Raw genomic sequence first — 57671 nt, 5'->3', positions numbered from 1 at the left:
TTCGAGCAGGTGCGCAGCGGCAAGATCAAGGCCTTGTGGATCGCCTGCACCAACCCGGCCCAATCGATGCCGGACCAGACAGCGGTGCGTGATGCCCTGCAAGCCTGCCCATTCGTGGTGTTGCAGGAAGCCTTCCGGACCACCGAGACCGCCGCCTTTGCCGACCTGCTGCTGCCAGCGGCCAGTTGGGGCGAGAAAGAAGGCTCGGTGACCAACTCCGAACGGCGCATTTCCCACGTCCGTCGAGCCATTGGCGCACCGGGTGAAGCACGTCCGGACTGGGCAATCACAGTGGATTTCGCACAACGCCTGGAGAAACGTCTGCGCCCGGGCCAACCCAGCCTGTTCGCTTTTGACACCCCGGCCCAGCTGTTCGATGAATACAAGCAACTGACCCGTGGCCGCGACCTGGACTTGTCCGGCATCAGCCACGCCCTGATCGACCGCCTCGGCCCTCAGCAATGGCCCTTCCCGGACGGCGCCACGGTCGGGACACCGCGCCTTTACGTGGACGGGATCTTTCCGACCGACAGCGGCCGGGCACGCTTCGTGGCCGACCCGTATCGCGCCGCCAAGGAACTGCGCGACGCCCGCTATCCATTGACCCTCAACACCGGTCGCTTGCGTGATCAGTGGCACGGCATGAGCCGTACCGGCACCGCCGCGCAGTTGTTTGGTCACGTGAACGAAGCCGTGCTCAGCCTGCATCCCGACGAACTGCTCCGGCATCGCCTGCAAGCGGGCGACCTGGTCACCCTCAAGAGCCGTCGCGGCAGCGTGATCGTGGCCGTGGACAGCGACGACAGTGTGCGCCCCGGCCAGGCGTTCCTGCCCATGCACTGGGGCGACCGGTTCCTCAAGGGTGGGGTCAATACCCTGACTCAACCGGCTTTCGACCCCTTGTCGAAACAACCGGAACTCAAGCACAGCGGCATACGCCTGGAACCGGTGAACCTGCCTTGGCAGCTTTTTGCCTTGATCGAAGGCGATGTTCAACAGCATCTGGAGGCGCTACGCCCCCTCTGCGAGGCGTTCTCCTACGTCAGCCTGAGCCTGACCGGCCGTGAACGTCCCGCGTTGCTGATCCGCGCTGCCAGCGCCGTCGCGCCCGAACCGCAACTGCTCCAGGCCATCGACGAGCAATTGGGTCTGATCGAGGGGCCGGTGCTGGCCTATGACGACCCGCGTCGCGCCATCGGCAAACGGGTGCGCATCGAAAACGGCCGCATCACCGCTATTCGTCTGGCCGGGGAAACCCTGGCCCGGCACTGGCTGCAGAACCTTTGGCTGGAAGGCCGCGCCGATGAACAACTGCGGCGCTGGCTGCTGGCGCCTTTGAGCGCGCCGCCGGGCAATGTCGGTGCCGCGATGGGCGGCAGCAAAACGCTGTGCAACTGCATGAACGTCAGCCAGCGAGCGATCTGCGCAGGCATCGAACGTGGCCTGGACTTGCAGGGGCTCAAACAAGAGCTGGGCTGTGGCACGCAATGCGGTTCTTGCGTACCGGAAATCAAGCGCCTGCTGGTCGCCACTGCGCAACCGCTGGCGGCTATCTCATGAGGAAACCACTATGAACGCAAAAGTCTGGCTGGTGGGCGCAGGTCCCGGTGACCCTGAGCTGCTGACCCTCAAAGCCGTGCGCGCCTTGGGCGAGGCCGACGTGGTGCTGATCGACGACCTGGTCAACACCGCGGTGTTGGAGCATTGTCCCACTGCACGCATCATCGCCGTGGGCAAGCGCGGCGGCTGCCGATCCACCCCCCAGGCCTTCATTCATCGGCTGATGCTGCGTTACGCCCGCCAGGGCAAATGCGTGGTGCGCCTCAAGGGCGGCGACCCATGCATCTTCGGCCGCGGCGGTGAAGAGGCACAGTGGTTGCGCGAGCATGGCATTGAGGTGGAGCTGGTCAACGGCATCACTGCCGGCCTCGCGGGGGCGACCCAGTGCGATATTCCATTGACCTTGCGCGGGATTGCCCGGGGCGTGACCCTGGTCACGGCCCACACCCAGGACGGCAGCAGCCTGAACTGGCAAGCCTTGGCGCAAAGTGGGACGACCTTGGTGGTGTACATGGGCGTGGCGAAACTGAGTGAAATTCGCGAGCAATTGCTGGCCGGTGGCCTGGCGGCGAACACGCCTGTCGCCATGATCGAAAACGCCTCCCTGCCCCACCAGCGTGACTGCCGCAGCGACCTGGCCTCGATGGAAGCCGATGCCGGCGCATTCGGGCTCAAGAGCCCGGCGATCCTGGTCATCGGCGCAGTGGCTGGTGCTGGCGAACGCACCGCATCACAGCCTGCGTGGGTTCAGGCTTCGGCGCTGTAACAAACAACACCCAACCTAATGTGGGAGCGAGCGTGCTCGCGATAGCGTCGGGTCAGCAGCATCAATACTGGCTGACACACCGCTATCGCGAGCAAGCTCGCTCCCACAGGTTTTGGGTTTAACCAGTTGTTTCGCGGCAACACCCCTCATCTCCACAAATCCCAGGCAAAGAAAAGCCCGGCCTAGGCCGGGCTTTTCCAAAGCTGTGGGCTAATTACTTAGCTTGGGCTTCAACCTGCGCTTCTACGCGACGGTTAACTGCACGACCAGCGTCAGTGGCGTTGTCAGCAACTGGGCGGGATTCGCCGTAGCCAACAGACTGAACGCGGGACGATTCAACACCGTACTGGTTGGTCAGAACTTGCTTAACGGCGTTTGCACGACGCTCAGACAGTTTCTGGTTGTAAGCGTCAGGACCGACGGAGTCAGTGTGACCTTCAACAGTGGTGGTGGTAGCTGGGTACTGCTTCATGAAATCAGCCAGGTTCTTGATGTCGCCGTAGCTGTTTTCTTTAACGACCGACTTGTCGAAGTCGAACTTGACGTCCAGCTCAACACGAACGACTTCAGCAACAGCTGGGCAGCCATCAGCGTCAACAGTTACGTTGGCTGGGGTGTCTGGGCACTTGTCGACGTTGTCGCACACGCCATCGTTGTCGCTGTCGGAGCAGACTTCAGCCGGAGCTGGAACTGGAGCAGCAGCAGGCTTGGAGCCGCCACCGAAGTTCACACCGATACCAACGCTTGGCGCCCACTCGGTGTCGCCTTGGTCGATGTTGTACTGAGCTTCAACGCCGGCACGGGCGTAGAAGTTCTCGGTGAAATACAGCTTGGCGCCGCCACCAACGTTGGCGAAGGTAGAACGGTTACGACCGTTGCTGCCATTCTGGTCGATGCTCTGGTCGGAGAAACCGGCCGAAACGTAAGGACGCAGCATGTCGCCTGGGTTGTTGAAGTGGTACAGGGCGTCCAGAGCGGTGTTGGCGCCCTTGACGTTGGTGCCGTCGTCGGTACGTGCGTTGTGCACTTCGTCGTAGGCCAGACGCAGTTCAACGTCATCGGTCAGAAAGTAACCGATCGAACCGCCGAACAGGTTGCCGTTGTTCTTGAAGTTACGAGCGCTGTCGAATTGTTCTTTCTTGGCGAAGCCTTCGATTTCAACTGCGCCTTGGCCTTGTGCCAGAGCGCCGAACGAAGTGGCAGCAATCAAAGAACCAATGGCAAAGCCCAAGGTGTTTTTCAGTTTCATCCGTTAAATCCCCATCTGGTGATTGTGAAGCAGTCCCGCAAACCGGGGGACAACTCGGCGGCAAGTCTATCAGAACTTGCCTACACGTAAGAGATATTTGCGCCTAACTAAGTTTCAGCAATACCTGCAAATTTCTCACGCAATTTGTCAAGAGCGCGCTTGTAACGCATTTTTGTCGCGCTCAAACCCATATGCATTATGTCTGCGATCTCTTGGAATTCCAGCTCTGCGACAAATCGTAGCACCAGAATTTCCCGGTCGATCGGGTTTACATAGACCAGCCAGCGATCGAGTCCACCCTTTTCCTCGGGCTTGGGCGCCTTGTCTTCCGACGCTTCCTCGAGAGGGTCCAGGCTCAACGCGTCCATCAAGCGACGCTTTCGCCGTTCCTTGCGATACTGCGTGATGCATTCGTTGTACGTGATGCTATAGAGCCATGTCTTGAACTTCGATTTCCCCTCGAAGTTCTTCAGGCCATACAGCACCTTCAACATCACCTCCTGACAGACATCGTCAGCATCACGATCGTTCCCGAGATAACGTGCACAAACGTTAAATAAAGTTCTCTGGTAACGACGCATCAACTCTTCATAGGCGCGTGTTACGTGAAACAGCTCCGTATGCGCGCGCGCGACCAACTCCTCATCGGAGAGATCACGGGGGTCGTAGCGCGTGGATAGCGATTGGGGTTTGTTCAAAACAAGTCGGGCCGACAGTCTAGGTCAATGTGCGCCGCAGCCTGGGGTAGCAGGCATTTCGCGGCGGCATACATTAGCAGGGTTTGCCGGGTTAGCGGCTACTCACATGCTGTTCCAGCAGGATCCGATTGGAAAGCGACACCAGCTCGCCCTCCTCGGTCAGCAATGTGGTTTTTACCGTGCCGATCTCTTCGATCTGGCCTTCGACCTCGCCAACACGCACTTGTTGCCCAACCTCATACAATTCACGCACATAGATTCCCGCAAGAATCTGACCGGCGATTTCCCGGCTACCCAGTCCCATTGCCAGCGCAACCGCCAGACCGACGGTAATCAGAACGATCACGATCACGTGGTTGAGCAGGTCGGTCTTGACCTCCAACTGGCTGATGGCCACCGAAATACTGATGATGATCACCAGGCCCTGGGCAATTCGCCCTACGCCGGCGGCGTAGTCCAGCCCAACGCCCTCGGCCGCGCCGCGCACCAGCCCATTGGCCAGTTGCGCCAGCAGGACGCCGACCAGCAACACCAGTGCAGCACCAAAAACCTTCGGCAAATACAGCGCAAGCATATCGAGCGTAGCCGAAACTCGCTCAAGGCCAAGGGATTCTGCTGCAGAAACCAGGAAAATCAGCAATACAAACCAATACACGATCTTGCCGACCAGGGTCGAGATCGGCACCTGGATGCCGCCACGGGACAGCAATTTGGTCAAGCCGGTGCCGCCCATCAGGCGATCGAGCCCCAGCTTGGCGAGCAGCTTGGACAGCAGCGTGTCCAGCAGCTTGGCCACGACGAAACCCAACAACAGCACCACCAGCGCGCCGAAGAGGTTCGGAATGAAGTTAGCTACCTTGGTCCACAACGCAGTCATTGCCGTGACGAGGCTCTGGGTCCAGAGATCAAGTTCCATATTCAATCAGCCTTATCAGCGGTGCGAGTAACAGGTTTACGGCGGGAAACCGGCGAGACATGGGCCGATCCATTATTCAGGGCGATCATCAGCGCGGGCAACCAGCGGCCCAGCAGGCTGAACAGATCGCCCGCGCCGACCTGGCGGTTGGCGGTTTTCAGTACACGTCCCAGGCATGCGTCGTCGTCCCGGCTGGACGGCGAAGCCTTGAGCATGTCGCGCAAAGACTGTTCAAACGGATCGTGCATACGCACCTCTCGTGATGTCTGTGGAAGACGCGATCAAATTTCGTCGGGTCACATGAAACCCCATCACACCCAGCGCAAGCGGCGGAACAGCCACCACTGCCCCAGCGCCACGCAGATCATCAGCAGGCACGCGACCATGAACCCGTAGGGGCTTGCGGAAAACGGAATGCCGCCGACATTGATGCCCAAAAGGCCGGTGAGAAAACTCATCGGCAGGAAAATCCCGGTGATGATGCCGAAGCGGTACATGGTGCGGTTCATGCGCACCGAAAGGCGCCGGTCTTCGGCCTCCAGCACAAGCCCTACGCGCTCCCGGGTCAATTCCAGCTCTTCGAGATAACGGGTCAGGCTGTTGTTCAATTCATTCCAATAGTCGCCGTCGTCCTCGACGAACCAGGGCAACTTGATCCGCGACATCTGGCCGAAAATATCCCGCTGTGGCGCCAGGAATCGCTTGAGTCCGGCGGCCCTTCGGCGGATGTGCAAGATGGCGTCGTGCTCAGGGGTATACCGTTCGTCGGTATCGAGTTTTTCTTCCTCGCCATCGACGATTTCGGACAGGCAGGTGACCAGGTCCTGAACCTTGTTGGTGAGGTATTGCGCCATATAAAGGATGAGTTCGGACGCCGTCTTCGGGCCCTTGCCCTCGGCCAACTGCGCCAACAGCTCATCGGTGGCGCGCAACGGACGCAGGCGCAGGGAGATCACCCTCTGGGCGGACGCAAAGATCCGTACCGACACCATGTCTTCAGGTTCGGCGCCCGGGTTTAGATTGATCCCCCGCAGGAACAGCAGCAGCTCGGCATTGGGCAACGGCAACAAGCGCGGCCGGGTGTTTTCTTCGAGCAGCAGGTCGCAGTTGAATTCGCTTAGGCCACTGGACTTGCGCAGCCAGGTGTGGGTTTGTGGATGACTGCGATCCCAGTGCAACCACAGGCTTTCGTGGGCCTGCAGCTGCAAATCGTCGAGATCGGTCCGGGCTATGGAACGCGCGCCGCCTTTACCGTCCAGCACCAGGGCATGCACCAGCCCCCATTGCGCGTTTTCTTCCTCGAACATCCTCATCCCTTATGGCTGTACTGCTTCATTCAGGCATTTTCAGCGGGCTTGGCGAGACGATCACGCCGTTATTGTCCGCATAGACATACTCGCCCGGGCGAAACGTCACGCCGGCAAAGGTCACCGGCACATTGAGTTCGCCAACGCCGCGCCGGTCTGTCTTCATCGGGTGACTGGCCAGGGCCTGGACCCCGAGGTCGGTCTGGGCGATGACGTCGACGTCGCGGATGCATCCGTAGATCACCAGCCCTTCCCAGCCGTTTTTCGCGGCTTTTTCCGCCAGCATGTCCCCCAGCAGTGCCCGACGCAGGGAACCGCCGCCATCGACCACCAGCACCTTGCCGTTACCCTTGAGTTCAACCTGCTCCTTGACCCGCGAGTTGTCCTCGAAGCATTTAATGGTCACGATTTCGCCACCGAAGGAATCGCGGCCACCGAAATTGCTGAACATCGGCTCCAACACCTGCACCAGGTCCGGGTAGGCGTCGCACAGGTCGGGCGTGAGGTAATGGTTCATCGAACAACTCCTGAAGGCTGGAACGTCAGACTGAATGAGCAACCGTTTGTGACTGGAACCGCTTGAAGCGTCATATCTTAGCCGCAAGCCGACCAGAGCGAAATGCCCTTGTCAGAGCCTTCGCCTCAAACCGCCTCGGCCAACCGGGGCTGTTCGCCCAGCAAGGGTGCCTGTTGATCCTCGAGCCACCGCGCCACCAACGGCCAGACCTCGAGGTGGGCAGCCTTGCTGACCAGCATCTCGACGTGACCGAAATCGTCAGTGAAGCCCTGGCCCCGGCCCAGGCAGACAAATTGCTTGTGCACGGAGCCGATCTGATCGAAGAGTTTACGGCAAGCCCAGGTCGGGTCCTGGTGGTCACCCGCGGCACTCACCGCCAGCACCGGCAACTGGACATCGGCCAGCCCGGCCCACCAGTTTTTCTCGGCGTCACCGAAACGCCCGAACAGGCCGTACCAGCGCATGCTCTCCAGGGCCAGGCCGATGGGCTCGTCCTCGGGGCCGCGCTTGAGCCTTGAACCGGACAATTGGGCAAAACGCTTGAGGATGAAGCGACCGCTCCACTCCACTGGCGGGATCTTCAGCGGCCAATAGGTACGGCTGACCTGGGTGCCGAAAAACGCCGCCGACGCCACCGCGGGTTCGCCTAGGTAATGGCCACCCAAGGCTGCCGCCAGGGTAATGCCCCCCAGGGAATGACCGATCCAGTGGGGCACTTGCCCACTCTGCTCACGCACGAAGGCACCAATGGCCGGCAAGTCGTAACGGGCGTAGTCGGCCACACGGTTATGGCGATAGCCCTGATTGCGCTGGGATAAGCCATGGCCGCGCATTTCGGGAATCCACACATCGAATCCCAGGCGTGTCAGGTACGCCCCCAGGCCCAGGCCCTTGGGCGAATACCAGAAGCGCCGGTTGGAAAAACTGCCGTGCAACAGGATCACCGGGACACCACGGGTTTCGCCGACATCGGCCATGCCCAGCCGGGTGACGGCCAGCTCGACGCTGGCGTCCGGGCTGTTGCCGGGTTTCAAGCGATAGACATCTTCGCTCAGATCACCGCGCCGCTCGGCGCTGATCAGGGCGACAGGAAAGAGGTTGCTGCTGCTTTGCATGATCTTCTTGCACAAAAAAAAGACGACTGTGGGAGCGAGCTTGCTCGCGATGGCGGCGGATCAGCAAAATAATCTTGGCTGACACTCCACTATCGCGAGCAAGCTCGCTCCCACAAAGGTTACCCGGCTTACATCACCGGTGAGGCCCCTTCACTCGATCAGACCGCCGCCTGACCCTCGGCCAGGAAGAACCAGGTTTCCAGCACGGAGTCCGGGTTCAACGAAACGCTTTCGATGCCCTGTTCCATCAGCCACTTGGCCAGGTCCGGGTGGTCCGAAGGTCCCTGGCCGCAGATGCCGATGTACTTGCCAGCCTTGTTGCAGGCGGCAATGGCGTTGGCCAGCAGCTTCTTGACCGCCGGATTCCGCTCATCGAACAGGTGGGCGATGATCCCGGAGTCGCGGTCCAGGCCCAGGGTCAGCTGGGTCAGGTCGTTGGAACCGATGGAGAAACCGTCGAAGAACTCGAGGAACTCTTCAGCCAGGATGGCGTTGGACGGCAGCTCGCACATCATGATCACGCGCAGGCCATTGTCGCCACGGGCCAGGCCGTTTTCCGCCAGCAGGTCGACCACCTGGCTCGCTTCGCCCAGGGTCCGCACGAACGGCACCATGATCTCGACGTTGGTCAGGCCCATTTCGTTGCGCACACGCTTGAGGGCGCGGCATTCGAGCTCGAAGCAGTCGCGGAACGACTCGCTGATGTAGCGCGACGCACCACGGAAGCCCAGCATCGGGTTCTCTTCTTCCGGCTCGTAGAGTTTGCCGCCGATCAGGTTGGCGTATTCGTTGGACTTGAAGTCCGACAGGCGCACGATGACTTTTTTCGGCCAGAACGCCGCCGCCAGGGTGCTGATGCCTTCCACCAGCTTCTCGACGTAGAAACCGACCGGGTCGTTGTAACCGGCAATGCGCTTGTCGACGCTGTCCTTGATTTCCTGGGGCAGGCCGTCGTAGTTCAGCAGTGCCTTGGGGTGCACGCCGATCATGCGGTTGATGATGAACTCCAGGCGGGCCAGGCCCACACCGGCGTTCGGCAGTTGCGCGAAGTCAAAGGCGCGATCCGGGTTGCCGACGTTCATCATGATCTTGAACGGCAGCTCCGGCATGGCGTCCACGGAGTTCTTCTTGATGTCGAAGCCCAGTTCGCCTTCGAAGATGTAGCCGGTGTCGCCTTCGGCGCAGGACACGGTCACGCCCTGGCCGTCCTTGAGCAGTTGGGTGGCGTTGCCGCAACCGACCACGGCCGGGATTCCCAGTTCACGGGCGATGATCGCCGCGTGGCAGGTACGCCCGCCACGGTTGGTGACGATGGCGCTGGCGCGCTTCATCACCGGTTCCCAGTCCGGGTCGGTCATGTCGGAGACCAGTACGTCGCCGGCCTGGACCTTGTCCATCTCCGAGACGTCCTTGATGATCCGCACCTTGCCCGCGCCGATGCGCTGGCCGATGGCCCGGCCTTCCACCAGCACGGTGCCGGTTTCCTTGAGCAGGTAGCGCTCCATGACGTTGGCCTGGGTGCGGCTCTTCACGGTTTCCGGACGGGCCTGCACGATGTACAGCTTGCCGTCGTCACCGTCCTTGGCCCACTCGATGTCCATCGGGCACTTGTAGTGCTGCTCGATGATCATCGCCTGCTTGGCCAGTTCGCTGACTTCGGCGTCAGTCAGGCAGAAACGCGCGCGCTCGGCCTTGTCCACGTCGACGGTCTTCACTGAACGACCGGCCTTGGCTTCGTCGCCGTAGATCATCTTGATGGCCTTGCTGCCCAGGTTGCGGCGCAGGATGGCCGGGCGACCGGCTTGCAGCGTGCCTTTGTGAACGTAGAACTCATCCGGGTTGACCGCGCCTTGCACGACGGTTTCACCCAGGCCGTAGGCGCCGGTGATGAACACCACGTCACGGAAACCCGACTCGGTGTCGAGGGTGAACATCACGCCGGCGGTGCCGGTCTCGGAGCGGACCATGCGCTGCACACCGGCGGACAGGGCGACCAGCTTGTGGTCGAAGCCCTGGTGCACGCGGTAGGAAATGGCACGGTCGTTAAAAAGGGACGCGAAGACTTCCTTGGCGGCGCGGATGACGTTTTCCACGCCACGGATGTTCAGGAAGGTTTCCTGCTGGCCGGCGAAGGAGGCATCCGGCAGGTCTTCGGCGGTGGCCGAGGAACGTACGGCGACGGCGATGTCGGGATTACCTTCGGACAGCTTGGCGAAAGCGGTGCGGATCTCGGTATTCAGTTTCTCGGGGAACTCGGCTTCCATGATCCATTGGCGGATCTGGGCACCGGTCTTGGCCAGGGCATTGACGTCGTCGACGTCCAGGGCATCGAGCGCATCGTGGATCTGCTGGTTCAGGCCGCTCAGTTCCAGGAAATCACGATAAGCCTGGGCGGTCGTGGCGAAGCCACCTGGCACCGATACGCCGGCACCGGCGAGGTTACTGATCATCTCGCCCAGGGATGCGTTCTTGCCCCCCACATGCTCCACATCATGGACGCCGAGCTTATCGAGGGAAACTACGTACTCTACCAAGGTGATCTCTCCACTAACTGTGTTGGAAAAGCTCAAGGCACCGGCGGCTCCAGGGGAGCGCTTGCCGGCGATATGGCCTGGACCTGGAAAATAAGTGAGAATGCGGGCCAATGGCGGCCGGCAAATCGCGCCTATCATATCCAAGAATCGTCACTAGCTCACTAGCTCACTAGCTTAAGGCCCAAGGCGCAAATGAAACGATCTGCTTTCTTTATCTCCGACGGCACCGGCATCACGGCCGAAACGCTAGGCCAAAGCCTGTTGGCACAGTTCGAAAACATTACTTTCGCCAAATTCATACGCCCGTACATCGACAGCGTCGACAAGGCGCGGGCCATGGTACAGCAAATCAATAAAGCCGCCGAAACCGACGGTTTCCGCCCGATCATCTTCGATACCATCGTCAATCAGGACATCCGTGAGATTCTCGCAACGTCCAATGGTTTCATGATCGACATTTTTTCCACCTTCCTGGCCCCCCTGGAACAGGAACTGAGCGAGCATTCTTCCTACTCGGTCGGCAAATCCCATTCCATTGGCCACAACTCCAACTACATGGAGCGGATCGAAGCGGTCAACTTCGCGCTGGACAACGATGACGGCGCACGTACGCATTATTACGACAAGGCCGACCTGATCCTAGTGGGCGTGTCGCGTTGTGGTAAGACGCCGACGTGCCTGTACATGGCGATGCAATTCGGCATCCGCGCGGCCAACTATCCGTTGACCGAAGACGACATGGAGCGCCTGCAACTGCCCAGCGCCCTGCGCGCCCACCAGCACAAGCTGTTCGGCCTGACCATCGACCCGGACCGCCTCACCGCGATCCGCAACGAGCGCAAGCCCAACAGTCGTTATTCAAGCTACGCCCAGTGCGAGTTCGAAGTGCGCGAGGTGGAAAACCTGTTCCGGCGGGAGAACATTCCCCATATCAACTCCACGCATTTTTCCGTGGAAGAGATTTCGGCGAAGATCCTGGTGGAGAAAGGGGTGGAGCGGCGGTTCAAATAACCAGACGGTGTGCCGGAAAACCTGTGGGAGCGAGCTTGCTCGCGATTGCGGAGTGTCAGCCAACATTGATCTTGCTGACCCACCGCAATCGCGAGCAAGCTCGCTCCCACAAGGTATAGGAAGTCTTCCGGCCTAGGGTTTCAGCCGCTCAACCAACGCCTGCCCCACCGCCAGCGCCGAGGCCGGATTCTGGCCGGTGATCAATTCCCGATCCTCCACCACATGGGACGTCCACGGCGAGGTGTTGCTGCTGTATTGCCCACCCGCCTGTTCCAGGGCGGTTTGTGGATAGAACTTCATGCTCCCGCCGCCCAGCAGCCCCTTGGCCAACGCTTCTTCCTGATTGCTGATCACTGTCATCTTGTACCCGGCATAGATCCAGTCGGCCTTGGCCGGGGCCTGGCCGTGGGCGGCCAACTGCCCGACGAAGCCCTTGGCGTCGGCCAGGGTCGACAGCAACGCGATCGGCCCGTGGCAGACCAGCGCGGTGGTCTTGCCCTTGTCATGAAAATGCGTCAGCACCCGCCCCAGCGGTGCGCTCGTGAGCAAATCCTGCATTGGCGCATGCCCGCCGGGAATGTAGAGGGCGTCGAACTGTTCCAGACCGATCTGCTCGACACGAGCCAGGCTGATCACCGGCGAGTCCTTGGCCGACGTGATATTCAACTGCGCCAGCAACGCCTGGTAACGCTCGAGCTCCGCCGAGTCGTTATTGAAGTACATCTTGTCCGCCGAGGAGCGGTCCAGCGTCGGCGCCTTGCCCTCGGGGGTCGCGAACGTTACCTGGTGGCCGGCATCCAGCAACAGTTTCACCGGTTGCAGCAATTCGTTGAGGTAGAACCCGGTGGAGAAGACCTGGCCATTCTTCAAATCCAGATGATCGGAGTCCGACAGGACCACCAGCACGTTGTCGGCGTGGGCCGCGACGCTGATCCCCGCCAGGACAACAGACGATACCAAGCCAGTAAGCTTTTTCATGATGACTCCAGGACGCTTCGATAAAAGATGCGCTCACTGTATTGATGCGCTTACCGGCGATAAACTGGCGCTCCGGAACATCACCTGGTCCCTGGAGGCAACAATGGCCCGTCGATTCGATCATCTGGCCGACGTGGAAGCTTTCGTCACGGTCGTGGAAAAAGGCACGCTCAGCGCCGGTGCCGTGGCGCTGGGCACCACGCCTTCGGTCCTGAGCCGCGCCATCTCCCGCCTCGAAGCCCGGCTTGGGGTGCAACTGTTGCGACGCACGACCCGCCGGCTGAACCTGACCGATGCCGGCACGTTGTACTTGGAACAGTCGCGCTCGGCTTTTGCCCTGATTGACGATGCCGAGCGGCGAATCCAGGGCCAGGACGGTGTCTTGACCGGTCGTGTGCGCTTGAGCGTACCGACCACCTACGGTCATTGCCGCCTGCCATCGCTGCTGTCGCGTTTCGCCCAGGCGTGCCCGCAAGTCCGGGTCGAACTGAGCATCACCAACCGCAACGTCGATCTGGTGGCCGAGGGGTATGACCTGGCGATACGCCTTGGACCGCTGCCGGACAGCGGCCTGGTGGGCCGCAAGCTCGAAGACGCCCGCCTTTGCCTGGTGGCCTCGCCGCACTACCTGGAGCGCGCCGGAACGCCCCGGCACGTCGATGAGCTGGCCGCCCACGCCTGCCTGCCCTTCGTGATGCCCAGCAGCGGACGCATCGCACCCTGGCTGTTTCGCGACAATCAGGAGGATCGGGAATGGCTGCCGGCGGGCAATGTGCAAGTGTCCGACGACGTATTGGGCATCGTGTCCCTGGCCCAGGCCGGGATGGGGATCTGCCAGACCTATGAATTCATTGTCCGGGAGCGCATCGAGCGCGGGGAACTGGTGGTGTTGCTGGAGGACTTTGGCGGGCGCAGCCGACCGTTTTCAATCATCTACCCGCCCCATCGGCAATTGCCGGCGGCGGCGCGGGCGTTGATTGATTTTTTGATCGAGCAATAGCGGGTAACGCCGGCAGGCCTCTGTGGGAGCGAGCTTGCTCGCGATTGCGGAGTGTCAGCCGGCATTAATGTTGCCGATCCACCGCTATCGCGAGCAAGCTCGCTCCCACAGTGGTTCTGATGTGACTGCAAGATCTGTATTCTCCCGCAGCCTTGCTGTGGAAAGCTTTCTTGCTGCCACAGGCTCTACATTTAGTGGGCCGCAGCTGCCTGTTCGTCCATTTTCTTGCGCAGGCTCAGCGGACGCATGTCGGTCCAGACTTCTTCGATGTAGGCCAGGCATTCCTTCTTGAACCCGCTTTTGCCGACGGTGCGCCAGCCCTCGGGGATGGCCTTGTAGTCTGGCCAGATCGAATACTGTTCTTCGTGGTTGACCACGACCTGAAAGACGATGTCCTCGCGGTCGAATACTGAAGTCATGGGTGTCTCTCCATCTTTGCTCGAGGTTCGCTGCGCCGCATGCGCAGCCAGGATATGAAAGGAACGTACGGGGCCGGGTAAAAATTAGCTGTCCGTGACCGCCGCATGCAGGGCTCGCCCGAAAATCTCGGCGACCCGGTCGATCTCCGCCCGGGTGATGATCAACGGTGGCAGGAACCGCACCACGCCGCCCTGACGACCACCCAGTTCCAGGATCAGCCCGCGCTTGAGGCACTCGCGTTGCAGCCGTGGCGCCAGCTGTGCATGCACTGGCGGATGGCCCAAGGCATCCGGCTTACCCGCCGGGTCCACCAATTCAACACCCAGCATCAGCCCGCGTCCGCGGATATCGCCCAGTTGCGCAAAGTCCCGCTGGAGGATGCGCAGGTGCTCGCCGAGGCGCTCGCCCATGGCGGCGGCGTGGGCCGGCAGGTCGTGCGCCTGCAAATACCTCATCACCGCAGAACCGGCGGCCATGGCCATCTGATTGCCACGGAAGGTCCCGGCATGAGCGCCCGGCAGCCACGTGTCGAGCCAGTCGCGGTAAACCACCACCGCCAGCGGCAGGCTGCCGCCGATGGCCTTGGACAATACGACCACGTCGGGGATGATCCCGGCATGTTCGAAGGCAAACATCTTGCCGGTACGACCGAAGCCGCTCTGGATTTCGTCGACGATCAACGCCACACCCGCCTGCTCGGTGATCCGCCGCAAGCCACGCAGCCAGTCCAGGTCGGCGGGAATGACCCCGCCCTCGCCCTGCACCACCTCGACGATGACGGCTGCCGGCAATTGCACACCGGCTTCCGGGTCGTTCAGCAGGTTTTCCAGGTAATGCAAACTGGCCTTCACGCCCTCGACACCGCCCAGCCCGAACGGACAGCGGTAATCATAGGGGTACGGCATGAACTGCACGCCACTGCTGAGCAAGGCGCCCAAGGGTTTCTTCGGCCCCAGGCTGCCCATCAGGCTCAGTGCCCCCTGGCTCATGCCGTGATAACCCCCCTGGAACGACAGCACAGTGCTGCGTCCGGTGGCGGTGCGCACCAGCTTGAGAGCAGCTTCCACCGCGTCGGTACCGGTGGGGCCGCAGAACTGGATCTTCGCCTCGGCGGCCAACTGCGCCGGCAACAGGCCGAACAGGTCCTGGACGAAGCGGTCCTTGACCGGCGTGGTCAGGTCCAGGGTATGCAACGGCAGCTCATCGGCCAGCACCTGCTGGATCGCGTCGATCACCACCGGGTGGTTATGCCCCAGTGCCAATGTGCCGGCACCGGCCAGGCAATCGATGAAGGTGCGTCCCTCGACATCCTCGACATACACCCCCTTGGCGCGCTTGAGGGCCAGGGGAATCCGCCGTGGATAGCTGCGGGCATTGGATTCCTGCCGACTCTGGCGAGCCAGCAGCGGCGATTCATTGAACTGGTAGAGCGTCTCGGCCGACACGGGGCTGACCCGGGCCGGCTGTGCTTCGATAAGGTTGTTGGCGACTGACATCTCTCGACCCCGCAATACGTAGTGACCCAAACGGCACACCGGGCAGATGCGCATCCGGTCGGGGCGCACATGCAGGTTTCCTGTTGTGGAAACGCATCAGCCACGGGGGGATTTACCCCCGGGCAGCACTTTCGCCGTCGGTGCGATCAGCGGCTTGTGCATCGCGATGGCCTTGACCCCGCCAAGGGCGAAGGCCTCGGCGCTTTGTTCAAACCCCAGGTGTCGATAGAACGCCTGGCTGGAGCGGGTACTGTTGAGACGCACCCGGGCCACCCCGCGCCCGCGCAACCACGCCTCGATATCCCGCACCAGCGCCTGGCCGACACCTCGGCGGAAGGATTCCGGTTGCACGTAGCAGAAGGCGATCCGGCCACTGGTCGTGGCCATGGCGACACCCGCCGGCCGACCCTGCAAACGGGCCAGGGTCAGGCGCAAGCGTGGGTCGTCCAGCCAGGGACGGATATGCGCGAGGGTGTTATGGCGTACCCAGGCAGCCACGACAGTGGGGTCGTTGCGGTGCTCGGCGGCACACCCGACCCGGATGGAGCGCTCGGCGATCCGGCTGATGATGCCGGCATCGCTGGGCCTGGCCGTACAGATTTCGATGAAGGTGTCCATGGCGCGGGTTTCCTCAGTCCTTGAGTCGAGCTGAAAAAACATAGACCCGGATAAGGCCGGGGCGCCAATGGCAGGTCGTTACAGCAGATGTACGCAAATCCCCGGCATGGGAGCACAGCCCTGTTCTTAGACCTTGCCTGAACCTGTGTGGCGAGAGGATTTATACCCGCTGGCTGCGCAGCAGCCCCTCGAGAAGACAACTCGATCAACCTGACACAGCGGGTTCACAGCTTTTGGGGCTGCTGCGCAGCCCAGCGGGGATAAATCCCCTCGCCACAGGTTCATCCACTTAGCCGACCACGACCTGCACCGGCATGGTCAATTCGACTCGCAACCCATCCGGGCGACTGTCGAAATGCAGGCCGCAGCCGCAACGCTGGACAATCGCCTGGACGATCGCCAGTCCCAGCCCGCAGCCGGTGCTCTGGCCGTTGCGCCAGAAGCGCTGGGTCAGGTGCTGGATATCGTCGGCGGCGATACCGGGGCCGTGATCGCGGACCTGGAAGCGCACGCGCTGGCCGATCATCTCCAGGCCCAGTTCCACCTCGGTATCGTCCGGGGTATGGCGCAGGGCGTTATCCAGCAGGTTGCGCAAGGCGGCGATGGAGAGCACCGCCGGCATCTGCACCGGTGCATCGGACACCCCTGGGGATACGTGCAGCCTGATCCGCCGGGAATCACTGCTGGCGGCATCCTGGATCGCCAGCCGGGCAACCTGCTCGGCGTTGCATTGCACGCCATCGTCGAACGACAGGCTGCCTTCTACCCGCGCCAGCAGCAGCAACTGTTCGAGCGTGCGATGCATGCGGTCGGCGCCCTCCTCGGCCCGGGCCAGGGATTGGTCGCGGGCGGCGCCCTCGGTCATGCGCGCCACTTGCAGGTGTGTCTTGATAGCGGTCAGGGGGCTGCGCAGCTCGTGAGCCGCGTCGCCGGTCAGCCGGCGCTCGCGCTCGATGGTTTTGCCGATGCGCTGGAACAGCTGGTTCTGGGTCTCCAGCAACGGTCGCAGTTCGCTGGGCAACGGATGGATCTGCAAGGGCTCCAGGGAATCGGCGCTACGCCGCATCAGCGCATCGCGAATGCGATTGAGCGGTGCCAGGCCCTGGCCGATGCCCAGCCACAACAGGCACAAGCAACCGAGCAATGCCACGCCCACCGGCACCGACGCGGCCAGCAGTATCGACATGTTCAGGGCTTCGCGTTCGATCTGGCGGTCGGCGGTAGTGATACGCAAGTCACCCCGGGCCAGGGTGAAGCTGCGCCAGGGCGCGCCGTCGATCATCTGGTCGTGGAAGCCCATTTTCTCGGCTTCCAGGGTTTGCTCGGGGGTGCCGTGGCTGCGGGCCAGAATCTCGCCACGCAAGGAACTGACCTGACAGGCCATGCCGCCAGGAATGCTCAATTGCTCGGAGCTCAAATGCGTGCCATCGCCCTTGCTGGGCAACGGTGGCATCTGTTCCAGCAGTCCGGCGACCATCCGCGCCGAAGCCACCAGGCGCTGGTCGAGGGAAAACATCATCTGGTTGCGCAGGTCGCTGAGCATCCACGCGGCGGCCAGGGCCCAGATCAAGGCAAAAGCCGCGCCGAGGGTCAGGCTCAGGCGCAGTCGCAGGCTCATCACTTGGAAGACTCTCCGCCGTCAGCCGGCCCCAGGCGATAGCCCAGGCCACGTACGGTCTCGACAATGCCGTTACCCAACTTGCGCCGCAGGTGATGGATATGGACGTTGAGGGCGTTGCTTTCCAATTCGTCGTTGAAGCCGTAGACGCTGTCCTTGAGTTGTTCGCTGGACAGCACCCGGCCGCGACTGTGCAAGAGTGCCTGCAGCAGCGACTGCTCGCGCCGGGACAGGTCCACCGGCTGGCCGTCCAGGGTGGTTTCCCGACTGCTGGGGTCGTAGGTCAGGCGACCGTGCTCGATCAGGTTGACGCTGCGCCCCGCCACGCGCCGCAGCAAGGTGTGCAGGCGCGCCGCCAGCTCGCGCAGGTCGAAGGGTTTGAGCAGGTAGTCATCGGCGCCGGCCTGCAAGCCGTCGACCCGGTCGGTCACCGAATCCCGGGCGGTGAGGATCAGCACCGGCGTCTCCAGCCCCTGCTGGCGCAGTTGCCTGAGCAGCTTGAGACCGTCCTCATCGGGCAACCCCAGGTCCAGCACCATGACATCGAACTCCGCCACGCCGACCATCGCCCGCGCCGCCGATGCGGTGGCCACGTGCTCGACCGTCAGGCCCTGCGCCGTGAGGCCGGCAACGATCCCGCTGGCAATCAACTCATCGTCTTCGCAGACCAGTACACGCATGGTAAGCCCCGTGGAAAAAGGTACATTAGGCCGCCGGCCGATTAAGCCGACATTATGCGACGAGTACGGCCAACATGGGCGATCATTGCTGCCTGCCGGTCGTCGCCGGGTTAATCGACGGTTAATCGCCAGCCGCCATTGTGCTTTCCACTCGCTTCGTTCTAAGGCTTTATCCATGCGTCGATTGTTTTTGCTGTGGCTGTTCCTGATCTCGGGCCTGGCCCAGGCCGCCAATCCCTTCGAAACCAAACCCGATTTCCTGCCGGTGGAAAAGGCGTTCGTGTTGACCTCCGAACGCCTGGACTCCGGTGAAACCCAGCTGTTCTGGCAGATCGCCGATGGGTACTACTTGTATCAGCAGCGGCTCAAGTTCGATGGCTTGGCCGAGGCACAAAAACCCAAGCTGCCGGAGGGTGAAGCCCACAGCGACGAGTTTTTCGGCGACCAACAAGTCTATCGCCAGGCGCTGGAGCTGAAGATACCCGCCGGTGCCACGGGCAAGATCAAGGTCGGCTTCCAGGGCTGTGCCGACGCCGGCCTGTGCTATCCACCCCAGACCCGAGTGGTGGACTTGGGGGGCAGCGCCCCGGCGGCGGCCGCCGGCGAGGCACCGGACCAGGCCCTGGCCAGCGGCCTGCAACAGCGAGCCTTGGGCTGGAGCCTGCTGGTGTTCTTCGGCCTGGGCCTGCTACTGGCGTTCACCCCCTGTTCGCTGCCGATGCTGCCGATCCTGGCCGGGCTGGTGGTGGGCAGCGGCGCCGGACCGAGACGCGGCCTGGCCTTGGCCGGCAGCTACGTGATCAGCATGGCCCTGGTGTACGCCGCCATGGGCGTGCTCGCCGCGCTACTGGGCGCCAACCTCCAGGCGCTGCTGCAACAACCGTGGCTGCTGGGCAGCTTCGCCGCTGTGTTCGTGTTGCTGGCGCTGCCCATGTTCGGTTTCTTCGAATTGCAATTGCCAGCGGCCCTGCGTGACCGCCTGGAAAACGCCGGGCGCCAGCGGCGCGGTGGCAGCCTGGTGGGCGCCGGCATTCTCGGGGCGCTGTCTGGCCTGTTGGTGGGCCCCTGCATGACCGCGCCGCTGGCCGGCGCGCTGCTGTACATCGCCCAGAGCGGCAATGCGCTGCACGGCGGGCTGATCCTGTTCACCATGGGCATCGGCATCGGCCTGCCACTGTTGCTGCTGGTGACCGTGGGCAACCGCTTCCTGCCCAAGCCCGGCGCCTGGATGAACCTGCTCAAGGGCGTGTTCGGCTTCCTGTTCCTGGGCACCGCGCTGCTGATGATTCGCCCGATCATCGACGGTTCGTTGTGGGTCGGCCTGTGGGGCGTGCTGTTGTTGATCGCCGCCTACAGCGCCTGGCGCCAGACCGAAGGGTTCGGCCGCATCGCCTATGTCTGCGGCAGCGCTTCGTTGCTGTTCGGCTTGTGGGGCAGCCTGCTGGTGATTGGCGCCGCGGGCGGTGGCGATGATTTCTTCCAGCCCCTGAAGGTGTATGCCGGCACCGAGGGCCGCGCGACCGTCAGTGCCCACGACGCGTTCCTCACCGTCAGCGAGCCCGCCGCCCTGCAACGGGAACTGGACGCCGCCAAGGCCCAGGGCCAGTGGGTGCTGCTGGACTACTACGCCGACTGGTGCGTGTCCTGCAAGATCATGGAGAAACAGGTGTTCGGCCGCGCCGAGGTGCTCGATGCCCTGAACGGCGTGCGCCTGGTGCGCCTGGACGTCACCGCTGACAGCCCCGCCAGCCGCGAACTGCTGGGTCGTTACCAAGTGCCGGGGCCGCCGAGCCTGCTGTGGATCGGCGCCGACGGTGAAGAACGCCGCAGCCAGCGGATCACCGGGGAAGTCGACGCCAAGACGTTCCTGGAGCGCTGGAACCTCACCCGGGACGCGCGCTGATGCTGACGTTCACCCTGGGCACCTTTGCCATCGCCCTGAACCACCTGTTGCTCATCAGCGCCCTGGCGCTGGCGACCTTCGTGGGCTGGCGAGTGGCCAAGCGCGGGGGCGAAAACCCCGAGTCGGTACTGTTCGTGCTGTTTCTACTGGGCCTGTTGGCCGCACGGATCGGCTTCGTCGTCGCCTATTGGCAACATTACCGGGATGACCCGTGGCAGATCGTCGACCTGCGCGACGGTGGCTTCCTGGCCTGGCCGGGCATCGTGACGCTGCTGATTGGCGCCTTGTTGTGGGCACGGCGCCGTCCGCCCCTGCGCCGACCATTGGGCTTCGGCGTCGGCAGCGGCTTGCTGTTCTGGCTGGTGGCGACCATGTCGCTGACAATTTATGAACAAGGCACCCGGCTGCCGGACATCAACCTGCGCACCGCCGACGGCGAGACCGTGAAGCTCACCGATTACCAGGGCGGCCCCCTGGTGATCAACCTCTGGGCCACCTGGTGCCCACCCTGCCGGCGCGAAATGCCGGTACTCGAAGATGCCCAGCAACAGCGTCCGGACCTGACCTTCCTGTTCGTCAACCAGGCCGAAAGCATGCAAAGCGTCAGCACCTACCTGGCCACCCAGGGCCTGAGCCTGACCAATGTATTGTTCGATGGCAGCGGCCGCCTCGGCCAGGCCGTGGGCTCCATGGCCCTGCCGACCACCCTGTTCTACAGCGCCGACGGCCGCCTGCTGGGCAGTCACCTGGGCGAATTATCGAAAGCGAGCCTGGCCCGCGCCCTGGAAAACTTCGAAACACCGGGCTCGACCACGGTGCCCCACTCCGCCACAAGGAAACCGCCATGCCCCGCCTCCGCCACCTGCTGACCCTGGCCGTCGCCACCGCACTGTCCCAGGCACCGCTGCTCCAGGCCGAAGAATTGCCTGCGGCCATCAAGAAGATCGAAGCCAAGGGCGCAAAAATCGTCGGCACCTTCGACGCGCCGGACGGCTTGCGCGGTTACGCGGCGCAATACCAGAACCGTGGCATGGCGCTGTACCTGACCCCAGATGGACAGCACGTCCTGCTGGGTAACCTGTATGACGCCGACGGCAAGGACTTGAGCGCCGAGCCGCTGCAAAAACTGGTCTATGCGCCGATGGCCAAGGCCATCTGGGCGAAGATGGAGGGCAGCAACTGGATCGCCGACGGCAACAAGGACGCACCGCGCACGGTGTACCTGTTCAGCGACCCGAACTGCCCGTACTGCAACATGTTCTGGGAACAGGCTCGGCCCTGGGTCAAGGCCGGCAAGGTGCAGTTGCGCCACATCATGGTGGGCATCATCCGCGAAGACAGCCCGGGTAAATCCGCCGCCTTGCTGGCCGCCAAGGACCCGGAAAAAGCCCTGGCCGAGCATGAAAAAGCCGGTAAGGGCAGCCCGCTCAAACCGCTCAAGAACATCCCCCCCGCCATCCAGGCAAAGCTGGACGCCAACCAGCAGTTGATGGACGAATTGGAACTGTCTGCCACCCCGGCGATTTTCTATCTGGATGAAAAGGGCGACCTGCAACAGCAGCAAGGCGCGCCGTCGCCGGACAAGCTGGTGAAGATTCTCGGGCCGAAGTGATCCCAAAAGCCCTGAATACCTGTGGCGAGGGGATTTATCCCCGCTGGGCTGCGAAGCAGCCCTGAAACCTGACACCTCGGTAAACCTGATAAACCTGATAAACCAAGTCGACAGCATTGGGCCGCTTCGCGACCCAGCGGGGATAAATCCCCTCGCCATCCTTTCAGTGCTTTCGCGTCAGAATCGCTGACAACGCCTCAGTCACGAACTGCGGATTCTCCAGATTGGAGATGTGCCCCGCGTCCGGGATCGACAGGCAGGGGCAGCCGATCAGCTCGGCCATTTCCGAGGCCTCGGACGGTGGACGTGGCTTGTCCTGGTCACCGCACATCACCACGGTGCCCTCGGCGTCCAGTTCAGGCAGGCGCGGCAAGATGTCGTCCCGACCGAAAATGATCCGCCCCAGCGGTACGATGCTGGCGCGCAGGCGATCGGCCGGCAGCGCGGCCAATGTGGCGCGGAACTGTTGATAGAGCGGTGACTGCGGGTCGATGCCCGGCCGGAAGAAGATCGGCACGATGATGTCCAGCAACGGCTCGGGGATGCTGCCGCTGGCTTCGATCTTGTCAAACAGTGAGAAGTAGTACTGACGGGTCTGCTCCGGCTCGACACCCACATAAGTGTCCATCAGCACCAGCGACTGGATCCGCGTGGACGCCGCCAGTGCCAGCCGCGTTCCCCACATCCCACCCACCGAAAGCCCCACCAGGTGGAAGCAGTCGATGCTCAAATAATCCAGCAGTTCCATCATCTGGCGGGCCAGATCGTTCAGTGAACTCATGCCTTCCGGCATCTGCCCCGACTGGCCATGGCCCCAAAGGTCCGGAGCGATCACCCGGTAATGCCTGGACAACACCTCGATCTGCGGCGCCCACATGGCGTGGTCCCACAGATAGCTGCCGCCCAGCACCACCACCGGGCCCTGGCCCTGGTCCAGGTAGTAAAGGGGTTGTCCGTCGATCGTTGCAAAGGGCATGGGTGACCTCCTTGTTTGCGTCTGGAAAAAAGCCTTGGGAGACTGAGCCGCGAAGCGCGAGGCGTCAACCTTGGGTTTGCGCTGGTTGTGCAGCCACCATCGCGAGCAAGCTCGCTCCCACAGAAAATTTGCGTCGTACACAAATCCACTGTGGGAGCTTGCTCGCGATGGTCTTGTTAGACGCCGCAAAACTACATGCCTTCCAACTCCGCCATCAAATCATTCAACCGATCCACCTTCTCCTCGGTGATTTCGCTGGCCGCCAGCCCTTCGACGTAGTCGGCCAGTTCCCGCACCGTACTGCACTCGAACATTGCCCGCAGCGGCACGTCGCGTTGCAGGGCCTTTTGCACCCGCGAGGCGATTTGCGTCGCCAGCAAGGAATGGCCACCCAGCTCGAAGAAGTTGTCCCGCACCCCCACCCGCTCGACTTTCAGCACCTGGGCCCAGATGTCCGCCAGGGTCTGCTCCAGCGCATTGCCAGGGGCCTGGTAGTCCTGGCTTTGCAACTGGCCGATCTCCAGGGCCGGCAAGGCCTTGCGGTCGAGTTTGCCATTGGCGTTGAGGGGCAGGCGGTCGAGCCACAGCCAGTGCAGCGGCACCATGTATTCCGGCAGCTCGGCCCGCAGGCGCTGCTTGATGCGCTCCAGGCGTTCGGCGGGTTTCAGCGCCGAGTCGGTGGCAACGAGGTAGCCCACCAGATGCTTGCCATTGGCGCCCTCTTGCACGCCCACCGCCCCATCGCGCACTTCCGGCTGTTCATGCAAGCGTGCTTCGATTTCCCCCAGTTCGATGCGGTAGCCGCGGATCTTCACCTGATGGTCGATGCGCCCGACGTACTCCAACACCCCGTCGCTGCGTCGCCGCGCCAGGTCGCCGGTGCGGTACAGCCGCTCTCCCGGTGCCCCGAACGGGTTCGGCACAAAGACCGGGGCGGTGCGCAACGGATCGCTGACATAACCGCGCCCGACCCCGGTGCCCGCCACGCACAACTCACCCACGGCGCCCAGCGGCACCAGGTCCAGCGCGCCGTCGAGCAGGTACAGACGATTGTTGTCGGTGGGCGTGCCGATCGGCAGGTAAGTGCCCCGGGTCGACGCTTGATCGACACGGAAGAACGCCACGTCGTCGGAGCATTCCGCCGGGCCGTAGGCGTTGACCAGGCCAATGTCCGGGTAACGCGACAACCACTGGTGGGCCAGTTCCGGCGGCATCGCTTCGCCGGTGGGCAGCATCCAGCGCAGGCCGTCCAGACCGATGCGCTCCTGGGCGAGCATGCCCTGGATCAGCGACGGCACGCTTTCCAGCACGGTGATGCCCTGCTGCTGCACATGCTCCAGCAACCCTTGCGGGTCGTGGGCGATGGCGTTGGGCACGATGTCGACCCGGGCGCCGAACAACGGCGCGGCCAGGAACTGCCAGACCGAAATGTCGAAGCTTTGGGACGCCGTCTGGGCGATCACATCCGCCTCGCTCAGCGCCAGGTACGGCACTTTGCTCAGTTGATTATTGAGCATCCCTCGCTGCTCTACCATCACGCCTTTGGGCAGGCCGGTGGAACCGGAGGTGTAGATCACGTAGGCGAGGTTATCCGGCCCGCTGTAGACCCCTGGGTTTTCCAGCGAAAGAGCGCTGGCCTGGACAGCTTCCCACACCAACAACTTTGGCCGCCCGGAACAGGCGAACTCGTCCAGCAAAGCCTGCGCCTGGGCTTGGCAGGCCTGGGTGCAAACCAGTAACGGCGTGCGACTCAATTCGATGATACGGCTCAGGCGCTGGCTCGGCAGGCCCGGGTCCAGCGGCAGGTAGCCGGCACCGGCCTTGAAGCTGCCGACGATCATGCCCAGCAGCTCGGCATCCCGTTCGGCCAGCAGCGCTACGGGCTGATCCAGGCCGACACCGGCAGCGATCAGGGCATGACCGAGGCGGTTGCTGCGTGCATTCAACTCGGCGTAGCTGTAGCTCGTGTCCAGGCAACTGACCGCAGGGCGGTACGGATGGGCCGCAACCCGTGCCTCGAACAGCTCGACGTAGCTCTGTTCCAACGGGTAGGCATGCTCGCTCTGGTTGCAGCCTTCGATGAGGAAATCCTGTTCTTGAGCACCGAGCAGTGGCAGCTCGCTCATGTCGCCGTGCAAGCCCTCCATCAACGCCAGCAGCAACCGCTTGAACTCGCCCAGCAGCCCCTGGACGGTGGTTTCATCGAAGTAACGTTGGTCGTACGACAGGTGCAGCCCCAGGTCATCCCCCGGATAGCAGACCGCCGTCAACGGGAAATTGGTGTGGGTACGGCCCGAGTCGGAGGTGGCGTCGAGGCTTTGGGCGCGGTCCAGCACCGAGACTTCCACCGGCGCGTTCTCGAACACGAACAGGCTGTCGAACAGCGGCTGGCCCTTGGGCAGTTCGCTGACGTCCTGGATGCTCACCAGCGGCAGGTATTCGTACTCACGCAGTTGCATGTTGCTGTCCAGCAAATCGCTGAGCCACTGGCGCACGCTGCAACGCTGATGGTCCTCTGGCATCTGCACGCGCAAGGCGATGCTGTTGATGAACAGCCCCACGGTGCGTTGCATCTGCGGCAGCTCTACCGGGCGCCCGGCCACAGTGACGCCGAACAGCACGTCGCGGTCGCCGCTGACCCGTCGCAGCACCAGGGCCCACGCCGCCTGGGCGAACGTGTTGACCGTCAGTTGATGGGCTTGGGCCAGTTCCCGCAGTCGCGCACCATCCCGGGCATCGAGACGGGTGTAGCAGTCGCCGACGATCATGCCGCCGCTGTCACCGGCGTGCTCGCGCAGGAATGGCCGGTCGCCAGGGATCGGCGTGGTCCGCTCGAAACCTTGCAGGTTACGCTGCCACCACTGGCGGGCCTCGGCCAGGCTCTGGTGTTGCAGCCAGCCGATGTAGTCGCGATAGCGCGGCGGCACGGTCAACTGCGGTTCGCGGTTTTCACCCAGGGCGGTGTAGATCTCGAAGAAGTCATCCATCAGCAGCGAACGGCACCACGCATCGATGAGGATGTGGTGATTACTCATCATGAACCAGTAGCGTGCCGCGCCGACCCGAATCAGTCGCAGGTGGAACGGCGCCTGGTTCAACAGATCGAAACCGGCCTCGCGCTCGTTCTTGAGCAGTGCCTGGAGTTTGGTTTCCTGGGCGTCTTCGGGCACCTCGGACCAGTCGAGATAATCCACCGGCGTGCTGCCGGGCCTGTGGATAATTTGCAACATGTCTTCGCCAACGTTCCAGCAGAACGACGCGCGCAACGCTTCATGCCGGGCGATGACCGCCTGCCAGGCCTGGGCAAAACGTTGCGGGTCCAGTTCGCTGTTGATGCGATAGCGATCCTGCATGTAGTACAGGCCCGTGCCCGGTTCCAGCAAGGTGTGCAGCAGCATGCCTTCCTGCATCGGCGTCAGCGGGTAGACGTCCTCGATCTGCCCGGCCGGCACCGGCAGGCTGTCGAGCTGGCCCTGGGTCAGCTTCGCCAGGGGGAAGTCCGATGGCGTCAGGCCGCCCGCCTCGTCCGTCAGGCAGTGTTCGATCAGGCGTCGCAACTCATCGAGGTAGGCCTCGGCCAGCGTGGCAATGGCCTGGCGCTCATGACGCTGGGCACTGAAAGTCCAGCGCAGCACCAGCTCGCCGCCGCTGACCTGGCTGTCGACGCTCAGCGCGTTGGGCAGCGGCGCATCGGGATCGTGGATGGCCCCCAGCGGCGCATCCAGTGGCAGGAACAAGGCCTCCTGACCCAGGGTCTGGTCGAGCTGGCCCAAGTAGTTGAAGGTGATCGCCGCGTGCGGCAGGCCGGCCATCGACTCGCGCGTCGCCGCGTCCGCCAGGTAGCGCAGCACGCCATAACCGAGGCCCTTGTGGGGCACCGCGCGCAGTTGCTCCTTGATGGTCTTGATCGAGACACTGAAATCTTCGGCCGTAGGGCTCAGGCGCACGGGATAGACGCTGGTGAACCAGCCTACGGTGCGGGTCAGGTCGAGGTCGTCGAACAACGCTTCGCGACCGTGGCCCTCGAGCTGGACCAGGGCCGAGTCATGGCCGCTCCAACGGCACAGCACCCGGGCCAGCGCCGTGAGCAGCAGGTCATTGACCTGGGTGCGGTAGGCGCTCGGCGCCTGTTGCAGCAGTTGCCGGGTGCGCTCGGCGTCCAGGCGCACACTGACGGTTTGCGCGTGGCGCTCCTCAAGCCCGCCCTCGGGGTTCGCGCACGGCAGTTGCGCCTGCGCGCCGCTCAATTGCGCTTGCCACCAACCGAGCTCCTCGCGCAGGGATTCGCTGCCGGCGTAGGCCTGCAAACGTGCGGCCCAGTCACGCAACGGGCTGGTCTTGGCCGGCAGGCGCGCCGCTTGCCCGGCGACCAGCTGGCGATAGACGGTTTGCAAATCGTCCATCAGCACCCGCCACGACACACCGTCCACCACCAGGTGGTGGATGACGATCAGCAACCGTTGTCGGCCATCAGGTAATTGCGCCAGCACGGCATGCAGCAACGGCCCAGTGGCTAGATTAAAACGGCGCTGCGCCTCGGCGAACAACGCTTCGCACGCCTGCTCGGTGCCTACGGATACCTGCTGCAACAGCACCGCGTCAGTCTGTGGCTGGTGCTCGGCGCGCCAGTGCCCGGCGGTTTCGCCAAAGACCAGGCGCAAGGCATCGTGGTGCTGGAAGACGCTGCGCAGTGCCTGTTCCAGCGGTTGCGGGTCCAGGGCCATGGTCGGCTCCAGCAGCAACGCCTGGTTCCAGTGATGCCGGCTGGGGATCGCGCGGTCGAAGAACCAGTGCTGGATCGGCGTCAGCCCGGACTCACCCTGCAACAGGCCCTGCTCGGCGTGCACTTGCTGGCTGCGCGTGGCAACGGCGGCCAGGGTCTGTACGGTCTGGTGCTGGAACAAGTCCCGGGGCGTGAAATGAATGCCCTGCTGCCGGGCACGGCTGACCACCTGGATGGACAGGATCGAGTCACCGCCCAGCTCGAAGAAATTATCGTTGAGGCCCACCTGCGCCACGTTCAGCACGTCACACCAGATCGCCGCCAGTGTCTGCTCCAGGGCATTGCTCGGCGCCACGTAGTGTTGGCGATTGAGTTCGGGATCGGGCATCGGCAAGGCGCGGCGGTCGAGCTTGCCGTTGGCGGTCAGCGGCATGCTCGCCAGCAGGATCAGGTGCGTGGGCACCATGTAGTCCGGCAACTGGGCCTTGAGGTGGTTTTTCAAGGCGTCACGCAGGGCCGCTTGCTGCTCGCCGTCCTGGCTGGCGATGTCGCTCACCAGGTAACCGGCCAGTTGCTTGCCGCCGGGCATGTCGAGGGCCAGGACCACGGCCTCGCGCACTGCGTCATGTTCCAGCAGGCGAGTCTCGATTTCCCCCAGTTCGATGCGAAAACCCCGGATTTTCACCTGATGGTCGATCCGCCCCAGGTATTCCACCAGACCGTCGGCACGCTGGCGCACCAGGTCGCCGGTGCGATACAGGCGTCCGCCTTCGGTGGCGAACGGGTCGGCGACGAAACGCTCGGCGGTCATGCCTGGACGCTGGTGATAACCCTGGGCCAGACCGGCGCCGCCCACATACAACTCACCCGTGGCACCTGGTGGTACCAACGCCAGGTCGGCGTCGAGGATGTACGCCACGCGGGCGCCAATCACGCTGCCAATCGGCACACTGGCCGCGCCCTCCTCCAGTCGCTCCGGAGCCAGGCTCGCCAACGGCATGACCACGGTTTCGGTCGGGCCATAGGCGTTGAAGAACAGCTTCGGGTTGAACGCCGCGCGAATGCGCTGCAAATGCTCGCCCGTCAGGGCTTCGCCGCCGGTGATGCACATGCGCACCGGCAGGGTCTGGCCTTGGGTGGCCAACCACTGCGCCAACTGACTGCCGTAGCTGGGCGTGAAACCAAGGATGTTGACGCGATGCTGGCGGATCAGCCCGCAGATTTCCTCGGCATCCCACTGGCCCTGGGCCCGCAGCACGACGTGGGCACCACTGAGCAAGGGCACCAACAGGCGTTCGGTGGCCGCGTCGAAGTTGATGGAATAGAAATGCAGCTCGCAGTCGTCCGGGCGCATGCCGAAGCGCTGGATCACCGCCTGGCAATGCATGGCGATTTCACCGTGGGACACCACCACGCCCTTGGGCTTGCCGGTGGAGCCGGAGGTGTAGATCAGGTAAGCCTGGTGTTGCGGCAGGTTGATCAGCGGCAGCGGCTGATCCGGGTATTGGGCCAGGGCTGCCGAATCATCTTCCAGGCACCAGCACCCGACCCCCTCGGGCAATTCACCGAGGGCCTGGAACATCGCCCGGTCACTGAGCAGCAGGCTGACACCGCTGTCCTCGATCATGTAGCTCAAGCGGTCCAGCGGGTATTCCGGGTCCAGCGGCACGTAGGCGCCGCCGGCCTTGAGGATCGCCAGCAGGCCGATGACCATTTCCAGCGAACGCTCCAGGGCCAGGCCGACCCGCACCTGCGGCCCGACGCCTCGCTCGCGCAGGCACCAGGCCAGGCGATTGGCGCGGCTGTCCAGTTGCGCATAGGTCAGGGTCTGCCCGGCGAAGGTCAGGGCCGGTGCGTCGGGATGCAACCGGGCCTGTTCGTCGAACAGGCCGTGAATGCATTGGTCCAGGCGATGCTCACCGGGCTCGACGCCCAGGCTGTCGAGCACTTGTTGCTGCTCGTCGACGTCCATCAACGGCAACTCGCTCAACCGTCGGGTCGGATCGACCAGCAGCGCTTGCAGCAGATTACGCCAGTGCCCGGCCATGCGCGCGATGCGCGGTTCGTCGAACAGGTCGGTGCTGTAGGTCAGGCAGCAACCCAGGCGCTGGTCAAGGTCGGTGACCTCCAGGTTGAGGTCGAACTTGGTGGCCCGGGCGTCGTTGACCAGGTATTCGACGCTCATGCCGGCCAGCGTGCGGCTCTGCTGGAACTCCCAGCGCTGCACGTTGCACATCACCTGGAACAGCGGGTTGTAGGCCGCACTGCGCGGCGGTTGCAGGGCTTCCACCAAGTGATCGAACGGCAAATCCTGATGGGACTGGCCTTCGATGACGGTGTGGCGCACCTGGTCGAACAGCTCGCCCACCGACATCTGCCCGTCGAGCTGGCAACGCAGCACCTGGGTGTTGAGAAACGCCCCGATCAGCCCTTCGCTTTCCGGGCGAATGCGGTTGGCCACCGGCGCGCCGATGCGCAGGTCGGTCTGGCCGCTGTAGCGGTAGAGCAGCACGGCCAGGGCGGCGGTCATGGTCATGAACAGGGTCAGGCCCTGTTGCGCATTGAAGGCCCGGACCCGCGCCGCCAGCTCATCGCAGAGGTCGAAACGGAACAATTCGCCGCGATGGCTTTGCACCATTGGCCGCGGGCGATCGCCGGGCAGCTCCAGCAGCGGATGTTCGCGACCCAGTTGCGCGGTCCAGTAGTCCAACTGCCGTTGACGCTCGCCGGACTCCAGCCACTGACGCTGCCAGACGCTGTAGTCCAGGTACTGCACCGGCAACGGTTCCAGCGGCGATTCGCGATCGTCGATAAAGGCTTCGTACAGCGCGCTCAGTTCACGGGCGAAAATGTCCATCGCCCAACCTTCGGTGACGATGTGGTGCAGCGTCAGCACAAAGTAATGCTCGTGCTCGGCGGTCTTGACCAGGCAGGCCCGCAGCAGCGGCCCGGTTTCCAGGTCGAAAGGCTGGTGGGCCTCGCTGTCCGCCAGTTGCTGCACCCGCTGCTGGCGAATGTCGGCCGCCAGCGTCGAGAAGTCCTTCCAGTCCATGCGCAGGCCCGTCTCGCCATGCACCTGCTGGCGGGCCACGCCGTCGACGCTCGGGAACGTGGTGCGCAGGGTTTCGTGCCGCAGGATCAACGCCTGCAAGGCCGCCTCGAAACGCCCGACATCCAGCACCCCGCGCAAGCGCGCCATGCCGCCGACGTTGTAGGCCGGGCTGTCCGGCTCCATCTGCCAGAGGAACCACATGCGCTGTTGGGAATACGACAGCGGCACCGGTTGGCTGCGGTCGACCTTCTCGATCGGTGGCTGGCGGTTGGCCTGGCCGCTGGCCTGGATCAAGCGCACCTGTTCGGCGAAGGCCCCCAGCTCACTGGCCTCGAACAAAGTGCGCAACGGCAGTTCGACGTCGCAGGTTTGGCGGGTGCGGGAAATGATCTGGGTCGCCAGCAGCGAATGGCCGCCGAGGGCAAAGAAATCGTCCCGCAGGCCAATGCGCGCAAGGCCCAGCACCTCGCGCCAGATGCCGGCGATTTGTTGCTCGAGGACGCTGGCCGGCTCGACGTGCTCGCGCACTTGCCATTGTGGTTCGGGCAAGGCGCGGCGGTCGAGCTTGCCGCTCGGGCTCAGGGGCATGGCGTCCAGGCGCAGCAGTTGGGCGGGCACCATGTAGTCGGGCAGTTCGACGGCCAGGGCGGCCTTGAGCCGGGTGTTCAGTTGCTCCTGGCCGTGGGCGACCTCAGGCGCGGTGTAGTAGCCGATCAACTGCGGGCCCGCCGAGGTATCGCGCACCAACACCGCCACTTGGGCGATGCCGTCCTGGGCCAACAGGCGCGCCTCGATTTCCTGTGGTTCGATCCGAAAGCCCCGCAGCTTGACCTGCTGGTCGAGGCGGCCGAGGTATTCGATCACGCCGTCGGCGCTCCAGCGTGCCCGGTCGCCGGTCCGGTACAACCGCGCACCGGCCGGCCCCATCGGGTCGGCGACGAAGCGCTCGGCGCTCAGGCCCGGACGCCCGAGGTAGCCCCGGGCCAGGCCCAGGCCACCGATGCACAGCTCGCCCGGCACACCGACCGGCACGGGATTGAGATCGCTGTCGAGCACGTGACACAGCACGTTGCCCAAGGGACGGCCGATCGGTGAGCGCTCGCCATCGGCTTCGGTGCAATGCCAATGGGTGACGTTGATCGCGGTTTCGGTCGGGCCGTAACGGTTGTGCAATTGCGCCGACGGCAGTTGCGCCAACACCCGGTTGCGCAACTCGGCCGGCAAGGCTTCGCCGCCGCAGAACAGCCGGCGCAGGGTGGTGCAGCGGGCGCTCAATGGTTCTTCGACAAACAGGCTGAGCAACGGCGGCACGAAGTGCAGCGTGGTAACACCAAACTGCTGCACCAACTGGGCGATGCGGTGCGGATCACGGTGTTCACCAGGGCCAGCCAGTACCAGTTGGCTGCCGGTGATCAGCGGCCAAAAGCATTCCCAGACCGACACGTCGAAGCTGATGGGGGCCTTTTGCATCAGCACATCGGTGGCGTCCAGCCCGTAGGTCGCTTGCATCCATTGCAGGCGTTCGGCCAGGGCCGAGTGAGTATTGCCGACGCCCTTGGGCTGGCCGGTGGAACCGGAGGTGTAGATCACGTAGGCCAAGTGATCGCCGTGCAGATGCAGGCCCGGCGGATGGCTCGGCCATTGCTCCAGGTGCAAGGCGTCCATGGCGATGACACTGACGCCGTCGCACGCCGGCAAACGCTCCAGCAACGCGGTCTGGGTCAGCAGCAGGTCGACGCCGCTGTCGTCGAGCATGTAGGCCAGGCGATCGGCCGGGTAGTCCGCATCCAGCGGCACATAGGCACCGCCGGCCTTGATGATGGCCAGCACGCCGATGAGCAACTGCGGCGAGCGCTCGGCGGCAATCGCCACGCACACGTCCGGGCCAACGCCCTTGTCCCGCAGGTAATGGGCCAGTCGATTGGCCTGGGTGTGCAGCTCGGCATAATCGAGTTGACCGCCGTCCCAGCGCAACGCGATTCGTTGCGGCGTGCAACGGGCCTGCTCGTTCAACAGCTCCGGCAGCCATTGGCTGGCCGGCGCGCACGGGGCCGCGCTCCACTGCCGCTGTTGGCGGTGCTCATCGGCGGTCAACAGCGACACATCGCCGATGGCTTGTTGCGGATCGGCACAGACCGCCCGCAACAGGTTGCAGTAATGCGTCGCCAGACGGGCAATGGTCGCCGCCTCGAACAGTTCGTCGGCGTAGTCGAACGACAGGGTCAGCCGGCCGTTGCGATCTTCTTCGCTGTGCAGTTGCAGGTCGAACTTGGCTTCGCGGCTGTGCCACGGCAACGCCTCGGCCTGCAACCCCGGCAGACGCCGCAAGGCACTCAAGTCACGCTGCTGGTGGTTGAACATCACCTGGAACAGGCCTTGCTCGCGCGCCTCGGGAAAGGCTTCGAGCAGTTGTTCGAACGGCAGGTCCTGGTGGGCCTGGGCACCCAGTGTGGCTTCCCGGTCCTGGGCCAGCAGCGCAGCGAATGGCTGACGTGAATCGACCTGCCCGCACAGCACCTGGGTGTTGATGAAGAAGCCGATCAAGCCCTGGGTGTCCAGGCGCGGACGGTTGGCGTTGGGGACACCGACGCGGATGTCGGATTGTCCGGTGTAACGCTGCAACAGCGCCTGGAAGGCTGCCAGCAACAGCATGAACGGTGTCGCATCATGGGCCAGGGCCACGTCGCGCAGGGCTTGGCTGAGGTCCTTGTCCAGGCGCAGGCTGTGCCGCGCGGCGCTGCGCTGGCGTTGAGCGCTGCGTGGATGATCCGTGCCCAGCACCAGGGCCGGATGTTCGGCGCCCAGTTGCTGCTTCCAGTAGCCCAGTTGGCGCTCGGCTTCGCCCTGGGCCAGCCACTGGCGTTGCCAGCGGCCGTAGTCGGCGTATTGCAAGGGCAATGGCGCCAGCTCAGCGACCTGGCCTTGGCAGGCGGCGGCGTACAACCGCGAGAACTCATCGATCAACACACTCATCGACCAACCGTCGGCGATGATGTGATGCAGCGTCACCAGCAGTTGATGGTCATCCTCGTCGAGGCGCAACAGGGTGACCCGCAGCAATGGCCCCTTCTCCAGATCGAACAGCGTGGCGGCTTCGCCTTCTCGAACTTGCTGCGCCCGGGCTTCGCGCCGGTTGGCAGGCTCATCACTGAGATCGATCACCTGCAGTCGGAACTCGCCAACCGGATCGACCTGTTGCAGGGCCATGCCATCGCGCTCCAGGAATCGCGTGCGCAGGGACTCATGACGCTCGATCAGTTGCTGGAAACTGGCACGCAACGCGTCTTCGTCCAGCTCGCCGCGCAGGTGCAAGGCACCGGGAATGTTATAGGCGCGGCTCGTCGGATCGAGCTGCCAGGTGATCCACAAACGGTTCTGTGCCAGGGACTGCGGCAGTGGCGCGTGGCGCGGCAATGCGCTGATCGCGCCCTGGGCCTGGCCGCCGTCCTGCTGCTGGTTCACCACCGCTGCAGCGAACGCAGCCAGGGTCGGGGCTTCGAACAGCAGGCGCAGGTTGAGCGCCAGCCCGAGGGTTTCGCTCAGGCGTGCGATTACCTGGGTGGCGGCGATGGAGTTGCCGCCCAGCAGGAAGAAATGATCGTCGGCCTGGACTTGCTCGACCTGCAATTGCTCCCGCCAGACCTGGCCGATGAGGGCGTGCAACTCGGAGGACAGTACGGATTCATCCACCACGCTTGCCTGGGCTGACGGGAACCGGGCATAACTGTCCAAGCTGCCGTCGGCCAACCGAGTGCGGCAGGCCGAACGCTGCAACTTGCCACTGGAGGTCTTGGGCAACGCGCCGGGATTGAGCAGTACCACTACGCTCGGGGCTTGCTGGCAGGCCTCGGCCACGGCCTGGCGAATGGCTTTGATCACGGCTTCGGGCGGGAGGATTTTCTGCACGCTGCGGCTGATTTCCACGGCGACACCGATGCCTTCCTCGCCATTGTCGTTGACCGCGAACGCGGCCACCCGCCCCTTGCGCACCACCTCCACTTCGCGCTCGATGGTTTGCTCGATGTCCTGGGGATAGAGGTTGTGCCCGCGCACGATCAGCAGGTCCTTCAAGCGACCGGTGATGAACAGTTCGCCACCGCGCCGGAAACCCAGGTCGCCGGTGCGCAGCCAGGTCCGGCCGTCGTGCTGGACAAAGGTCTTGGCGCTGGCCTCGGGGTTGCGCCAGTAACCCAGGGCGATGCTCGGCCCGGCGGCCCAGACTTCACCGACCTGGTTGTCGGCCAACGGCTGCAACGTGGCGGGCTCGACGATCAGCACCGCGTGCCCGGGCTGGCTGACACCGCAACTCATCACCGCACTGCCCTGCCCCGGCTCGGCTCGGTTTTGCGCCAGGGCCGCGTCGTCCAGTCGCAGTGAAGGAATGCCGTGATGGCGAGGCGTGCCGGCGACGAACAAGGTGGCTTCGGCCAAGCCATAGGAGGCCATGAAATGGTCCGGCGTGAAACCGCACGGGGCGAACTTTTCGGCAAAACGCTCCAGGGTGTCGAGGCGGATCGGCTCGGAACCGGAATAGGCCACGCGCCAGCCGCTCAGGTCGAGACGTTGCAGGGCCGAGTCGCTGACCCGTTCGCTGCACAGCCGATAGGCGAAATCCGGGCCACCGCTGATAGTGCCGCCGTACTCGCTGATCGCTTCGAGCCAGCGCAGGGGCCGGGCCAGGAAGTAGGCCGGTGACATCAAGACGCACGGGACACCGCTGAACACCGGCTGCAACAGGCCGCCGATCAGGCCCATGTCGTGGTACAGCGGCAGCCAGCTGACGATGACGTCGTCGGGGTTCAGATCGATGCCGAAGCCACGGCGGATCAACAGTTCGTTGGCCACCAGGTTGCCGTGGCTGACCTGCACGCCCTTGGGCAATGCGGTGGAACCGGAGGTGTATTGCAAAAAGGCAATGTCATCGTCCTGCAGCGTTGGCATCCGCCATTGCCCGGCGCAGGCCGGGTCGAGGGTATCGACGCACACCACCGGCGGCGCCGATTCGATGGCTTGCAACGGCTCGCGCAGATCGCTGCCGGTGAGCAGCAGGCGCGGTTCGGCGTCTTTGATGATCGACAGCAAACGCTCCTGATGGTGACGACGGGTGGACTCCGGTGGATAGGCCGGCACCGCAATCACCCCGGCGTAGAGGCAGCCAAAGAACGCCGCGACGTAATCCGGGCCGCTGGGGAACAGCAGCACGGCGCGATCGCCCAGCGCCGCTTCGGCCTGCAAGGCGCCCGCGATGGTCCGGGCGCGCAGGTCCAGGTCGCGATAACTCAACACCACACCCTGCCCAGGGGTGTCGGCAAGGAAGCGCAGGGCCACCCGGTCCGGCGTCAGCGCGGCGCGGCGCTGGAGGGCATGAGCCAGGGTGCTGGGGAGTTCGAACGCGTCGGTCATGGGGGGTTCCTGCCTGATTTCGGCTTGCAAGTTGTCACCCATGGGAACGGACAGCGGCGGCAAATAATTAGTCGGCGCGCCTACTCACCGAAGCATGCACCGAAGCATCCGACAGGCAGGCGCTGCGGCAACGGGTCGCAATGCCGAGGCTGGACATCACTGCATCAATAATTCTTCTTCTCAATTGACAATCATTATCATTAAGCCTAATTTGGCGCTCGATGTGTAGGACGGGTCCGGCATCCGGACGTCCCGCTAACTTTTTGCAGCAAGGTGAATTCCATGACGGAACAAGTATCCACAAGCAGGTGCGACTCACCGTTACTCCAGGCGTTCGTCGACAACCGACTGATCCTGATCAAGATCGCGGCGCGCATTACCGGCTGCCGGTCCCGCGCGGAGGATGTGGTGCAGGACGCTTTTTTCCGGCTGCAATCGGCGCCACAGATCACCTCCTCGTTCAAGGCGCAGCTCAGTTATCTGTTCCAGATCGTGCGCAACCTGGCGATCGACCATTACCGCAAGCAGGCGCTGGAACAGAAATACTCGGGGCCGGAGGAGGAAGGGTTGAACGTGGTGATCCAGGGTGCTTCGCCGGAAACCTCCCATATCAACTTCTCCACGCTGGAACACATTGCCGACGCGCTGACCGAACTGCCCAGCCGCACCCGCTATGCCTTCGAGATGTACCGCCTGCATGGCGTGCCGCAGAAGGACATCGCCAAGGAACTGGGCGTCTCGCCGACCCTGGTGAACTTCATGATCCGCGACGCGCTGGTGCATTGCCGCAAGGTATCGGGGGTTCGGGGGGATACCTTCGCCCGGCGGTAACTTGTGGTGGTCTTGCCGGCCTCATCGCGAGCAAGCTCGCTCCCACCGTTTTTGTGGTCGCTGAAGTCCTCTGTGGGAGCGAGCTTGCTCGCGATGAGGCCCTAAGGCCCTGCCCCGTTACATCAACCCACACCGATCAAAAAACCGTTCACGCCCCAGGATCATCAGCGCCGCGCGCTTGTGGGGGAAATCGAATTCCTTTTCGCAATGAAAGCACTGGTTGTGCAGATGCCCGATCATCCGCGCATTGTCGGCCCGGGGCTCGGCGACCACACGTTGGGTGCGCGGGTCGTCCAGGAACAGGTAGTGCACCAGCGCCGACAGCCAGCTCGCCACCTTGTGCGGCCCGCGATGCTGCTCTTCGCCCACCAGCATGTGGATGCCGCGGTCGTAGTGGTCGGCATCATAGAACGGCGCGATCCGGTCTTCCTTGGCCCAATAGGCTTCGAAGTAAGCGAACGGCTGGTCATCGAAGCAACCGATCAGGGTCAAGACCCGGGGATCGGCCTGCAGCTTGCCCAGGTACTGGCGATGCTGTTCCAGGCTGCCCTCCTCCTGCCAGAAACTCGCCACCCGCGGGTTGTTCTGCCAGCGGTTGAAACGCTCCAGGTCCTGCTCGATTTCCAGGGTGCGCAAGGACACCCAGGCCCCCAATCGCGCATCGAAACGGCGGTACACCTCGCCACGGGGTTTCATCGGCCGGCGGGGATGACGGCGACCGTCGGAGATGACCATGTGTTGCGGGTAGCTGCCGCTGAATGATTCCCCCAGCCAGGGCTGCGGCAATTGCCAGAACATCGTGCGCTCGCAACGGTATTCACCGGCACGCTCGGTGCTCGTCAATAAACCGCTGAGCAAGGCCTCGCCGGGGCGCTCGTCGAGGTGCCAGATCAAACACTGACACTCGGGGTCGCGGGCAAACAGCCAATAGCAGGCCGCCCACAGCGCCGGGCCCACCGGGCGGTCGTTGATTTCCTGCAAATGCACATGCAAGTGGGGACCGCGCGCCAGGCGCAGCCGGATCAGCGGCGCGCCTTCGAGCATCAGGCTCAGGTGGCGTTCGGTTTCATCGGCGCCGAGGCGACGACCACCGGGCAAGGGCAACATCGTCGGTTGGTTGAGGTTGGACATGGGGCTCACGTATTCGTCGGTAGTCAACGTGGGACGTGAGCCGGGGAGGGAAATTTAGTGCCGCTTCAATGGGAATGCGTGGGCACCAACTGGATCTGGTAGGGCTGGAAAATCTTCAGCAACTGACCGTTATCCCGCAGCGTTTGCAGCAAATTTGCAAACGCTTCACCGGAAATGGGCGCCTGGGGGCGGATCAGCGCGTAATGGTGGTAAACCTGATCGATGCGCTCAGACACCAGCAATTGCGGGCCGACTTCGGGATTGCGCAGCGCGTAATCGTTGAGGTAGGAACGGGTCACCAGGGCAATGTCCGCCCGGCCGCGCAACACCATCAGCAGGTTGCTGTCATGGGAATACGTCAGCGTGGCGTTGTATTGGCCGATGAGGTACTTGGGGTCGGCGTTGAATTCGGCAAAGGCGTAGTGATAACCGCTGAACAGCGCCAGGCGCTTGCCCCTGAGGTCGGCGAAATAACTTTGCTGTCGTTGCGGCTGGCGCTGGGCAACGAAGATTTCCGCATCTTCCAGGCCCATGTCCACCGAGGTGTGCGGCACATCCTGCCAACCCCATTCGGGGTTCTCGAAAATCGCCATGTCGACCCGGCCCTGCTTGAAATCATTGAACCGGCGCGGGATGGACGTCGGCACCAGTACAAACTGATAGTCGCTTTGCGACTGGTTCAAGGCCCCCACCATTTGCGGCAGCAGGCCGGTGTCGGCACCGTTCTCGGGACGAACGGTATAGGGCGGAAAATGCGCCGCGCCGATCCGCACCAGTTGCGCCGCCTCGATCGGCAACGCCAGGAAACCAGCCAGAGCGGCCAGCAGCACACGCGAGGTCATCCCCATCGGCGAAAACGTCAAGATAACCCACTCCCCAAAAGTCCCCATCACTACAATCAAGCTAGGCGGTTTCAACCGCTTAGCCAGCCCTGCGGCCATTTAACGCACCGCTCGATTATTGTTTTTCTTCAAGTACCAGGATCAAGGCCTGCTCGGCCAGCTCATCGAGGCTCAGGCTGCCTTCGGCACGAAACCAGGTGGTGGTCCAGGACAGTGCCCCGGTGAGGAACCGCCGGGTAATGGCCACGTCCCCGCGAATATACCCGGCCTCCTTGGCCTGGCCCAAGACCTCGAGCCACAAGTCTTCATAAATATCACGCAGGGCCAGCACGTGCCGCTGCCCGTCCTCCGAGAGCGAACGCCATTCATAGACCAGCACCGCCATGGCCTCGCCAGTGCCGCCCATGATCGACTGCAATTCGCAGCGAATCAGCGCCAGCACCCGCTCGCGCACGCTGTCGGCCTCGGCCAGGGCAGCGCGCATCAATGCAGTGTTGTAGCGGATGGTTTCTTCCATCACCGCCCGCAGGATGTCGTCCTTGCTCTTGAAATGATGAAAGATGCTGCCCGACTGGATGCCCACGGCACCGGCCAGGTCCCGCACCGTGGTGCGCTCGAAGCCCTTGTTGCGAAACAGGTGGGCGGCGGTCTGGAGCAGTTTGCCGCGCGCACTGTCCGGGTCGGTCAGTTGTCCGTTGTCGACCAGCTCACGCATCACGCCCAGGGCTTTTTGCTCGTCCACCCATTCTCTCCTACAGTCGATCAACCAACGCGCCACCCTTGCTCACCAAACCACCGGTGGCGCGGGCAATTTAAGCCGAGCGAGGCCACCAAGCAAGCGCTCGGCCCCCTGTCCGGGGCAGCATTTACAAACCAAGCGCTTGCTTGGTAGTCTCGAACCACCTTTGCCGGAGGGAACGTCATGCCAAGAACGATCCGAATCGGTTGCGCCAGCGCCTTTTGGGGCGATACCTGCACAGCGGCGGCGCAACTGGTCGAGGACGGAGCGCTGGATTACCTGGTGTTCGACTACCTGGCCGAAGTGACGATGTCGATCATGGCCGGGGCGCGCCTGAAAGACCCTTCGAGCGGCTATGCCACGGATTTCATCGAGGTGCTCACCCCGCTGCTCCAGCGTCTGCATGACGACGGCATCCGCGTCATCGGCAACGCTGGCGGGATGAATCCCCTGGCCTGTGCGAAGGTCTTGCAAGCGGCCTGCGATCAGGCCGGCGTGCCGTTGAAGATCGCCGTGCTGCTGGGCGACGACCTGCAACCGCAATGCGAACGGCTCGCCACCCAAGGCATCCGAGAGATGTTCAGCGGCGAGCCCCTGCCTCCCGCGTGCGTGTCCATCAACGCCTACCTCGGCGCGCCCGGCATTGTCGAAGCGTTGCGCCTGGGCGCCGATGTGGTGATCACCGGCCGTGTGGTGGACAGTGCCGTAGTCAGCGCCGCCCTGGTGCATGAGTTCGGCTGGGCCTGGGACGACTACGACAGACTGGCCCAGGCCGCGCTGGCAGGGCATCTCATCGAATGCGGCGCCCAATGCACCGGCGGCAATTTCACCGACTGGCAGGACGTGCCAGATTACGAGCACATCGGCTTTCCCATCGTCGAAGTCAGCGGCGATGGCTCATTCATTGTCACCAAGACCGAAGGCAGCGGCGGATTGGTCACGCCATTGACCGTCGGCGAGCAATTGCTCTACGAAATCGGCGACCCGCAAGGCTATCTATTGCCAGACGTGATCTGTGATTTCAGCCAGGTCAAGTTGATCCAGCAGGGCAAGCACACGGTGCGCGTCCACGGCGCCAGGGGCCTGCCGCCCAGTGACCGGTACAAGGTCTGCGCCACCTGGCTGGACGGTTGGCGCTGTACCGCCACCGGCCTGATCGCCGGCATCGATGCGGTGGCCAAGGCTGAACGGGTCGGCCAGGCGATTATCGCCAAGACCTCGCAGCTATTGCGCCAACGTGGCTGGGCGCCCTACAGCGAAGTGAACATCGAACTGCTGGGCAGCGAAGCCACTTACGGCCAGCACGGACAGCGCCGGGACAGCCGTGAGGTGGTGATCAGGCTGGCGGTACGGCACCCGGACAAACAACCGTTGGTGCTGTTTTCCAGGGAAATCGCCCAGGCCGCCACCGGCATGGCACCGGGACTGACCGGCCTGGTCGGTGGCCGGCCGACGGTGTCGCCCTTGATTCGCCTGTTCTCGTTCCTGATCGACAAAACCACCTGCCGCCTCGACATCGAGCTCGACGGCCAGCGCCACCCTTGCCCCCTGCCCGCTGTCGAACCGCTGCGCACCATCGACCTGCCGGTCGCCCCTGCCCCACCCAAACCCCAGGGCCGGGCCGACGCCAGCGTGCCACTGATCAAACTGGCGGTGGCGCGCTCCGGCGACAAGGGCAACCACAGCAACATCGGCGTGATCGCCCGGGCACCCGAATACCTGCCCTGGATCGCCGAGGCGCTGACCCCGGAGGTGATGGTCGATTGGATGAGCCACGTGCTCGACCCGCTGCTGGGCCGGGTCGAACGCTGGTACCTGCCGGGCACCCACAGTTTGAATTTCCTGCTGGAAAACGCCCTCGGCGGGGGCGGTGTCGCCAGTCTGCGCATCGACCCCCAAGGCAAGGCATTCGCCCAGCAGCTACTGGAGATTCAGATACCCGTGCCACAACACATCGCCGATCAGGTCGGCTGAGGGCGGTGGCCATGGGAGTCAGTCGAGCAAATGAGCCATCTGTTGAGTTGAACCTGTGGCGAGGGAATTTATCCCCGCTGGGCTGCGCAGCAGCCCCCAAAGCAACCAACTCATTTTTGCCTGACGCACCAGGTCGCACGCGTTGTGGGGCCGCTTCGCAGCCCGACGGGGATAAATCCCCTCGCCACAAGGCTTTGCGCTAATCCGTTCGAGCAAGAGGAGTCTGCATGCCGGTCATCGAATCGCACCTGGATCCCCACAGCGCTGAGTTCACGCGCAACCACGCGGCAATGCTGGCCGGCGTCGAACAGCTGCGCCAGCTCGAACAAGCCGTGGTGGCGAAAGCCGCCCAGGCCCAGGGCAAGTTCGACCAGCGCGGCCAACTGTTACCGCGCCAGCGCCTGAACCTGCTGCTGGACCCCGGTGCACCGTTTCTCGAACTGGCGAGCCTGGCCGGCTACAAACGCCATGACGACACGGACGGCAGCCAGGCCGGCGGTGGCCTGATCGCCGGGATCGGCTACGTGTCCGGGGTGCGGGTGCTGGTGGTGGTCAACAACAGCGCCATCAAGGGCGGCACCCTTTCCCCCAGCGGTTTGCACAAGACCCTGCGCCTGCAACAGATCGCCATGGAAAACAAACTGCCAGTCATCACCCTCGCCGAAAGTGGCGGCGCCAATCTCAATTACGCCCCACAGATTTTCGTCGAAGGCGCGCGCTGCTTTGCCAATCAGGCACGCCTGTCGGCCATGGGCCTGCCGCAGATCACCGTGGTACATGGCTCGGCCACTGCCGGCGGTGCCTATCAGCCAGGCCTGTCGGATTACGTGGTGATGGTGCGCGACAAGGCGCGGCTGTTTCTGGCCGGGCCGCCGTTGCTCAAGGCCGCGACCGGCGAAGTGGCCAGCGAAGAGGCACTGGGCGGTGCGCTGATGCACGCGCAGGTGGCCGGCACCGCCGAATACCTGGCCGAGAACGACGCCGATGGCATACGCCTGGCTCGGGAAATCCTCGGCATGTTGCCCTGGAACGCGCAACGGCCGCCACAGCCCGAACGGAGCTGGACGGAGCCGCTCTACCCCGCCGACGAACTACTGGGATTGGTGCCCGACGACCCAAAGAAGCCCTATGACGTGGGGGAAATCATCGCCCGCATCGCTGACGGCTCGAATTTCCTGGCCTTCAAAAACGAGTTCGACGCCCAAACGATTTGCGGCCACTTGCACATTCGCGGCCATGCCTGTGGCCTGATCGGCAACAACGGACCGATCACGCCCCAGGGCGCCAGCAAGGCCGCGCAGTTCATCCAGCTGTGCGACCAGAGCCGCACGCCGCTCCTGTTTTTGCATAACACCACCGGGTTCATGGTCGGCACCGAGTCGGAGCGACAAGGGGTGATCAAGCACGGCGCCAAGATGATCCAGGCCGTGGCCAATGCCCGGGTGCCCAAGCTGACCGTTGTGGTGGGCGGTTCCTATGGCGCAGGCAACTACGCCATGTGTGGTCGTGGGCTGGACCCACGCTTCATCTTTGCCTGGCCCAACAGCCACACCGCCGTGATGGGCGGAGCCCAAGCCGGCAAGGTCCTGCGGATGATCACCGAGGCCACGCAGCTCAAGAACGGCCTGCACCCCGACCCGAAGATGCTGGACCTGCTCGAGCACACCACCGCGCAAAAACTCGACAGCCAATCCACCGCCCTCTACGGCAGCGCCCGCCTGTGGGACGACGGGCTCATCGACCCGCGTGACACCCGCACACTGCTGGGTTACCTGCTGGACATCTGTCACGAGGCCGAACAGCGGCCCTTGCAAGCCAACAGCTTCGGCGTGGCCCGTTTCTGAGCGCAGCCCCAGGAGAACGATAAACATGATCTTCACCCAGGAACACGAAGCACTGCGGCGCACCGTTCGCCAGTTTGTCGACCACGACATCAACCCCTACGTCGACGAATGGGAGCAGGCCGGGCGCTTCCCCATCCACGAGATTTTCCGCAAGGCCGGCGAGCTGGGCCTGCTGGGCATTTCCAAACCGCAGGCATTCGGCGGCATGGGCCTGGACTACAGCTATTCGATCGTCGCGGCCGAGGCATTCGGCACCATTCATTGCGGTGGCGTGCCGATGTCCATCGGTGTCCAGACCGACATGTGCACCCCGGCCCTGGCCCGTTTCGGCTCCGATGAATTGCGTGAAACGTTCCTGCGCCCGGCCATTCGCGGCGAACAGGTGGGCTGCATCGGCGTCTCGGAGGTCGGCGCCGGCTCCGACGTCGCCGGGCTCAAGACCACGGCGCGCAAGGACGGCGACGACTACGTCATCAACGGCAGCAAGATGTGGATCACCAATGCGCCGAGCGCCGATTTCATTTGCCTGCTGGCCAACACCTCGGACGACAAGCCCCACGTCAACAAATCGCTGATCATGGTGCCGATGCGCAGCCCCGGCATCAGCCTCGGCCAGCACCTGGACAAACTCGGCATGCGCAGCTCGGAAACCGCCCAAGTGTTTTTCGACGACGTGCGGGTGCCACAACGCAACCGCATCGGCCAGGAAGGCGCCGGGTTCATGATGCAGATGCTGCAATTCCAGGAAGAGCGCCTGTTCGGCGCGGCCAACATGCTCAAGGGCCTGGAACATTGCATCGACAGCACCATCGAGTACTGCAAGGCACGCAAGACGTTCGGCACGGCGCTGATCGACAACCAGGTGATCCACTTTCGCCTGGCGGAACTGGCCAGCGAGATCGAATGCCTGCGGGCGCTGGTCTACCAGGCCACCGAGCAGTACATCAACGGCCAGGACGTCACGCGACTGGCGTCGATGGCCAAGCTCAAGGCCGGTCGCCTGGCCCGGGAAACCACCGACAGTTGCCTGCAATACTGGGGCGGCATGGGCTTCATGTGGGACAACCCGGTTGCCCGGGCCTATCGCGACGTAAGGCTGGTGTCCATTGGCGCCGGTGCGGACGAGATCATGCTGGGCATCATCTGCAAGCTCATGGGGATTTTGCCGGGGAAAAAAAAGTGAGCGCCCTGTCTGCTCGGTGGTGGAGTGCCAAAAGCTTCGCGAGCAAGCCCGCTCCCACAGTTGACCAGGTCATCAGGTAGTCCCAGTTCGCTGTGGGAGCGGGCCTGCTCGCGAAAGGGCCCGAACAGGCCCCACAAAAACCCAGGAATGAGCCCATGCCCGCCTTCAGTAAAATCCTCATCGCCAACCGCGGTGAAATCGCCTGTCGCATCCAGCGCACCGCCCAGGCCCTGGGCTATCGCACGGTGGCGGTATTCAGCGAGGCTGACGCCGATGCGCTGCATGTGCGCATGGCCGATGAAGCCGTGCTGATCGGCCCAGCCCCGGTGCAGCAGTCCTACCTCGACCCCTCGGCCATTCTCGAGGCGGCCCGGCGCAGCGGCGCCGACGCGATCCACCCCGGCTACGGCTTTCTTTCGGAAAACGCCGGGTTCGCCCGAGCCTGCGCAGAGGCCGGCATGGTTTTCATCGGCCCCAGCCCCGAAGCCATCGACCTGATGGGCAGCAAGCGCCGCGCCAAAAACGCCATGATCAAAGCCGGCGTTCCCTGTCTCGCCGGTTACCAGGGCGCCGCCCAGGACGACGACACCCTGCAGCGCGAAGCCGGGCGCATCGGCTACCCGTTGATGATCAAGGCCAGCGCAGGCGGCGGTGGCCGGGGCATGCGCCTGGTCCAACGCGCCGAGGAACTGCTGGAGCAGTTGCACGGCGCACGCTCGGAAGCCCTGCACAACTTCGGCAGCGACGAGTTGATTCTCGAACAGGCGTTGATCGATCCACGCCATGTGGAAGTGCAGATCTTCGGTGACCACCACGGCCAGTTGATCCACCTGGGGGAACGGGACTGCTCGATCCAGCGACGCCACCAGAAAATCATCGAGGAAGCGCCCTGCCCGGTCATGACCGCCGACCTGCGCCAGGCCATGGGCGAGGCGGCACTCGAGGCGGGGCGCGCAGTGAATTATGTCGGTGCCGGGACGGTGGAATTCCTGCTCGCGGCGGACGGTCGTTTTTACTTCCTGGAAATGAACACTCGCCTGCAGGTCGAACACCCGGTCACCGAGTTGATCACCGGCCTGGACCTGGTGGCCTGGCAATTGGACGTCGCCGCCGGCAGACCACTGCCCCTGCGCCAGGATCAGGTGACCCTCAGCGGCCATGCCATGCAAGTGCGGCTGTACGCCGAAGACCCGGCGGCGGACTTCCTGCCCCAGACCGGCCGGTTGATCGGCTGGGAGCCCCCCCTGCGCGACGGCGTGCGAATCGACCATGGCCTGCTGGAGGGCCAGGCCATCACACCGTTCTACGATTCGATGCTGGGCAAACTCATCGTCCACGGCACTACCCGCGAAGAAGCCCGCCGCCAATTGTTGCGAGCGGTGGAAGATTGCGTGCTGCTGGGGGTCCAGAGCAACCAGCGCTTGCTTGCCGGGTTGCTGGCCCATCCGCGGTTCATCGACACGGACTTCGGTACCGGCTTCATCGGGCGGCACTTGGCCAATCATGCGGCGCTCCTGCCTCTTGAGCCCTCGGCCGAACAACTGGCCATCGCCACGGCGGCGTTTTATCAGGCCGCGCAGGCACGGCATGCTCCTGGCCTGGGAGGATGGCGCAATAGCATCGGCGCGGCGTTGCATTATCGGATCGGCGTCGGTGAGCACGACTGGACGCTGAGCCTGGCCGTCGGAACCGACGGGACGCTCTGCCTCGAGGGTGCCGGGCGCCTGATCGAGATGAAGCTGCTCGACGTTGACCCGCAAGGTGCAACGCTGGTCATCGACGGGATTCGCCAGCGCCATGCCTGGCGCCTCGATGGCAACGACCTCTGGCTCTGCACCCGCCCTGGCGGCCTGCACCTGCAAGACCGGACCCTGGCGCCAGTCGTCGCCAAGGCCACGGCCAGCGACGGTATGCTCAGGGCGCCCATGGACGGTGCCATTGTCGAGTTGCTGGTCAGCGAAGGCAGCCCAGTGCGCCAAGGTCAACTGCTGATGGTGCTCGAAGCGATGAAAATGGAACACCCACTCAAGGCAGGCGTCGATGGCGTGGTCAGACAATTGCAGGTGACGCGAGGTAACCAGGTGAAAAACCGCCAGGTTTTGTTGCGCGTTGAAACAACCCACTAGTCGGATGCCGAGGGTTTGACTACGCTCAAACCCATCAGCACGCCGATACCGGGAACCCTGCAATGCCTCACTGGCTGGTGATTGATCTGGAGGCCACCACCGATGAAGGTGGCTGGCCGGTAACCGAAATGGAAATTATCGAAATCGGCGCCTCACTGGTGAATCGTGACGGCCGCGAAGTGGATCATTTCCAGCGCTTCGTGAGGCCCCTTAGGCGACCGCTGCTCACGCCTTTCTGCCGCGAACTGACCCACATCACCCAGGCCAATATCGACGGTGCCGCGCCCTTGACCGAAGTCTGGCCGGCGTTCGAGCGCTGGCTGGCGCCGTATCAGCCGAAGCTGGAAAGCTGGGTCAGTTGGGGCGATTACGACCGCAAGCAACTGCTTCAGGAATGGCAGCACCAGCAGTTGCGCAGTGTCCTGGGCCAGGTGCCACACATGAACCTCAAGCAACGCTTCGCCAAGGCCCGGCGATTGGAGCGACCGCTGGGGCTCAATGGCGCGTTGCAACTGGCGGGCCTGCAATTCTGTGGTCAACAGCACCGCGCCCTGGAAGATGCCCGCAATACCGCGCGGTTGTTACCCCTGGTGCTTCCGGGGTGAGCGGCGTCCCCTCCCGGCGCGGCAGATGACGAATGTTGCAGCCTTGTGCATACTGGCCGGCCTTTTCAAGCCCCTTTTTCGAGGAATCGCCCATGTTTAAAGTCAACGAGTACTTCGACGGCACCGTCAAGTCGATCGCTTTTGGCACTGCCGAAGGCCCTGCGACCATCGGCGTCATGGCACCGGGCGAATACGAATTCGGCACGGCCCAACGGGAAATCATGCACGTCGTCTCCGGCGCCCTGACCGTGAAGCTGCCCGACAGCACCGACTGGGAAACCTTCGAGGCCGGCAGCCAGTTCAATGTACCGGCCAACAGCAAGTTCCAGCTCAAGGTGGCCGTCGACACTGCCTACCTGTGTGAATACCGCGGCTGATTCTGTGGCATAGATACGCCGCTCATCTGTGGCGACGGGATTTAGCGAAACGTCGCACCGCCCCGCTGGGCTGCGCAGCAGCCCCAAAAAGGCTGAACACAATCAGCCTGATACACAGAGGGCGGCAGGTCTGGGGCTGCTTCGCAGCCCTGCGGGATAAATCCCCTCGCCACACATTTTTATTCCCGGTTCTTTTTACTCGAGCACTTCAACCGGCATACCGACTTCAAGCCGACCGTTGCTGTCGTTGACCAGGTTCTGGCCGAACATCGCACCGTCCGGTGTCGAACGGTACTGCTGCAACGTGGCAAAGGGTTCGCGATGTGGATCGCGCTCGCCGGTGTGAGGATCGACCGTGGTCATGATGCAGCGCGAGCAAGGCTTGACCAACCGGAACTCCACCTCGCCGATACGAATACGCTTCCAGCCGTCCTCGGCAAATGCCTCGCTGCCCTCGACCACCAGGTTGGGGCGAAAGCGCAACATTTCCAGCGAACGACCGACGCGACTCGACAGGTCCTGCAACGAGGCCTGGCCAATCAGCAGCAGGGGGAAACCATCGGCGAAGGCGACTTTGTCGTCATCCTTGCCATAACCGGCTGCGGTAGTGCGCGCCAGTTCCACCGGCACATGCACCAGCCGCGTGGGGTTGCCGATGAACTCGCTGACCCAGGCCGCGGCCTCGTCACCGGCATCCGGCACACGCAAGGTGTCACGCCAGATGATCACGCCGCGCAGCTGCTCTTGCCCGGTGGGTGGCAAGGGCACGTCGATGGCGCCATGGCCCGGCGCGCTGAGCGTCACGCCACCCGCCTCGTTCCACAGGGCCGAAAGCTGGCTCATCTTCGCCACGGCGCGCTGGGTCAGGAACCGGCCCGTGCCTTCATCCACCAGCATCCAGCGCCGATCACCGTCCAGCCCGAGCCTGTCCAGGCCGATTTCCTGCAGGGGTTGGCCCTTGCCGGACTTCAACGGATACCGATACAGCGCGCTCAGCCGCAACATGGTCAACTTCCCCGATGGCAAAAAAATGCCACCTTATACGAGCCGGCCAGTGAAGCAAACCACCATCGGTTTCAGTCGAGCATCAGCCGCTGGCGCACCACGTCGACCAGCTTGTCCGGCTGGAATTTGGAGAGGAAGTTGTCGCAACCGACCTTCTTGACCATCGAGTCGTTGAAGCTGCCGGACAGCGAGGTATGCAGTACGACATAGAGCCCACGCAAGCGCGGGTCGTTGCGGATTTCGGTGGTCAGGCGGTAGCCGTCCATTTCCGGCATTTCCGCGTCGGTGAAGATCATCAGCAATTTGTCGGTCATGACCTCGCCGGTATCGGCCCAGGCCTTGAGCATGTTCAGGGCCTTCAGGCCATCGCTGGCGATGTGCATCTTCACGCCCAACTGACCCAGGGTGTCGCGCAGTTGCGAGAGCGCAACATTGGAGTCGTCCACCAACAACACTTCGCGGCCTCGGGCGCGCTCCAGCACCGGGTCTTCGAGTTTGTCCCGGGAGACCTTGGCGTTGTACGGCACGATTTCGGCCAGGACTTTTTCCACGTCGATGATTTCCACCAACTGATCGTCCACCTTGCTGATCGCCGTCAGGTAGTGCTCGCGACCGGCACTGGTCGGCGGTGGCAGGATGGCTTCCCAGTTCATGTTGACGATGCGGTCGACGCCGCCCACCAGGAACGCCTGAACCGAGCGGTTGTATTCGGTCACGATAATGGTGCTGTTGGCGCCCGGCACCAGCGGACGCATGCCAATGGCCTGGGACAGGTCGATCACCGGCAGCGTCTGGCCTCGCAGATTGACCACGCCGCACACAAATGGGTGGCGCTGCGGCATCAGGGTCAGCTTTGGCAGTTGCAGGACTTCCTGGACCTTGAACACGTTAATGGCGAACAACTGCCGACCCGCCAGGCGGAACATGAGAATTTCCAGGCGATTCTCACCCACCAATTGGGTTCGTTGATCTACTGTGTCGAGAATGCCGGCCATCGATGACTCCTGGGCTTGTTCGGATGAATCCAATAAAACAGCTATCGGCGGCACGAGCCGAATCTTGACCCCCGAATAAAATACAGTCCGGGGAATTGATATCACATTAACATCATGCTTTACTGGCTTCACGATTTCATTCGCCCATTTCCCCCCGCTGCGCGACTACGGTTTGCGCATCAAGTTCCCTTGCCTAAGGGATTCCCCTAGGCACAATCAGGTCCAACCTGATATTCCCGCTATCCAATAGCCATTAATGTGACGCCATTCTCATTGCTGAACGGAGTCAGGCTTTTGTGCGCGACCACAAGACATCGGTCCTGCCGTCTTTCGGCCGATCCATCCGTGCAATCGTCTGCGAATTCACCTTCGCTGAACGGCATGGGCGTGTCGTCGCGCGTCGGTTCGCAGCCGACCTTGAGATCCAGCCGTTCGCCGTACGCGGTTTCCTTTCGCCTGACATGATGTTGTGGAGATAAGCATGCCGAACGATCGCAGGAACTGGAGTCAACGTCTTCCCGAATTTCTGATCGAGGCCGAGACGCTGCTGGCCAAGTCGGAGGAATGCCTGAGCCATCTGCAATTGATCAGCAACGACAGGGACGCCATCGATTGCATGCTCAGCACCTTGCTGAAACTGTCGAACAAGGCCAATGCCCTGGCGCTGGAAGCCGTTTCGGAATTTTCGCTGCATATCCATGGCTTGCTCAGCCATGCGCAAAACCACATGGAATTGCATGATCAGGCCTTGGAGGCGTTGAAGGATTGCTTCACCCTGATGGCCTGGCAATTGGAACTGGTCGATCACACCACCGGCCAGTTGAGCCTGGACAGCAGCGAACAGACCTCCTTGATCGAGGCTTTCGCGTTCCAGGTGGGCCAGAGCCCCGGCCAGGCATTGGCTGCGTCCCGTCCGCTGGCGTTGGTGCCTTATCCCCAGAAACAAGCCTGATAAGGTGGCAATGTGCCTTCTCCTTGGCGCGTTCGCGGCACCATGCCAAACGCGACCAACGATAGGCGAAGTGGTACTATCTCCCGCGTCAGCCACTTCAAGACAGCGTCATAAAAGCCGCCAACCGAAGCTGCCTTCGACCTGAAACGTTTACCCGACCCGGCCTGTCAGATGCGCTGACCGGCCTGCCCGCAGCGAACATTCATTGGCTCCATCCGCTATGCACGCCAGCCTCAAGTCATTCATCACCTGGCCTCCTTCCCGAGAAAACGCCCGTCGCTTCACATTATTACTGTGCATCTGCTCGACCCTCGGCTGCCTGCTGGCCTACTTGTACGCCCCCACGGTGCCGTTGGGCCTGCTGGTGCTCAATGCCGCGGCCTTGAGCTGTGTCTGGATCCATCATCGGTTGTCGCGCAAATCCATCAAGTTCCAGCCCCAGGAACTGGCCGACCGATTGCTTGAGGTCCAGGAGAATGAGCGCCACCGGCTCAGCCGCGAATTGCACGACGACATTGGTCAGTTGCTCACCGCGGCGAAACTGCAAGGCGAATGGCTCAAGCGGCGGATGCCGGAAGAATTGCAAGGCCAGTGCGCGCTGCTGTGCGAGACCCTGGACGAAACCCTGAACAAGGTCCGTGACGTATCGGCGATCCTCAACCCCAGGGAACTGACCAGCCTGGGGCTCGAAGCCAGTCTGCGGGCGCACCTGCTCAAGACCCTGGCCAACGTCCCGGTGAAGTGGAGCCTCGATTGCCAGCAACGCATGACGGGCATCCCGGAGGAAATGTCGGTGGCGGTGTTCCGGATCACCCAGGAAGCGGTCACCAATATCTTGCGCCACGCCCGGGCGACGAATCTGCTGGTGCGCCTGCAACGCTTGCCCGATGGCCTGACCCTGCTGATCAGCGACGATGGCCTGGGGTTTGTCCCGGCCAGCCACCCCGCTCGTGAAGGTCAACGGGGCATGGCCGGCATGTCGGAGCGGGTCGAACAATTGGGCGGCACCTTCAAGGTCGTCAGCGAGGCCGGCAAAGGCACGCACATCGAAGCACGCTTTCCCTGGGCACCGCGCGCCCTGGAACGAGCCAGTAAGAATAAGGTTCTCCTTTGATTTGTAATTTGCTTCTGGTCGATGACCACTCCCTGATCAGGGCCGGCGTACGGGCCCTGGTCATGGATATTCCAGGTTATGCCGTGATCGGCGAAGCCAATGACGGCACGCAATTGGTGGAGCTGGTAGAGCGACTGAACCCAGACATCGTGCTGTTGGACATATCCATGAAGGACACCAGCGGGCTGGATGCCTTGCAGCAGCTCAAGCGGGTGCGTCCCCACAGCAAGGTGTTGATCCTGTCGATGCACACGGATCCGGCGCTGATCATGCAGGCGCTGGAATCAGGAGCCCATGGCTATCTGCTCAAGGACACCACCGCCACTGAGCTGAGACACGCCCTGGAAGCGCTGCGCAATAACGAACGCTACCTGAGCCCGGCCATCGCCCATACCGTGATCAACCAGGCGCTGACTCGCGTCCAGAAACATCAGCCGGACCCTGCCCAGACCCATAACCTGACCGCACGCCAGTTGGAAATCCTGCGGCTGATCGTGCGCGGCAAGTCCACCCGGGAAATTGCCAACGGCCTGAACCTGAGCATCAAGACCGTGGAAACCCACCGGGCGCAAGTCATGAAGCGCCTGCAGATCCATGACGTGGCCGGCCTTGTACTGTTCGCGGTGCGCGAGCAAATCATCAGCCTGGATGACTGAGCGCCGTCGCGCCGCCCAACAGCGGCGAATCGGATGGCAGGTGCAGCCGCAACGCCTTCGGACGGACAGTGAAGCGCAGTTTGTCGACCTGTAACGGTTCGCCATCGAGATTGATGTCCAGGCCTTGCGCGACCTTGATCTCCACCCATGGCAGGCGCGCACGGACAAACATGTTGTCGATGCCCAAGCCGCCCGCCAGCAAGTCTTTCAAGGTACTGACCACTTCCTGGGGCGCCGGCAGGATGCTGATGTCCAGCAACCCGTCATCCGCCAGCGCCTCCGGGCACAGCACATGGCCTCCCCCCGCCTGCCGGCCATTACCAATGCCCAGCGCGAGCAAATCGCCCTGCCAGTAAAAATCGGGGCCCTGCAATTCACCATAGGCGGTACTCAGCTCGCTGAATCGCGACAGGCCCGTGAACAGATAGGCCGCGCCCCCCAGGACTTTCTTGAGGTCCTCGGAAGTATTGGCCGTCACCTGGCTGCCAAAACCGCCGGTGGCCATGTTCAGGAAAATCCGCCCGCCGACTTCACCCACATCAACGGCCTGCGGCGCAACGTCCAATAAATCCAGGGCTTGCGCAGGCTCCAACGGAACACCGGCCGCCCGAGCGAAATCGTTGGCCGTGCCGAGCGGCAGCAAGATCAGGCTGACGTCGCTGGACTTGAGGGCGATCGCTTCGGCGATATCGCGCAAGGTCCCATCACCACCGCCGGCAATCAGTCGGGTGTAACCGGCATCCAGCGCTTCGTCGACGCATCGCTGGGCATCGCCGGCTTCCCAGGTCAACCGTACCGCCAGGTCCCAGCCCTGTTCGCGCTTGACCATCACTGCCGAGCGAACCTCTTCGTTGAGCGCTTGCTTGCCATGCAAAATCAACAGCGCCTTGCCTTTGCTCATCGTGGTCTCCGTCATTGGAAGGTTCAGGCATGGGACCGCTCATTCGAGCGAAAAAGCCCGTCGGGCCTCAATTTATTAAAAGCACAGGACGGCTCGCCTGATCGACACGCCTTGATTCGAAGAGTTTTCTTACAAGATCTGGCGAATCAGCTCAATTGACCCTCTAGCGGTATTGAGACACCTTGGCTTCATGTTTTGCTGGATCGCTTAAACCCTCATCACACAAGGAAGCATTCTCCCATGGATGGTTACATCACGGCCCGCTGGGGCCGGATCAGTCGCTCGAACAGTTATGGCCTAGGGGATGGACCGTCCCATGCATAACCGTGAATACAAGCTGTCGCCCCGGCAGCTCGCATCCTTCGGAAGCGAGCGGGCCGATACTCGAAACGAATGCAAAAGTTGCAGTAATCCCGTTGGAGGAATTGATTTGGAACCGCGCGTCGTTGAACTGGAAACCCACCTCAAATACATCCGCAAGGACATGGATGAAATTCGCACCGACGTCAAGGTGATCCGCCACAGGCTGGCCTATTCAGCTGGCGCCGCGGCGGTGGTGCTCGGCCTGCTGGGCTGGATTGCCAACAGTCGATTCGATCAATTGGTGATGCTGCTCACGCGGTAAGGTGAGACGCACCAAAGCCCGAGTCCAACTCGGGCCGCAGAACACCTGGCAGGCGTGCTAGCCCAGGACTTCGCTCAATGGGATGAAGCCCACTTCATCGCCCTCCACCAGCGTCTGTCCCTCGAGCACCTCCACCAGCCCTTCGGCCCAGGCCGCGCTGCGCAGGACACCCGAGCTCTGATTCCGGTAGATGATCGCTCGAGCATTCTCCATACGACCTCGCAGGTATTCTCGTCGACTGCCCGCCTTCGGCCAGGCGAAACCGGCTGGCACCTTAAACTTGAGCGGCGCCACCGACTGAACACCTTGGCGTCTCAATAGGTAAGGCCTTGCCAGCAGTGCGAACGTCACGAGGGTCGAAGCGGGGTTTCCAGGCAGGCCTATGACCGGTACGCCACGGTAGTGGCCGAACGTCAGCGGCTTACCCGGCTTGATGGCGAGCTTCCACAGCGCCAGCTCACCGTCTTCGCGCAGGGCGATGCCCAGGAAGTCCGCCTCCCCCACCGAGACCCCGCCCGTGGACAGGATCAGATCAACATCCGACAACTGTGCCAGACGCTCGCGGGTGGCCGACAGATCGTCGGGCAGGATACCCGCGTCAACCACCTCACAGCCCAGGCGTTGCAACCAGCCACACAGCAGCACGCGGTTGCTGTTATAGATCTGGCCAGGCCCCAATGCCTGACCGGGCTCGACCAGTTCATCCCCCGTGGACAGGACAGCGACGCGGGCCTTGCGCACCACGTCCAGCGACGCACAGCCCAGGGATGCCGCCAAGCCCAGCTCGATCGGCCCCAGGCGAGTACCCGCGCCAAGAACTTGCTCGCCAACGGTGGTCTCCTGCCCTTGAGGACGAATGTTCTGCCCACTGACCATGGGCTCGGTAAACCGCACTCGCTGGTCACTTTCAACCACGGCGTTTTCCTGCATCTCGACGCAATCGGCACCGGCAGGGACTGGCGCCCCCGTGAAGATCCGCGCACACGTGCCAATGGCCAGCGGCTCCGGCGCCTGGCCGGCGAAAATCCGTTGGCTGACCACCAGCGGCTCACCGTTCCAGTCCGCCAGCCGCAAGGCGTAGCCGTCCATGGCGCTGTTGGGCCAAGGCGGCAGATCAAGGGACGACACCAGGTCCTCGGCAAGCACTCGCCCTGACGCCGCGGCCAAGGGCACATGCTCGCGCTGGAGAATCGGCGTGCTCGCCGCCATCTCGAGCAATCGCTCCAACGCCACCTCAACGGCCATCAAGGCGCCGGCCTTGCCCGGTTTACCCACGGGATTCACAAGGGGCTGCCTGTTTCAAATGGGCCACGAAGTTGCACGGCCGATGCCGTACGTCCAGTTGTTCGGCCAGGATCCCATCCCAACCTGTACGCACCGCATTGGTCGACCCCGGCAGGCAACATACCAGCGTGCCATTGGCCAGGCCCGCCAGCGCGCGGGACTGCACAGTGGAAGTGCCGATGTCGGCCACGGAGATCTGTCGGAACAGCTCGCCAAAACCATCGACCTGCTTGTCCAGCAGACACGTGACGGCTTCCGGGGTACTGTCACGCCCCGTGAAACCGGTGCCGCCGGTGATCAGCACCACCTGCACCACGTCCTCGGCAATCCAGGTCGCGACTTGCGCCCGAATCTTGTACAAATCATCTTTGAGCAGGACCCGCGCGGCCAGGTTGTGGCCGGCCGCCGTGAGCCGATCGACGAAGACCTGCCCGGAGGTATCGGTTTCCAGGGTACGGGTATCACTGATTGTCAGCACCGCGATATTGAGCGGCACGAAAGGTACATCAGCCTTGGCTTTCATAGGCTCGTCCAGTTGTGGAGGAAACAGCCCGGTGTTATATCACAGCGCTTCATTTTTTCGCCCGTGCGGAGACACGCCATGACCTCGAACACACCGTTGCCCTCCTGCTCCATCCTGCTCCTGGCGGGTGGGCGCGGACAACGCATGGGCGGTCAGGACAAAGGCCTGGTGCAGTGGCAAGGTGAACCGCTGATTGCCCACCTCCATCGCCAGACCCGCGCCATGAGCGATGACTTGATCATTTCCTGCAACCGCAATGCGCAACGCTATGCACCCTATGCCGATCAGTTGGTGCATGACGAGGAAGGCGACTTTCCCGGTCCACTGGCGGGTATCCGGGCGGGTCTCAAGGCAGCGCGGCATCCGTATTTGCTGGTGCTGCCGTGCGATGTACCAAAAATCGACGCCAGCCTGCTCGACAATATGCGCCGCACCGCCAGCCAGCACCCCGACCAACCATTGATGGTGCGCCACGGGGAGCATTGGGAGCCGCTGCTATGCGTCATTCCGTTGAGCCTGACAGCACGCTTCGAACAGGCCTGGAACGAAGGCGAACGCAGCCCCGGGCGGATCATGCGCTCACTGCACGCCGTTGCCTTGCAATGCCCGGCCGACGATCCGCGGCTGGCCAATCTGAATACCCCGGAGTTACTGGCCCGACATAAAGGCGTGTCAGATTGACACTAGCCAGGAACTTGCGCGCGATGTATACGTCTGAAGGTCAGTAACTTGAGAATCCATTTCGGAGAAACACCATGACACAACGGACCCTCGCCACGTTCATGCTCGCTCTGGGCCTCGCCACCCTTGCCGGGTGCGCTTCGCCAACAGTGATTACCTTGAATGACGGTCGCGAAATCCAGGCCGTCGATACCCCACATTACGATGAAGAAAGCGGCTTCTACGAATTCGAGCAACTGGATGGCAAGCAGACTCGTGTGAACAAGGACCAGGTTCGTACCGTTAAGGACTTGTAATCTAACGCTGCTGTCCTATGTCGCTAGAAAAAACGGCGCTTCCCGAAGAGGGAGGCGCCGTTTTTTTGGGCTTGGGTTTTGGGTTTTGGGTGTATATCCGTTTCTTCGGTAACGGCCACTGGCGGTTCCGCCCTGACGGCGGGTCACTTTTGAGAAGCCCGGAAGCCGGCCCAGTCAAAAATAACCAAAACGCTCATGCCCCACCACTCGGTGCCTCGCCTAGGCTCGGCATGCCCAAACGCAGGCATCGCTCCGTGGGCCCGCCTGGCTCTTGGTGAACCGCGTTTATCCTGTGGGAGCGGGCTTGCTCGCGAAAGCGGTGTCAGTTTGCGGTGATGTTGTATGTGCCGGCGTCATCGCGAGCAAGCTCGCTCCCACAGTGGTTCTGTGTCGGACATACATTTTGTGTTCACCGAAGATCCAATGTGGGAGCGAGCTTGCTCGCGATAGCAGTGGCTCAGCCACATAGATGCCGGACTTGCCCCGCTCTTGCTTTGCTTTGGCTCTTGATCTTGATCTGGACGCCCCGTTAAACCACGCTGGCCGAACGCAGGCATTGATCCGTGGGCCCCTCGGCATGGATGCCGAGGTAGCCGCGCTGGGCCATGGATGGCCCTTCGCGGCGACCCACGGAGCAATGCCGGAGTGAGGGCACACCGAGCCTAGGCGAGGCACCGAGTGGTGGGGCAAAGCGCTTTTGGTTACTTTTGGCTGGTCCGGCTCCCGCTCTTCCAAAAGTGACCCGCTGTAAGAGCGGAACCATAAGCCGCCGTTACCTAAACCATACCCTGAACAAAAAACTACCACCGCAACACAATATCGCTCTCGAACACCC

At 63.0% G+C, this 57671-nt stretch carries 45 protein-coding genes (2 of these 45 only partly in view); 20 read left to right on the top strand and 25 right to left on the bottom strand.

The window, feature by feature from the left end; genetic code table 11:
- Positions 1-1560, top strand: the 3' portion of a protein-coding gene (locus ACMTA2_RS10065) for a nitrate reductase (RefSeq protein ID WP_413794714.1). Its footprint begins 1158 nt before the window's first position; 1560 of the gene's 2718 nt are visible here — the last part of the coding sequence; its start codon lies beyond the left edge, outside the window; the stop codon is at positions 1558-1560.
- Between the two features lie 10 nt (positions 1561-1570).
- Complete coding sequence (gene cobA / locus ACMTA2_RS10060; RefSeq protein ID WP_413794713.1) at positions 1571-2326, top strand: uroporphyrinogen-III C-methyltransferase; 756 nt, start codon at positions 1571-1573, stop codon at positions 2324-2326.
- Positions 2327-2540: 214 nt separating this feature from the next.
- Here the strand turns inward: cobA and ACMTA2_RS10055 are convergent, their stop codons facing one another.
- The 8 genes from ACMTA2_RS10055 to ppsA all read right to left on the bottom strand — a co-directional run bounded on the left by ACMTA2_RS10055 (position 2541) and on the right by ppsA (position 10662).
- Positions 2541-3575 (bottom strand): OmpA family protein, encoded by a 1035-nt coding sequence (locus ACMTA2_RS10055; RefSeq protein ID WP_413794712.1) that lies wholly within the window; start codon positions 3573-3575, stop codon positions 2541-2543.
- A gap of 107 nt (positions 3576-3682) precedes the next feature.
- Positions 3683-4273, bottom strand: coding sequence for an RNA polymerase sigma factor SigX (gene sigX / locus ACMTA2_RS10050; RefSeq protein ID WP_003183614.1), 591 nt, complete (start codon positions 4271-4273; stop codon positions 3683-3685).
- A 91-nt stretch (positions 4274-4364) separates the two neighbouring features.
- Positions 4365-5189 (bottom strand): mechanosensitive ion channel family protein, encoded by an 825-nt coding sequence (locus tag ACMTA2_RS10045; protein WP_003199523.1) that lies wholly within the window; start codon positions 5187-5189, stop codon positions 4365-4367.
- Between the two features lie 2 nt (positions 5190-5191).
- Positions 5192-5437, bottom strand: coding sequence for a hypothetical protein (locus tag ACMTA2_RS10040; protein ID WP_014337331.1), 246 nt, complete (start codon positions 5435-5437; stop codon positions 5192-5194).
- Positions 5438-5500: 63 nt separating this feature from the next.
- Positions 5501-6496 (bottom strand): zinc transporter ZntB, encoded by a 996-nt coding sequence (locus ACMTA2_RS10035; RefSeq protein WP_413794711.1) that lies wholly within the window; start codon positions 6494-6496, stop codon positions 5501-5503.
- 25 nt (positions 6497-6521) lie between these two features.
- Entirely contained in the window at positions 6522-7013 is a 492-nt protein-coding gene (gene rraA, locus ACMTA2_RS10030) for a ribonuclease E activity regulator RraA (protein WP_413794710.1), read from the bottom strand.
- 125 nt (positions 7014-7138) lie between these two features.
- A complete protein-coding gene (locus tag ACMTA2_RS10025; RefSeq protein ID WP_413794709.1) occupies positions 7139-8128 on the bottom strand; it encodes an alpha/beta fold hydrolase in 990 nt (329 codons plus the stop codon).
- Positions 8129-8286: 158 nt separating this feature from the next.
- Positions 8287-10662: a phosphoenolpyruvate synthase gene (gene ppsA, locus ACMTA2_RS10020; RefSeq protein WP_413794708.1), complete on the bottom strand. Its 2376-nt coding sequence runs from the start codon at positions 10660-10662 to the stop codon at positions 8287-8289.
- 192 nt (positions 10663-10854) lie between these two features.
- Between ppsA and ppsR the strand changes: the two genes are divergently transcribed.
- Entirely contained in the window at positions 10855-11673 is an 819-nt protein-coding gene (gene ppsR / locus ACMTA2_RS10015; RefSeq protein WP_003199510.1) for a posphoenolpyruvate synthetase regulatory kinase/phosphorylase PpsR, read from the top strand.
- 132 nt (positions 11674-11805) lie between these two features.
- Here the strand turns inward: ppsR and ACMTA2_RS10010 are convergent, their stop codons facing one another.
- Positions 11806-12651, bottom strand: coding sequence for a type 1 glutamine amidotransferase domain-containing protein (locus ACMTA2_RS10010; RefSeq protein WP_413794707.1), 846 nt, complete (start codon positions 12649-12651; stop codon positions 11806-11808).
- 103 nt (positions 12652-12754) lie between these two features.
- Between ACMTA2_RS10010 and ACMTA2_RS10005 the strand changes: the two genes are divergently transcribed.
- Positions 12755-13651: a LysR family transcriptional regulator gene (locus ACMTA2_RS10005; protein ID WP_413794706.1), complete on the top strand. Its 897-nt coding sequence runs from the start codon at positions 12755-12757 to the stop codon at positions 13649-13651.
- Positions 13652-13842: 191 nt separating this feature from the next.
- Here the strand turns inward: ACMTA2_RS10005 and ACMTA2_RS10000 are convergent, their stop codons facing one another.
- The 5 genes from ACMTA2_RS10000 to ACMTA2_RS09980 form a co-directional block, all read right to left on the bottom strand.
- Positions 13843-14070, bottom strand: coding sequence for an MbtH family protein (locus ACMTA2_RS10000; RefSeq protein WP_072407945.1), 228 nt, complete (start codon positions 14068-14070; stop codon positions 13843-13845).
- A gap of 84 nt (positions 14071-14154) precedes the next feature.
- Complete coding sequence (locus tag ACMTA2_RS09995; RefSeq protein WP_413794705.1) at positions 14155-15567, bottom strand: aspartate aminotransferase family protein; 1413 nt, start codon at positions 15565-15567, stop codon at positions 14155-14157.
- A 96-nt stretch (positions 15568-15663) separates the two neighbouring features.
- Complete coding sequence (locus ACMTA2_RS09990; protein WP_413794704.1) at positions 15664-16185, bottom strand: GNAT family N-acetyltransferase; 522 nt, start codon at positions 16183-16185, stop codon at positions 15664-15666.
- 289 nt (positions 16186-16474) lie between these two features.
- The gene (locus ACMTA2_RS09985) at positions 16475-17806 is read right to left on the bottom strand and encodes an ATP-binding protein (protein WP_413794703.1); all 1332 of its coding nucleotides are present in this window, start codon (positions 17804-17806) and stop codon (positions 16475-16477) included.
- Complete coding sequence (locus tag ACMTA2_RS09980; protein WP_122567877.1) at positions 17803-18483, bottom strand: response regulator; 681 nt, start codon at positions 18481-18483, stop codon at positions 17803-17805. The genes ACMTA2_RS09985 and ACMTA2_RS09980 overlap by 4 nt, the downstream gene beginning before the upstream one ends.
- A 175-nt stretch (positions 18484-18658) precedes the next feature.
- Here ACMTA2_RS09980 and dsbD point away from each other — a divergent pair, with 175 nt between their 5' ends.
- The 3 genes from dsbD to dsbG are packed head-to-tail and all read left to right on the top strand — an operon-like array spanning position 18659 to position 21998.
- Positions 18659-20386, top strand: a complete 1728-nt coding sequence (dsbD, locus tag ACMTA2_RS09975; RefSeq protein WP_413794702.1) for a protein-disulfide reductase DsbD — start codon at positions 18659-18661, stop codon at positions 20384-20386.
- Positions 20386-21255, top strand: coding sequence for a TlpA family protein disulfide reductase (locus ACMTA2_RS09970; protein ID WP_413794701.1), 870 nt, complete (start codon positions 20386-20388; stop codon positions 21253-21255). The genes dsbD and ACMTA2_RS09970 overlap by 1 nt, the downstream gene beginning before the upstream one ends.
- Positions 21231-21998, top strand: a complete 768-nt coding sequence (gene dsbG, locus ACMTA2_RS09965; RefSeq protein WP_413794700.1) for a thiol:disulfide interchange protein DsbG — start codon at positions 21231-21233, stop codon at positions 21996-21998. Before ACMTA2_RS09970 ends, dsbG begins: the two co-directional genes overlap by 25 nt.
- Before the next feature lie 163 nt (positions 21999-22161).
- Here dsbG and ACMTA2_RS09960 read toward each other — a convergent pair whose 3' ends face one another.
- Entirely contained in the window at positions 22162-22974 is an 813-nt protein-coding gene (locus ACMTA2_RS09960; RefSeq protein WP_413794699.1) for an alpha/beta fold hydrolase, read from the bottom strand.
- A gap of 191 nt (positions 22975-23165) precedes the next feature.
- On the bottom strand, positions 23166-36152 hold the full coding sequence (locus ACMTA2_RS09955) for a non-ribosomal peptide synthetase (protein WP_413794698.1): 12987 nt from the start codon (positions 36150-36152) through the stop codon (positions 23166-23168).
- A gap of 282 nt (positions 36153-36434) precedes the next feature.
- Between ACMTA2_RS09955 and ACMTA2_RS09950 the strand changes: the two genes are divergently transcribed.
- The gene (locus tag ACMTA2_RS09950) at positions 36435-36983 is read left to right on the top strand and encodes an RNA polymerase factor sigma-70 (protein ID WP_413794697.1); all 549 of its coding nucleotides are present in this window, start codon (positions 36435-36437) and stop codon (positions 36981-36983) included.
- Between the two features lie 117 nt (positions 36984-37100).
- Here the strand turns inward: ACMTA2_RS09950 and ACMTA2_RS09945 are convergent, their stop codons facing one another.
- From ACMTA2_RS09945 to ACMTA2_RS09935, 3 genes are all read right to left on the bottom strand, one after another.
- The gene (locus tag ACMTA2_RS09945; protein WP_413794696.1) at positions 37101-38114 is read right to left on the bottom strand and encodes a GNAT family N-acetyltransferase; all 1014 of its coding nucleotides are present in this window, start codon (positions 38112-38114) and stop codon (positions 37101-37103) included.
- A 65-nt stretch (positions 38115-38179) separates the two neighbouring features.
- Positions 38180-38956 carry a substrate-binding periplasmic protein gene (locus ACMTA2_RS09940; RefSeq protein ID WP_413795627.1) on the bottom strand — a complete coding sequence of 259 codons (777 nt, stop codon included), beginning with the start codon at positions 38954-38956 and terminating at the stop codon, positions 38180-38182.
- Between the two features lie 115 nt (positions 38957-39071).
- Complete coding sequence (locus tag ACMTA2_RS09935) at positions 39072-39698, bottom strand: TetR/AcrR family transcriptional regulator (protein ID WP_413794695.1); 627 nt, start codon at positions 39696-39698, stop codon at positions 39072-39074.
- A gap of 180 nt (positions 39699-39878) precedes the next feature.
- Between ACMTA2_RS09935 and ACMTA2_RS09930 the strand changes: the two genes are divergently transcribed.
- From ACMTA2_RS09930 to ppnP, 6 genes are all read left to right on the top strand, one after another.
- A complete protein-coding gene (locus ACMTA2_RS09930) occupies positions 39879-41669 on the top strand; it encodes an acyclic terpene utilization AtuA family protein (protein WP_413794694.1) in 1791 nt (596 codons plus the stop codon).
- Positions 41670-41896: 227 nt separating this feature from the next.
- Positions 41897-43513, top strand: coding sequence for a geranyl-CoA carboxylase subunit beta (atuC, locus tag ACMTA2_RS09925; RefSeq protein WP_413794693.1), 1617 nt, complete (start codon positions 41897-41899; stop codon positions 43511-43513).
- A gap of 25 nt (positions 43514-43538) precedes the next feature.
- On the top strand, positions 43539-44696 hold the full coding sequence (gene atuD, locus ACMTA2_RS09920; protein ID WP_413794692.1) for a citronellyl-CoA dehydrogenase: 1158 nt from the start codon (positions 43539-43541) through the stop codon (positions 44694-44696).
- Positions 44697-44851: 155 nt separating this feature from the next.
- Positions 44852-46822: an acetyl/propionyl/methylcrotonyl-CoA carboxylase subunit alpha gene (locus ACMTA2_RS09915; protein WP_413794691.1), complete on the top strand. Its 1971-nt coding sequence runs from the start codon at positions 44852-44854 to the stop codon at positions 46820-46822.
- 62 nt (positions 46823-46884) lie between these two features.
- Positions 46885-47427, top strand: a complete 543-nt coding sequence (locus ACMTA2_RS09910) for a 3'-5' exonuclease (protein WP_413794690.1) — start codon at positions 46885-46887, stop codon at positions 47425-47427.
- 92 nt (positions 47428-47519) lie between these two features.
- A complete protein-coding gene (gene ppnP / locus ACMTA2_RS09905; protein ID WP_014337306.1) occupies positions 47520-47804 on the top strand; it encodes a pyrimidine/purine nucleoside phosphorylase in 285 nt (94 codons plus the stop codon).
- A 195-nt stretch (positions 47805-47999) separates the two neighbouring features.
- Here the strand turns inward: ppnP and ACMTA2_RS09900 are convergent, their stop codons facing one another.
- A complete protein-coding gene (locus ACMTA2_RS09900; protein ID WP_413794689.1) occupies positions 48000-48809 on the bottom strand; it encodes an MOSC domain-containing protein in 810 nt (269 codons plus the stop codon).
- 71 nt (positions 48810-48880) lie between these two features.
- Positions 48881-49804: a chemotaxis protein CheV gene (locus ACMTA2_RS09895; protein ID WP_053120553.1), complete on the bottom strand. Its 924-nt coding sequence runs from the start codon at positions 49802-49804 to the stop codon at positions 48881-48883.
- 481 nt (positions 49805-50285) lie between these two features.
- On the opposite strand from ACMTA2_RS09895, the gene ACMTA2_RS09890 reads away from it, so the two are divergent.
- The 3 genes from ACMTA2_RS09890 (at position 50286) to ACMTA2_RS09880 (ending at position 52526) form a co-directional block, all read left to right on the top strand.
- Positions 50286-50756, top strand: coding sequence for a hypothetical protein (locus ACMTA2_RS09890; RefSeq protein ID WP_413794688.1), 471 nt, complete (start codon positions 50286-50288; stop codon positions 50754-50756).
- A gap of 220 nt (positions 50757-50976) precedes the next feature.
- Positions 50977-51870 carry a sensor histidine kinase gene (locus ACMTA2_RS09885; RefSeq protein WP_413795626.1) on the top strand — a complete coding sequence of 298 codons (894 nt, stop codon included), beginning with the start codon at positions 50977-50979 and terminating at the stop codon, positions 51868-51870.
- Positions 51867-52526, top strand: a complete 660-nt coding sequence (locus tag ACMTA2_RS09880; RefSeq protein ID WP_413794687.1) for a response regulator — start codon at positions 51867-51869, stop codon at positions 52524-52526. Before ACMTA2_RS09885 ends, ACMTA2_RS09880 begins: the two co-directional genes overlap by 4 nt.
- Here the strand turns inward: ACMTA2_RS09880 and yegS are convergent.
- The gene (yegS, locus tag ACMTA2_RS09875; RefSeq protein ID WP_413794686.1) at positions 52510-53427 is read right to left on the bottom strand and encodes a lipid kinase YegS; all 918 of its coding nucleotides are present in this window, start codon (positions 53425-53427) and stop codon (positions 52510-52512) included. The two genes, ACMTA2_RS09880 and yegS, sit on opposite strands and share 17 nt — an antisense overlap.
- A gap of 316 nt (positions 53428-53743) precedes the next feature.
- On the opposite strand from yegS, the gene ACMTA2_RS09870 reads away from it, so the two are divergent.
- On the top strand, positions 53744-54052 hold the full coding sequence (locus tag ACMTA2_RS09870) for a hypothetical protein (RefSeq protein ID WP_413794685.1): 309 nt from the start codon (positions 53744-53746) through the stop codon (positions 54050-54052).
- A 57-nt stretch (positions 54053-54109) separates the two neighbouring features.
- Here the strand turns inward: ACMTA2_RS09870 and ACMTA2_RS09865 are convergent, their stop codons facing one another.
- Both ACMTA2_RS09865 and moaB read right to left on the bottom strand, forming a co-directional pair.
- Complete coding sequence (locus tag ACMTA2_RS09865; protein ID WP_413795625.1) at positions 54110-55297, bottom strand: molybdopterin molybdotransferase MoeA; 1188 nt, start codon at positions 55295-55297, stop codon at positions 54110-54112.
- A gap of 22 nt (positions 55298-55319) precedes the next feature.
- Positions 55320-55859 carry a molybdenum cofactor biosynthesis protein B gene (gene moaB / locus ACMTA2_RS09860; RefSeq protein ID WP_413794684.1) on the bottom strand — a complete coding sequence of 180 codons (540 nt, stop codon included), beginning with the start codon at positions 55857-55859 and terminating at the stop codon, positions 55320-55322.
- A 78-nt stretch (positions 55860-55937) separates the two neighbouring features.
- Here moaB and mobA point away from each other — a divergent pair, with 78 nt between their 5' ends.
- Together mobA and ACMTA2_RS09850 are read left to right on the top strand one after the other, a co-directional pair.
- Positions 55938-56540, top strand: a complete 603-nt coding sequence (mobA, locus tag ACMTA2_RS09855; protein WP_413794683.1) for a molybdenum cofactor guanylyltransferase MobA — start codon at positions 55938-55940, stop codon at positions 56538-56540.
- Positions 56541-56614: 74 nt separating this feature from the next.
- Positions 56615-56836 carry a YgdI/YgdR family lipoprotein gene (locus ACMTA2_RS09850; RefSeq protein WP_003199454.1) on the top strand — a complete coding sequence of 74 codons (222 nt, stop codon included), beginning with the start codon at positions 56615-56617 and terminating at the stop codon, positions 56834-56836.
- An 800-nt stretch (positions 56837-57636) separates the two neighbouring features.
- On the opposite strand, the gene ACMTA2_RS09845 is transcribed toward ACMTA2_RS09850, so the two are convergent.
- Positions 57637-57671, bottom strand: the final stretch of a protein-coding gene (locus tag ACMTA2_RS09845) for a pseudouridine synthase (protein WP_413794682.1). 856 nt of this gene lie beyond the right edge of the window; 35 of the gene's 891 nt are visible here — the last part of the coding sequence; the start codon falls outside the window, past its right edge; its stop codon occupies positions 57637-57639.

Origin of the sequence: Pseudomonas medicaginis, from assembly GCF_965119365.1 — a bacterium.
In the GTDB taxonomy this organism is placed as follows: Bacteria; Pseudomonadota; Gammaproteobacteria; order Pseudomonadales; family Pseudomonadaceae; genus Aquipseudomonas.
Note: the sequence above shows the minus strand (reverse complement) of the source record. Positions and strands in the feature narration are given on the sequence as shown.

What these genes read in the sequence shown, in the direction of transcription:
- cobA (WP_413794713.1), top strand. Translation starts at nt 1,571, where the DNA reads ATGAACGCAAAAGTCTGGCTGGTGGGCGCAGGTCCCGGTGACCCTGAG.
- ACMTA2_RS10055 (WP_413794712.1), bottom strand. Translation starts at nt 3,575, where the DNA reads ATGAAACTGAAAAACACCTTGGGCTTTGCCATTGGTTCTTTGATTGCT.
- ACMTA2_RS10045 (WP_003199523.1), bottom strand. Translation starts at nt 5,189, where the DNA reads ATGGAACTTGATCTCTGGACCCAGAGCCTCGTCACGGCAATGACTGCG.
- ACMTA2_RS10040 (WP_014337331.1), bottom strand. Translation starts at nt 5,437, where the DNA reads ATGCACGATCCGTTTGAACAGTCTTTGCGCGACATGCTCAAGGCTTCG.
- ACMTA2_RS10035 (WP_413794711.1), bottom strand. Translation starts at nt 6,496, where the DNA reads ATGTTCGAGGAAGAAAACGCGCAATGGGGGCTGGTGCATGCCCTGGTG.
- rraA (WP_413794710.1), bottom strand. Translation starts at nt 7,013, where the DNA reads ATGAACCATTACCTCACGCCCGACCTGTGCGACGCCTACCCGGACCTG.
- ACMTA2_RS10025 (WP_413794709.1), bottom strand. Translation starts at nt 8,128, where the DNA reads ATGCAAAGCAGCAGCAACCTCTTTCCTGTCGCCCTGATCAGCGCCGAG.
- ppsR (WP_003199510.1), top strand. Translation starts at nt 10,855, where the DNA reads ATGAAACGATCTGCTTTCTTTATCTCCGACGGCACCGGCATCACGGCC.
- ACMTA2_RS10010 (WP_413794707.1), bottom strand. Translation starts at nt 12,651, where the DNA reads ATGAAAAAGCTTACTGGCTTGGTATCGTCTGTTGTCCTGGCGGGGATC.
- ACMTA2_RS10005 (WP_413794706.1), top strand. Translation starts at nt 12,755, where the DNA reads ATGGCCCGTCGATTCGATCATCTGGCCGACGTGGAAGCTTTCGTCACG.
- ACMTA2_RS10000 (WP_072407945.1), bottom strand. Translation starts at nt 14,070, where the DNA reads ATGACTTCAGTATTCGACCGCGAGGACATCGTCTTTCAGGTCGTGGTC.
- ACMTA2_RS09995 (WP_413794705.1), bottom strand. Translation starts at nt 15,567, where the DNA reads ATGTCAGTCGCCAACAACCTTATCGAAGCACAGCCGGCCCGGGTCAGC.
- ACMTA2_RS09990 (WP_413794704.1), bottom strand. Translation starts at nt 16,185, where the DNA reads ATGGACACCTTCATCGAAATCTGTACGGCCAGGCCCAGCGATGCCGGC.
- ACMTA2_RS09980 (WP_122567877.1), bottom strand. Translation starts at nt 18,483, where the DNA reads ATGCGTGTACTGGTCTGCGAAGACGATGAGTTGATTGCCAGCGGGATC.
- dsbD (WP_413794702.1), top strand. Translation starts at nt 18,659, where the DNA reads ATGCGTCGATTGTTTTTGCTGTGGCTGTTCCTGATCTCGGGCCTGGCC.
- ACMTA2_RS09970 (WP_413794701.1), top strand. Translation starts at nt 20,386, where the DNA reads ATGCTGACGTTCACCCTGGGCACCTTTGCCATCGCCCTGAACCACCTG.
- dsbG (WP_413794700.1), top strand. Translation starts at nt 21,231, where the DNA reads ATGCCCCGCCTCCGCCACCTGCTGACCCTGGCCGTCGCCACCGCACTG.
- ACMTA2_RS09960 (WP_413794699.1), bottom strand. Translation starts at nt 22,974, where the DNA reads ATGCCCTTTGCAACGATCGACGGACAACCCCTTTACTACCTGGACCAG.
- ACMTA2_RS09955 (WP_413794698.1), bottom strand. Translation starts at nt 36,152, where the DNA reads ATGACCGACGCGTTCGAACTCCCCAGCACCCTGGCTCATGCCCTCCAG.
- ACMTA2_RS09950 (WP_413794697.1), top strand. Translation starts at nt 36,435, where the DNA reads ATGACGGAACAAGTATCCACAAGCAGGTGCGACTCACCGTTACTCCAG.
- ACMTA2_RS09945 (WP_413794696.1), bottom strand. Translation starts at nt 38,114, where the DNA reads ATGTCCAACCTCAACCAACCGACGATGTTGCCCTTGCCCGGTGGTCGT.
- ACMTA2_RS09940 (WP_413795627.1), bottom strand. Translation starts at nt 38,956, where the DNA reads ATGACCTCGCGTGTGCTGCTGGCCGCTCTGGCTGGTTTCCTGGCGTTG.
- ACMTA2_RS09930 (WP_413794694.1), top strand. Translation starts at nt 39,879, where the DNA reads ATGCCAAGAACGATCCGAATCGGTTGCGCCAGCGCCTTTTGGGGCGAT.
- atuC (WP_413794693.1), top strand. Translation starts at nt 41,897, where the DNA reads ATGCCGGTCATCGAATCGCACCTGGATCCCCACAGCGCTGAGTTCACG.
- atuD (WP_413794692.1), top strand. Translation starts at nt 43,539, where the DNA reads ATGATCTTCACCCAGGAACACGAAGCACTGCGGCGCACCGTTCGCCAG.
- ACMTA2_RS09915 (WP_413794691.1), top strand. Translation starts at nt 44,852, where the DNA reads ATGCCCGCCTTCAGTAAAATCCTCATCGCCAACCGCGGTGAAATCGCC.
- ACMTA2_RS09910 (WP_413794690.1), top strand. Translation starts at nt 46,885, where the DNA reads ATGCCTCACTGGCTGGTGATTGATCTGGAGGCCACCACCGATGAAGGT.
- ppnP (WP_014337306.1), top strand. Translation starts at nt 47,520, where the DNA reads ATGTTTAAAGTCAACGAGTACTTCGACGGCACCGTCAAGTCGATCGCT.
- ACMTA2_RS09900 (WP_413794689.1), bottom strand. Translation starts at nt 48,809, where the DNA reads ATGTTGCGGCTGAGCGCGCTGTATCGGTATCCGTTGAAGTCCGGCAAG.
- ACMTA2_RS09895 (WP_053120553.1), bottom strand. Translation starts at nt 49,804, where the DNA reads ATGGCCGGCATTCTCGACACAGTAGATCAACGAACCCAATTGGTGGGT.
- ACMTA2_RS09890 (WP_413794688.1), top strand. Translation starts at nt 50,286, where the DNA reads ATGCCGAACGATCGCAGGAACTGGAGTCAACGTCTTCCCGAATTTCTG.
- ACMTA2_RS09885 (WP_413795626.1), top strand. Translation starts at nt 50,977, where the DNA reads ATGCACGCCAGCCTCAAGTCATTCATCACCTGGCCTCCTTCCCGAGAA.
- yegS (WP_413794686.1), bottom strand. Translation starts at nt 53,427, where the DNA reads ATGAGCAAAGGCAAGGCGCTGTTGATTTTGCATGGCAAGCAAGCGCTC.
- ACMTA2_RS09870 (WP_413794685.1), top strand. Translation starts at nt 53,744, where the DNA reads ATGCATAACCGTGAATACAAGCTGTCGCCCCGGCAGCTCGCATCCTTC.
- ACMTA2_RS09865 (WP_413795625.1), bottom strand. Translation starts at nt 55,297, where the DNA reads ATGGCCGTTGAGGTGGCGTTGGAGCGATTGCTCGAGATGGCGGCGAGC.
- moaB (WP_413794684.1), bottom strand. Translation starts at nt 55,859, where the DNA reads ATGAAAGCCAAGGCTGATGTACCTTTCGTGCCGCTCAATATCGCGGTG.
- mobA (WP_413794683.1), top strand. Translation starts at nt 55,938, where the DNA reads ATGACCTCGAACACACCGTTGCCCTCCTGCTCCATCCTGCTCCTGGCG.
- ACMTA2_RS09850 (WP_003199454.1), top strand. Translation starts at nt 56,615, where the DNA reads ATGACACAACGGACCCTCGCCACGTTCATGCTCGCTCTGGGCCTCGCC.